The sequence below is a fragment of the Domibacillus robiginosus genome (assembly GCF_000966195.1).
Taxonomy (GTDB): Bacteria; Bacillota; Bacilli; order Bacillales; family Domibacillaceae; genus Domibacillus; species Domibacillus robiginosus.
This window is the reverse complement of sequence record NZ_LAHL01000046.1, coordinates 1-49356: the sequence shown is the minus strand read 5'-3', so window position 1 is coordinate 49356 and position 49356 is coordinate 1. Positions and strand designations below refer to the sequence as shown.

Below are 49356 nucleotides of genomic sequence, written 5' to 3'. Positions count from 1 at the left end.
GACGAGGTAGATAGGTTCGAGGTGGAAGTGCGGCGACGCATGGAGCTGACGAATACTAATCGATCGAGGACTTAATCAATCGAAAAGCGGAAGGCAGTCGTATCTGGCTGCCTGAGCTGGACAACACATGGCGTGTAACCGAAAGGTTTTTGCCCATACAATGCAAGCTTCTATCCAGTTTTGAAAGAACACTTCTTTCAAACTTCATAGTCAGGTGGCTACAGCGAAGAGGTCACACCCGTTCCCATCCCGAACACGGCCGTTAAGCTCTTCAGCGCCGATGGTAGTTGGGGGTTTCCCCCTGTGAGAGCAGGACGCCGCCTGGCAACAATCAAAAGAGATGACCTTGTGTCATCTCTTTTTTTATATTGCTTACGTAAAAAGGAGAGTTCATAAATGAATCATTCTCGTATGCCACTTCTGGATGCTTTAAAAAAGCATAAGCAGAAGGAATCTGTTTCTTTTCATGTGCCTGGTCACAAAAATGGCCTGCTTGCTTCCTGGATGGATCTTTCACTGGATATAACAGAGTTAAACGGGCTGGATGACCTTCATGCTCCAGAGGAATGTATAAAGGAGTCAGAAGACTTGCTTTCTGATTTACATCATACAGTGGAAAGTAAGTTTCTTGTGAATGGGAGCACCGTTGGCAATCTTACCATGATTCTCGGTACACTTTCAAAAGATGACACTGTATTTGTTCAGCGCAATTGCCATAAGTCCGTGTTAAATGCTTTGAAAATGGCTCAAGTCTTCCCTGTTTTTTTAACACCTGATTTTGATGAACATACACAGACAGCAGCCCAAGTATCAAAGCAGACATTAATGGAAGCGTACAAAAAATATCCTGAAAGTAAAGCGGTCATTTTTACGTATCCGACGTATTATGGAATAACCGGTTCTTTTCAGGAACTGGCGGCTGTTGCAAAGTCTCATGATTCCCTGGTGCTTGTTGATGAAGCACACGGCGCACACTTTGGAGTTATAGAAAAAGAAATGCCGATGAGCGCTTTGGAGCTGGGTGCGGATATAGTAGTTCAGTCTGCGCATAAAATGCTTCCTGCAATGACAATGGGAGCTTATCTTCATATCCGTTCTCCTCGGATAGATCGTACGCGTATTCATTTTTACCTGCAGGCTTTGCAGTCAAGCAGTCCATCCTATCCGATTATGGCTTCTTTAGATTACGCCCGCTCTTATTTTGCTTCGTATACAGAAAAAGATCATTTGTACGCTATGTCGGTTAAAAAAAGAGTGGCTCAGCTTCTTCAATTAAAAGGCTTTACCTGTATATTCGTTGATGATCCGTACAAACTGCTGGTGAGAGCCGATGGACTTACGGGCTACGAACTTCAGCATTTGTTGGAGGCAGCAGACATATATATTGAACTGGCTGATCCTTATCAAGTTCTTTTCATTTTTCCGCTTTTAAAAGCTGGAGAGAAGCTATTTGAAAAAAAAGTGGTTCAACAACTAAGCACTTTACCGTTCAAGGCTAGAAAAACTTCTCCTTCTTTTGCGAAAAATTTGCCATCTGATCATGTATCTACACTCGTCTTGCCTTATAATGAGCATAGTTGCTCCAAAAGAGAAGCTGTTTTCTTGAAAGAGGCAGCCGGTCAAATCGCAGCAGAAATGATTATTCCCTACCCGCCCGGTATACCGCTTGTAATGGAAGGGGAACGGATTTCAAATGATCATGTTGAACGCATTGATTGGCTGATCAGTCAAGGTGCCCGCTTTCATGGAGGCGAAAAATTGAACGAAAAGAAGCTTGTTGTGTTTCGGAAGGAGAACTAATGTGTCAGGATTGTTTATTACAATAGAAGGACCAGAAGGAGCCGGTAAAACAACTGTGCTCCAGCGAGTTGTGGAAGAGCTTGAAAAAAAAGGGCATCCGGTTGTTCAAACGAGAGAACCAGGCGGTATAGCCATCGCAGAACAAATACGCTCGGTTATTTTAAATACAAACAATACAGAGATGGATGCACGTACAGAAGCATTGCTCTATGCAGCTGCCCGCCGTCAGCACCTGGCGGAAAAAGTAGTGCCAGCACTTCAAAAAGGCTGTATTGTTCTTTGTGACCGGTTTGTAGACAGTTCCCTTGCATACCAGGGATATGCAAGAGGGCTCGGCATGGAGGAAGTAGCCTCTATTAATGCTTTCGCGATTGATGGCATGATGCCTGCATTAACATTATTGTTTGATGTGCGCCCTGAAATTGGGCTTGCTCGTATTCATCGTCATAACGGACGGGAAGTAAACCGGCTTGATTTAGAGGGTCTTTCTTTTCACCAGAAAGTACGGGAAGGATACTTGAAACTGGCCGATTCGAATCGGGATCGTATCGTGATTATTGATGCAGAGCAAGAGCAGGAGCAAGTGTATCGCTCAGCACTTTCCCAAATTGAGAAAGTGCTCGGCTAAAAGATTTGGTATAATAAAAGAAAGCCTGTAAGGGGGAAAAAATATGAAATTGATTACCGCAATCGTACAGGACCAGGACAGTAATAAATTATCACAGGCGCTAATTAAACATCAATTCCGCGCAACAAAGCTTGCTTCAACCGGCGGTTTTTTAAAAGCAGGCAACACAACGTTCATGATTGGCGTAGAAGATGACCGTGTGCAGGAAGCACTTGAAGTTATCAAAAAAAATTGCCAGTCTCGTGAACAGGTTGCTCCCCCCGTATCCCCTATGGGCGGCAATGTTGATGCATACGTGCCGTATCCAGTAGAAGTACCTGTAGGCGGTGCGACTGTTTTTGTTTTACCGGTTGAACAGTTTCATCAATTTTAAAGGGTGTGAAGTTCGTGTCTAACCCGTGGAAAGAAGCAGAAGCACGCCAGCCCATCGTTATGAGGATGATTGAAAACAGTTTACTTCGTGACCGTGTAGCGCATGCTTATTTGTTTGAAGGTGATCCGGGAACCGGAAAAAAAGAAACGGCTCTGCTATTTGCAAAAAGCTTATTTTGTCGGGAACCACTGGATGGGTACCAGCCGTGTGGGTCGTGCATCAACTGCCGGCGTATCCAAAATGGCAATCATCCCGATCTTCATGTGATTGAGCCGGATGGCTTGTCGATCAAGAAAGAGCAAATTCAATTTTTACAGCAGGAATTCAAGAAAACCGCGGTTGAATCCGGCTGGAAAGTATATATTATCAATCAGGCAGACAAAATGACGGCAAGTGCGGCGAACAGCCTGCTAAAATTTTTAGAAGAGCCATCCGCCCGTACGGCTGCTTTTTTATTAACAGAAAGAAGCAGTCTGGTACTTCCAACCATTTTGTCACGCTGTCAGCAGCTTACTTTTCGTCCCATTGATTCAGAACAGCTAAAGAAACGGCTGATAGAAGAAGAAATCAGCATTCCGATGGCTTCCATCGTATCAAAATTGACCAACCATGTAGATGAAGCGCTTCAACTCGCACATGATGAGTGGTTTGCACAGGCACGGTCAGTAGTGTTAAAATTATACGAAGGTCTAAAAGGCGGCAGGCTCTCAGCCATTGTTTCGCTTTCAGAAGATTTTCATTCCCACTTTAAAGAGAAACAACAGGTCAGTCTTGCCCTCGATCTTTTTGTTCTCATTTACAGGGATTTGCTCTCCATTATGACCGGGGAAGAAAAAGGTCTTGCATTTCCCGACCGTCTCGCTTCTTTTCAACAGGATGCTCTGCACTTGTCAGCGGAAGCGCTGGCAGAGCGGATGGCGTTTATTCTAGAAGCGAAACGCAAGCTTAGCCGCAATATGAACCAGCAGCTGCTAATGGAGCAGCTTTTGTTAAAGTTACAGGGGGGACACGCCTTTGTGTAATGTAGTAGGTGTACGCTTCAAGCAAGCGGGTAAAATATATTATTTTGATCCAGGCGATCTCGGTATTCAAAAGGAAGACCACGTAATTGTGGAAACCGTGCGCGGGGTTGAATATGGACATGTTGTCGTTGGGCCAAAGGATGTTGATGAAGATGATGTTGTTCTGCCACTGAAAAAAGTGATCCGGGCGGCGGATCAAAAAGACCGTTTAGCTGTTCAAGAAAACAGTGAAGCAGCTATGAACGCTTTTGAAACATGTACGAGCAAAATTCTCGAGCATAAGCTTGATATGAAGCTGGTCGATGTGGAATATACCTTTGACCGTAATAAAGTGATTTTTTACTTTACAGCCGATGGACGCGTTGATTTCCGTGAGCTCGTAAAAGATTTGGCATCGATTTTCCGGACGCGAATTGAGCTGCGGCAGATCGGTGTCCGGGATGAAGCAAAAATGCTTGGCGGTATTGGACCATGCGGACGGATGCTTTGCTGTTCAACATTTCTTGGTGATTTTGAACCTGTTTCGATCAAGATGGCAAAAGACCAAAACTTATCCCTTAATCCAGCAAAAATTTCCGGTTTATGCGGCCGGCTAATGTGCTGTTTAAAGTATGAAAACGATGAGTATGAGGATGCGCGCCGTGAGTTACCAGATGTGGGACAAAAAGTGAAAACGCCAAGCGGAAACGGTCGTGTAACGGGCTTAAATATTTTAGAACGGCTCGTACAGGTGCATATTCCGGAATTAGAACGGACGCTTGAGTTCTCGTCTGATGAGATCGGGAGAGAGGGAGCCGTTTCTGTGAAAGCAGGTGATTGAGACGGTGGAAAAGCTAGATAAGAAAGGTATTTTTGATTCTGTCAGCCATATGGAGCTGCAAATTGGAGAATTGTACCAGCAACTTGGCGAAGTGAAGGTACAGCTTGCTGAAATACTTGAAGAAAATAATTCATTGCTGATTGAAAACGATCACTTGCGCCGCCGTCTTGAAGAGTTAGATCATCAGGAGCGGAAAGTGTCAGGAGCTGCTAACGTTCAAGTACGTGGAGCAGATATCGGTGAAGGGTATGACAACCTGGCTCGTCTTTACCAGGAAGGGTTTCATATATGTAGCGTACATTTCGGCAGCCCGCGTAAAGATGAAGACTGTTTGTTTTGCTTATCCTTTTTAAATAAAAAATAATGTGGTCAAAGCCTTCCTTGGAAAAGGAAGGTTCTTTTGTGCAAAAGGAGTAAGAATATGGTTGAATTAAAACAAGATGAGAGACTTGATTACCTGCTGGCGGAAGAGCTGCGTATTATTCAAAGCCCGTCTGTTTTTTCATTTTCATTGGATGCCGTCCTGCTGGCACGGTTTGCATCTGTGCCCAAAACACGCGGTGCTATTGTAGATCTTTGTTCCGGCAACGGTGTTGTGCCGCTTTTGATGTCAGCCAGAACAAAGGTGCCGATCACCGGTGTGGAAATACAGGAGCGCCTGTACGATATGGCAGTCCGCAGCGTAGCGTATAATGGTCTGGATGAGCAGATTGGGATGGTGTGCGGTGATTTAAAGCAATCGCCACAGCAGCTCGGAAAAGAAAAGTACACGCTGGTGACGTGTAACCCACCTTATTTTTTAACGCCATCTCAAAACGAAATGAATGTAAATGAGCATTTTGCAATTGCCCGACATGAAATTATGTGTACGCTCGAAGATTGTATCGTATCAGCTTCCCAGCTTTTAAAGCAGGGAGGAAAAGCGGCTTTTGTCCATCGGCCTGGCCGTTTGCTTGATATTGTTATGCTGATGAGAAAATACCGGCTCGAGCCGAAGCGGATTCGCTTTGTATACCCGAAATCAGGAAACAAAGAAGCCAATACAGTTCTCATCGAAGGGATAAAAGATGGAGCGCCGGACTTAAAGATTTTGCCGCCGCTTTTTGTGTATGATGATAAAGGCGAATATACAGATGAAGTGAGGACTCTTCTATATGGAGACGAGCCACCATTTTTACGTCGTTAAATGCAAAGACGGGTCATTGTATGCAGGATATACAAATGATCTAGACAGGCGGATAAGCGTTCATAATGCAGGAAAAGGGGCAAAATATACACGAGCCCGCCGGCCGGTTACCCTTATTCACAGTGAATCGTTTGAAACAAAGCAAGAAGCGATGCGGGCAGAATATGCGTTTAAGCAGCTGTCGCGTCCCCAAAAAATGAACTATTTACAGAAAAGAGGTGCAAAGGATGAAATCACAGAAAAGTTTTGAACGGGAAGAAGGGCTTCTTTACCTTGTTCCGGTTCCTATCGGCAATTTAGAAGACATGACAATACGGGCTCTGCGTATCTTGAAGGAAGCCGATGTGATTGCAGCAGAAGATACACGCAACACGAAAAAGCTGTGCAATTATTTCGAGATCGCGACACCTGTTGTCAGCTACCATGAACACAGCAGTGAAGCAGCCGGCCGCAAACTCATTGAACGTGTGCAATCGGGTGAAACTGTTGCGCTTGTGAGTGATGCTGGTACACCTTGTATTTCAGATCCAGGACATGAGCTTGTGCTGCTAGCCTTGGAAAATCAGGTGAATGTGGTGCCGCTCCCGGGAGCAAATGCTGCCATAACGGCACTGATTGCATCAGGTATTGCGCCGCAGCCTTTTTACTTTTACGGCTTTTTAAGCCGGGGAAAAAAAGAAAAAAAGAAAGAGCTTGAAAAACTAGCGGCTTTTCGTGAAACATTTATTTTGTATGAATCTCCTCACCGTTTAAAAGAAACATTAACACTGATGGAAGAATTTTTGGGGGCAGACCGGCAAGTTGTTTTATGCCGGGAGCTGACAAAAAAGTTTGAAGAGTTTTTACGCGGTACCATCGGTGAAGCACGTATATGGGCCGAGGAATCGAAAATAATGGGTGAGTTTTGCCTTATTATAGAGGGAAATCAAAAAGCGCCCGATTCTTTGGAAACAACAGAGTGGTGGGAGGATCTTTCAATCGAAGCGCACGTTGAACAGTATGTAACAGAGCAAAAGATGACATCAAAGGAAGCAGTAAAGCAGGTAGCAAAAGAACGTGGGCTGCCGAAGCGCGATGTCTATACTGCCTACCATACATAAGATTCCCTCATTCATTGAAAAAGAAGCTGGCTGCCCGATGTAAAAGGCGCCAGCTTTTTTATTTTCTTGTTCTCCTTACATCATATTAAGTTAATCGATACATTGTAAATTAACATATTGCTATGTTTCAGGTAATAAGATGAATGGATACTGTGTTGGAAAGCGGGGCGTAAAGATGAAAATCCATGTAGTAAAAAGCGGCGATTCACTCTGGCGTATTGCCAGACAATATCGAGTTGATGCTACACAGATTGTTCGCGTAAATGACCTTGAAAATCCAGACAGACTGGTGGCTGGTCAGGCGTTAGTCATTCCGGAACATTACCTTCCATACATCGTTCAGCCGGGAGATACGCTTGCGAAGATCGCGAGTACGTATAATGTTACTATTCAGGAAATCACGCAGCTGAATCGGCTGGCAAATCCGTCTGCTATCTATCCAGGACAAGTCCTTACCATTCCGGTATTGTATCATACAGTGACAGTGGGTGAGAGTTTATTTGTTATTGCCAGCCGCTATGGCACAACTGTTCAAGCAATTGTTCAGACCAACCGGTTAACAGCATCTTCATATCTTTATATCGGCTAAATTTTAAGAATTCCCTCTCCACCAAAGCCTATTATCGATGTAAATGCCTTTACATATGCATTTGGGCAGACGGGAGCCAGGGAGGTACGTGAAGTCGCTTATGATTTAACTTATGTTAGTCCATTTGCTTATAGGATGAAAGAAGATGGCAGCCTTGAAACCGTTGATGATACTCCCGCTATACAAGCTGCCCTTTCAAACGGCGTTGTTCCCATAATGGCTATAACGAATTTTTCCAGCACAGAAGCAGGAACAGAACTTGCCCACACAATTCTTTCAAATTCAGGTTTAGTTGAAACGCTATTGACCAATGTAATAGAGACGATGAAAAGGAAAGAATATCGCGGGCTAAATATCGACTTTGAGAGTGTAGCACCTAGGGACCGTCAATTCTATAATCGTTTTCTTCAGAGAGCAGTGGATCGGCTGCATGCTGAAGGTTATTTTGTTTCTTCCTCTCTTGCTCCAAAAACAAGCGCTGAACAGGAAGGATTGTTAGTCGAAGCGCAGGATTATGAGGCACATGGGCGTATTCTTGATTTTGTTGTACTGATGACATATGAATGGGGATATCGTAAAGGCCCCCCACAGGCCATTTCACCTGTTAACCAAATGAAGCGTGTTCTTGATTATGCGGTAACAGTCATTCCTAGAAATAAAATTCTGCTCGGCTTTCAGATTTACGCCCGGGATTGGCTCCTGCCTCATAGAGAAGGGCAGGAAGCAGAAACATTTGACATGCAGGAAGCAATCAGGAGAGCAGTTCAGCATGGAGCGGAAATTAAGTATGACCAGGTGACCCAGTCACCTTATTACCGTTATGTAGACAGCAATGGGCGTTCCCATGAGGTTTGGTTTGAAGACGCACGCAGTGCAAAAGCAAAATTCGATTTGGTCAAAACATATAATCTCAGAGGACTCAGTTATTGGGTACTGGGTTATCCATTTCCCCAAAACTGGGAGCTTCTTAGTAATACATTTATTGTCCGGAAGCTTTAAGAGGGATAAACATTCTAAATAAAACAAGATGATCTAAAAGAAGGAACGCCTCAACTGTAGAGGCGTTCTTAAGTAAAAACATAAGGTAATATCGATTAGGCAAATACCAGCTGTATCCAATAATATAACAGAAACAACGTGACGAGTGTGGAAGCAGGTATGACAATTAAAGAAACGCTCAAATAATCCTTCCATGTGACGTTAATGTTATTTTTTCTTAAAATATCCATCCAAATCAGAGAAGCAAGTGTCCCGATAGGCAATAATAGTGATCCCATGTCACTGCCAATGATATTTGCAAGATAAATGGTTTTTAATGTGATTGGATCCAGGCCCATTTGGGTTAAAGTAATCGTTCCAATCATTAAAGCGGGATGGTTATTAAAAAAGTTAGATAGCAGGGAAACCAGCCCTCCCATAGTCATGCTGGCATAAAGCAGTCCTTCGTTTACAATCGGTTCACACATTTTTACAAGCATCTCAGTTAAACCGACATTATGAAGCCCATAAATAATGACATACATAGAGAAAGCAAAAATCAAAATATGCCAGGGCGTCTTTTTCAAAATATCAATTGGGTTTGTTCGCAAGTGATACCATCTCCACAGCAAGAGGGTAACTGAGCCGAATACAGCCACCAGCTCGATTGGGATGGAAAGATAAGATGCAACAAAAAGCAGGCAGCGGAGTGTAAATACAAAGAGCAGAACCCGAAGCATAAATTTTGTACGTTTGCGTTTTGATTCAACGGAAAGTTTTCCTTTTAACGGATGAAAGTGTTTGGTGAAAAAGATTTCTTCTATATCGTAAGAAGAAGCCGGTAATGTTTTGGGCAGCTTTTTCTTTACGATTGCATACATGAGTAACGACATAAACAACAGTCCTAACGTGGCAGGCACAAACATCATTGCAGTGTGCATATAAAGTGACATATGGACAATTTTCAGGGCAATTAAATTGACAATATTGCTTACCCCGATTGGTGCACTTGAAGCTGTGGCAATTAAAGCCCCACTTAAAAGATAGGGAAGTTGTTCACTTGGTGTTAACCTTAGATTTTTAAGGAGTAATAGAAGAATAGGTGTTGTAATAAGTATACTGCCGTCATTATTAAATAAAAGGGTCATTAAAAAGCAGAGTAATTGAATATACCAGTAGAGACGGTAACCCGAACCTTTTGCTAAATGTGCAAGACGCGCTGCTGCCCAATGAAAAAAGCCAAAGCTTTCTAATATAACCGCCATGACGATCGTGGCAATAATCGTAATAGATGCGCCCCCGATCTTATGGATAATGTCGATTACATCTTCACCAGACACAATTCCGGTCAGCAAAATAATTACTGCTCCAACCGATGCAGGCCATGCTTCATTTATGTCGCCGGGCCTTAAAAATATAATCGACATTGTCATAAAAAATACTAAAATAGTTAAGCCTATTTCAAAGCCCATGTCTCTTACCCCTTTTTATAGAAGGCCATCTGCCCCCATTCTGTCCGTTTTTATATTATATTTATATTCATTCTTTTTAAAATGGAACAGGTTGAGCGCCCGAAACGCCAAGTAAATATGTTTTTAATGCAGACATTGGAGGCTTATGCCCATAGATAGGTAGATACATAGATACACGTATTGATAAAGCTCTTGAAAAAATACATAAAAAAAACAACCCGGATTCATCATTAGAATGCAATCTAATGAGAAACCAGGGTTGTTTTTTCTTTCGCTATTTAGAAAAGTAGATTATTTACCTTTTGCAAACGCTGCTTCGATTTCTTTCATTAAAATCTCAGCGCCTTCGTGACTAAGAATCAATTTGCCATCAGCAAGCTTGATATTGTCATCAGATACTTCGCCTGTTACCTGGCAAGTCATGCTTGGCTTATACTTTTTAAGAATAATTTTGTCGTCGTCTACATAAATTTCAAGCGCATCTTTTTCAGCGATGCCCAGTGTGCGACGTAATTCAATTGGAATAACAACTCGGCCGAGTTCATCTACTTTACGTACAATTCCTGTTGATTTCATGTTAAAACTCCTCCTAAATGGTTACATTTATTTTAAATAGCTTTGTATAATTAAATTCGTCAATATTCGACAAAAACCTACTATCTGACGTAATTGTACCAAGAGTTGCCATAAACGTCAACAAATAAAATCTAATTCTTCAATTAACTGTAAGAAGAGTGAACGTTGATACAACAAGGTTTTAACCATTGTGTAATAAAATGGATTGGGAAATATTTCGTAAATTTGTCGAATGTTGTCGAATATTATCGATTGTTCGACAAATAAATCAAGAGAAAAAAAAGGCTTCATATTTACATTTATTCTTATATGGGAGAAAATAAAAGAAGTGACTAAAAAAGCTTGCAGCATATAAGCAGACGCTTTTTAAGGAGGATTTTCGAGTGAGTGAACATAAAAAAACGTTCTATTTAACGACACCTATTTATTATCCGAGCGGCAATTTGCATATCGGACATGCATACACGACGGTAGCAGGGGATGCGATGGCGCGCTACAAGCGTCTGCGTGGATTCGACGTAATGTACTTAACCGGCACGGATGAACATGGACAAAAAATCCAGGAAAAAGCAGATGAAAAAGGCGTTACACCGCAGGAATATGTAGATGAAATTGTATCCGGCATTCAAAAGCTCTGGAAAACGATGCATATTTCAAATGATGATTTTATTCGTACGACGGAGGAGCGTCATAAAACCGTTGTAGAAAAGATTTTCAAGCGTCTGCTTGATCAGGGAGATATTTATCTTGGAGAATATGAAGGCTGGTATTCTGTTCCGGATGAAACGTTTTACACAGAAACACAGCTTGTTGACAAAGAACTGAATGAGCAGGGAAAAGTCATCGGCGGGAAAAGCCCGGACAGCGGTCACCCTGTCGAAAAGGTGCGGGAAGAGTCTTACTTTTTCCGGATGAGCAAATATGCGGACCGTTTGTTGAAATACTATGAGGAAAACCCGACGTTTATTCAGCCGGAATCGCGCAAAAATGAAATGATCAATAACTTTATTAAACCGGGTCTTGAAGATTTGGCTGTATCTCGGACAACGTTTGACTGGGGCGTAAAAGTACCTGGAAATCCGAAGCACGTTGTGTATGTATGGATTGATGCTCTTTCAAATTATATTACAGCACTTGGCTATGGAACCAAAAATGACACGAAATATAAACAGTACTGGCCGGCTGATGTTCATTTAGTCGGAAAAGAAATTGTCCGATTCCATACCATCTACTGGCCAATTATGCTGATGGCGCTAGATCTGCCTCTGCCAAAGAAGGTCTTTGCCCACGGCTGGCTGCTTATGAAAGACGGCAAAATGTCTAAATCAAAAGGAAATATTGTGGATCCGGTTACGCTTATCGACCGTTACGGCCTGGACGCCCTTCGTTACTATTTACTGCGTGAAGTGCCATTTGGCTCTGATGGCGTATTTACACCGGAAGGGTTTGTTGAGCGGATTAATTACGATCTTGCCAATGACCTCGGCAACCTGCTGAATCGGACTGTGGCAATGATCAACAAATACTTTGGCGGAGAGATCCCGGCATACAGCGGCTCAGAAGGAGAATTTGAAAGAGCGCTAGTGGATGTAAATGAAAAAACGGTCCGTGAATATGAGGAAGCGATGGAAAATATGGAATTTTCCGTTGCGCTAACATCCCTCTGGCAGCTTATCAGCCGGACAAACAAATACATTGATGAAACGCAGCCATGGGTACTGGCGAAAGAAGAGAAAAAGAATGACCTCGGTACAGTAATGTATCATTTAGCGGAATCACTGCGTCGTGCAGCTGTCCTGTTAACACCATTTTTAACCGGAACACCGGAAAAGATTTTCGAGCAGCTCGGATTAGCGGATGAAAGCCTTCAAAAGTGGGAAAGCCTGCAGAAGTTTGGAGCCATCCACGCTGGCGTTAAAGTAGTGAAAAAAGGAGAGCCGATTTTCCCGCGCCTTGATATGGAAGAAGAAGTGAACTTTATCAAAGAAAAAATGCAGGGGTCTGCTCCTGTTCAGGAAGAAAAACCATTGGTAGAAGATTATGCACCTGTTGGTGATGAAATCAGTATTGATGATTTTATGAAAGTGGATCTTCGGGCTGCCACAGTCATCGAAGCTTCTCCTGTTAAAAAAGCAGATAAGCTGTTAAAATTGCAGCTGGATCTCGGCTTTGAAAAACGCCAGGTTGTTTCCGGCATTGCTCAGTATTACAAACCGGAAGAGCTTGTTGGCCGTAAGGTTGTCGTTGTCGCTAACTTAAAGCCGGTAAAACTGCGCGGAGAACTTTCACAGGGAATGATTTTGGCCGGATCAAAAGATGGCATTTTAACACTAGCCGAGGTGCCGGAAAACTTGCCAAATGGTGCGAAAATTAAATAATTGTTTCACGTGAAACAAAAGACGGGTGATAACATGTTGTTTGATACACACGTTCATTTAAATGCAGATCAGTTTCAAGAAGATATAGAAGAAGTAATTGGGCGCGCGCAGGAAGCGGGCGTCCACCGAATGGTCGTTGTCGGATTTGATCGGCTGACGATCGAGCGGGCTATGGAGCTTATCCAGAAGTATGAATTTCTTTATGCGGCAGTGGGATGGCATCCGGTTGATGCGATCGATATGACGGATGAAGACCTGGCCTGGATTGAAGAGCTGGCAGCTCATCCAAAAGTTGTCGCGATAGGAGAAATGGGTCTCGACTATCATTGGGATAAGTCGCCGAAAGACACACAGAAGGATGTGTTTCGCCGTCAGATAGCGCTGGCAAAGCGGGTGAAGCTGCCGATTGTCATTCATAATCGGGAAGCAACACAGGACATTGTCGATATTTTAAAAGAAGAAGGCGCAGAAGAAGTAGGCGGCATTATGCACTGCTTCAGCGGCAGCGCGGAGACGGCGCTGGAATGTGTGAAAATGAATTTTTACATTTCGCTCGGCGGGCCGGTTACGTTTAAAAATGCAAAAAAACCAAAAGAAGTAGCCCAGGCGGTGCCGCTTGAAAAGCTGCTTATTGAAACAGACTGTCCTTATTTAGCACCCCATCCATACCGGGGTAAACGAAACGAGCCTGCTTACGTGAAATTGGTAGCAGAAGAAATCGCATCTCTTAAAGGAATAACATATGAAGAAGTGGCGGCTGCAACAACTCAAAATGCCAATACACTGTTTCAGCTTGATTAAGCAGGAGGCTCACACAGCCTCCGCTTTTTTACATGTTCAAAGAAAGCTGTTATGCTTTAATACTTGCGTAATGCATTTGTTTATACGCAATATGGGGTACAGAAATATCCTAACAGGAAGCTGTATACCCGGCTTTTGTTTCTGACTTGGAGGAAAAATGAAAATAAAAGAAATTATTGTAGTGGAAGGAAAAGACGATACCGTTAAAATTAAGCTGGCTGTAGATGCTGATACAATTGAAACAAGAGGATCAGCTGTAGGAGAAAGTGTAATTGACCAAATTCGGCATGCTCAGCATACACGCGGTGTGATTATTTTAACCGACCCTGACTATCCTGGACAGCGTATTCGCAGCTTAATTGATGAAAAGGTACCTGGCTGTCGTCATGCTTTTTTGCCTAAAGAGGAAGCCATTGAAAAGCATGGACGAGGTGTTGGAATTGAGCACGCGTCAGTAGAGGCGATTCGCAGAGCTCTTCGCCATGCTCAGTATACTGATGAAGAAGCAATAGAAGAAATAACGAAAGAAGACCTGGTCACAGCCGGCCTTATTGGCGGTCCAAAAGCAAAATCACGTCGTGAAGCCATTGGACAAAAGCTGAAGATTGGTTATGTAAACGGAAAGCAGCTGCATAAGCGGCTGATGATGTTTCAGATCAAAGGTGAGCAGTTCGCTAAAGCATTAGCAGAAGTGCTGAAGGAGGAACAATCATGAAAGATATCGCAACACCATCACGGACAAAAGATATTCTGGCTCGTCACGGTTTTTCCTTTAAGAAAAGCCTTGGTCAAAATTTCCTTATTGATCCGAATATACTGCAGCGGATTACAGAAACAGCAGAGCTGACAAAAGAAACCGGCGTGATTGAAATTGGACCGGGAATCGGAGCCCTTACAGAGCATCTGGCCCGTTCGGCCGGAAAGGTAGTCGCGTTTGAAATTGATCAGCGCCTGCTGCCTATTTTAGATGAAACACTAGCGCCGTATGATAATGTGACAGTTATTAACGAGGATGTATTAAAAGCAGATGTTAAAGCAGTCGTAGAGCGGGAATTTGCGGGATTTGACCGTTTAATGGTTGTAGCCAACCTTCCGTATTATGTGACAACACCGATTATTATGAAGCTGCTTGAAGATAAAATACCGGTAAATGGTTTTGTTGTGATGCTGCAAAAAGAAGTAGGCGATCGTATTTCAGCAAGGCCATCTTCAAAAGAATATGGATCGCTTTCTATCGCCGTCCAATATTACACGAAGGCGTCGATTGCTTTTATCGTACCGAAAACAGTGTTTATGCCGCCGCCTAACGTAGATTCCGCTATTATTAAACTTGATGTGCTCAGTGAGCCGGCTGTTGCTGTAGAAAATGAAGACTTTTTCTTTCTTGTAACCAGAACCTCCTTTGCTCAGCGTCGAAAAACAATTTTAAACAACCTTGTAAACGGACTCTCAGATGGAAAAGAAAAAAAGGAAGCGATTATTGAGGCGCTTGAGGAAGCGGGTATTGAACCATCCAGACGCGGTGAAACATTGTCACTTGATGAGTTTGCTTCTCTGGCCAAGTCACTGGAAGGAAAAGGGATAAATCAATAGCAGCTGAGGCCTGTTCAAGCTGCTTATAATCCCTGCTTTTGGAGTAGACTTTCGTCAATAAACGTCCAGGAAATGTCGCTTATCAGCGGGCCGCACTCCTGAAATGCCAGGCAATCGGCCTTCTCACTTTGCTTACACTGACAACTGCTCTTTGAAAAAGAGCGGTTTTTTTTATAATCTTGGGAAATACTAGCGTTAGCAAAAAAAATCGTTATTTGGCGAATAAAAAATATTGACATTGAAAGGTCACGCTGATAAAATATTTTATTTATTTGACTGAAACGAAAGTTTGTGCTACACTAAACATAGTGAGGTGGATGCAGATGCCGAAAACGTTAGCTGACATTAAAAAATCGCTTGATTGTCATTTGGGTAAAAGATTATTGCTGAAAGCAAATGGTGGACGCCGGAAAACCATTGAGCGTTCTGGTATTTTAACGGAAACGTATCCTGCTGTTTTTGTTGTGGAACTTGATCAGGATGAAAATTCATTTGAGCGCGTTTCTTACAGTTACGCGGATATACTCACTGAAACAGTAGAACTGACATTTGAAGACGCAGCAGCAGGCAGCGCAGTATAAATGACGTGCTTTTGATAAATCCGCACATCGGAGAGCAGGCTCAAAAGATTCAATTCGAATCTTTTGAGCCTGCTTTTTTTCTTTTGTGATAAAATAAGACAATAATTTATTGTGTATAACGTAAAGTAGGTGGACTGAAATGAAATTAATGATTAAAGCACCGGCGAAAATTAACTTAACGCTGGATGTGCTGCATAAACGGCCGGACGGCTATCACGAAGTGGAAATGATTATGACGACAGTGGATTTAGCAGATCGGCTTGAGCTGGAAAGCTTGAAAAAAAATGAAATCCGTATCATTTCACACAACCGGTTTGTTCCGGATGACAGCCGAAATCTTGCTTATCAGGCAGCAAAGCTGCTAAAGGAACGGTATGACATTAAAAAAGGTGTATCGATTCAAATCGACAAAATTATCCCTGTTGCCGCAGGGCTTGCAGGGGGAAGTAGTGATGCGGCAGCGGCACTAAAAGGATTGAATCAGCTTTGGGATCTTGGCTTGTCATTAGATGAGCTGGCAGAGATCGGGGCAGAGATTGGGTCAGATGTTTCCTTTTGTGTATACGGGGGCACAGCACTTGCGACAGGACGCGGTGAAAAAATTGAACATCTGCCAGCTCCTCCCAACTGCTGGGTTGTACTGGCCAAACCAACAATCGGTGTTTCGACGGGCGAAGTTTATAAAAATTTACGGTTAGATCGCATGAAGCGGCCGGACACGCGAGCAATGATTGAAGCCATTAAAGAAAGTAATTATGAGAAAATGTGCCGAAATATGGGCAATGTGCTGGAATCTGTAACGCTTCAAGCTCATCCGGAAGTTGCACTGATTAAAGAACAGATGATTCGTTTTGGGGCGGATTCTGTGCTTATGAGCGGAAGCGGCCCGACTGTGTTTGGGTTGATCCGACATGATTCCCGCATGCATCGTGTGTACAACTGTCTGCGTGGGTTCTGTGATCAGGTATACGCAGTACGCATGCTTGGAGATACCGACTTGGTTGATTAAAACCGTATATTAAGATATATTGTAATTAAAATATTCGGTTTTACTCCCCAGGAGGTTTAAATAGAACGATGAAGTTTCGTCGAAGTGAACGTATTATTGATATGACGCACTATTTACTGGAACATCCGCACCAGCTTGTGTCACTGACTCTTTTTGCCAATCGGTTTGGTTCTGCCAAGTCTTCGATCAGTGAGGACTTGGCTATTATTAAAGAAACGTTTGAAAAGCGCGGCATCGGTACGCTGCAAACGGTTCCCGGCGCAGCGGGCGGCGTAAAATTTTATGCGCGTGTTGATAAAGAAAGTGCAAAGGCATTTATTACTGATTTGTGCCGGCAGATTGAAAATCCGGACCGCCTTTTGCCAGGTGGCTACTTGTATATTATGGATTTGCTTGGCAATCCCGCTATTATGAACAAAATCGGTAAGTTGCTCGCTTCTGCTTATGCGGATAAAAAAATTGATGCTGTTATGACGGTTGCCACAAAAGGTATTCCTATTGCCCACGCCATTGCGGCACACTTAAATGTGCCGGTCGTTGTTGTGCGTCGTGACAGTAAGGTAACGGAGGGCCCGACAGTGAGCATCAATTATGTATCCGGCTCAACAAAGCGTATTCAGGCCATGGTGCTTTCTAAGCGCAGTTTAAAAGAAGGCTCAAAGGTGCTGTTAGTCGATGACTTTATGAAAGGCGGCGGGACTATCAATGGGATGATCAGCCTGCTGTCTGAATTCAATGCTTCTGTCGCAGGTATTGCCGTTTTGGTAGAAGCAGAATATCCGGATTGTTTGATTGAGGATTACATTTCACTGGTAAAACTGCAGGATGTGGATGAAAAAAGTGCTGCTATTTCTGTAGTGGAAGGCAACTACTTTGAAAAAAATAATCAATTTTTACAGGGGGAATCAGAATGAATATTGTAAACACAAAAAAAGCACCGGCTGCGATCGGACCATACGCACAGGGGATTGTTGTAAACAACTTGTTCTACAGCTCCGGACAAATTCCACTTACAGCTGAAGGTACGCTTGTGGAAGGTACAATCGAGGAACAGACACATCAGGTGTTTGCTAATTTAAAAGCTGTTCTTGAGGAAGCAGGAGCCTCACTTGAAACGGTTGTAAAAGCAACTGTATTCTTGTCTGACATGAATGAATTTGTTCCGTTCAATGAAGTATACGGAGAGTATTTCTCAGCACATAAACCAGCCCGTTCGTGTGTAGAAGTAGCCCGTCTTCCAAAAGATGTGAAAGTAGAAATTGAAGTGATTGCCCTTGTAAAATCATAAACCGGCCCTGTGCCGGTTTTTCTATTTTATTTTTTTTCAAGAAAAAAGAGGGAATATTGCAACGATTATGGAATAAGTAGTTTAAGCTTTTTTAAATATGGGAAAAGGGGGTGAATATGCGTGGAAATAACAGACATCAGATTACGACGTGTCCAAACAGATGGACGAATGAGAGCAATCGCATCGATTACATTTGACGGAGAATTTGTTATTCATGATATTCGCGTCATTGATGGCAATAATGGCCTTTTTGTAGCTATGCCAAGTAAACGAACACCGGAAGGAGAATTCCGCGATATTGCGCACCCCATCAATTCCGGAACCCGCGGAAAAATTCAAGACACCGTTCTTGGTGAATATCACCGTATCTGCCAATTAGAGCAGGAAGAGCTGGTTGTGCTTGAGGAAGCGTAAATACAATATGTTTTGTCACCGAGGCGATCTCCGCCTTTTTCAGCAAGAGCCTAACGAATCCGAAAGGCTCTTTTTTTGCGTTGTCAAAAATGTGTCATTTTCGGCCGGGCATTGAAATAAGCAGCTATTTAAGATATATTCAATAATGGATAATTAGGTGAGGAGGCCTTTTATGACGAATATTTACGCTGTCATTCTGGCTGCAGGACAGGGAACACGCATGAAATCAAAGTTGTACAAAGTGCTGCACCCAGTCTGTGGAAAGCCAATGGTGGAACATGTTATCGATCAAATTTCAGATTTACATACAGAGCAGATTGTAACAATTGTAGGCCACGGGGCTGAGATGGTAAAAGCACAGCTTGGTGAGCGTTCTGCTTATGCACTGCAGGCAGAACAGCTTGGAACAGCCCATGCTGTGATTCAGGCAGAGTCCATTTTAGGGGACAAAAAAGGGTGCACGCTTGTTGTGTGTGGAGACACGCCGCTTATTCAAGCATCAACGATGGAAGCACTGGTTAAGCATCATGAAGAAACAAGCGCAAAAGCGACTATTTTAACAGCTCATGCCCAAAAGCCTGATGGGTATGGTCGTATTATTCGTGGAGCAGACGGATCTGTCAGCCGCATTGTGGAGCATAAGGATGCATCGGCAGAGGAACGGGCTGTAAAAGAAATCAATACAGGCACATACTGCTTTGATAATGAAGCTCTTTTCAATGCATTGAAAAATGTATCAAATGATAATGTGCAGGGCGAATACTACTTACCAGATGTGATTGAAATTTTAAAGGCAGCAGGTGAAACTGTTTCAGCTTACCAGACAGAAAGCTTCGATGAAACGCTTGGTGTCAATGACCGCGTCGCGCTTAGTGAGGCAGAGCGTATCATGCGTGAACGTATTAATGAAAAGCATATGCGTGCAGGTGTTACCATTATCGACCCGCAAAACACGTATATCGGACCAGATGTTATCATCGGTTCAGACACTGTTATTCATCCTGGTACCGTTCTTTCCGGCCATACTTCTATTGGCGGGGATTGCGTAATCGGACCGAGCAGTGAAATTTCAGCGTGCCAGGTTGGAGACCGGACGGTCATTCGCCAGTCAGCGGCTTTTGAAAGCCAGATTGGCTCGGATGTTGCTATTGGCCCTTTTGCTCACATCCGTCCAAGCTCAGAGCTTGCTGACCAAGTGAAAATTGGCAACTTCGTTGAAGTGAAAAAAGCATCAATGGGTCAAGGAAGCAAAGCTTCTCATTTAAGTTATATCGGGGATGCCAGTGTCGGTAGTGATGTAAATATCGGCTGTGGAACGATTACCGTTAACTATGATGGGAAAAACAAATTTTTAACAACGATTGAAGACGGTGCTTTTATTGGATGTAATTCCAATCTTGTCGCACCGGTTACAGTCAAAAAAGGCGCTTATGTAGCAGCTGGATCAACGATCACAAATGAAGTACCGGAAGAAGCCATGGCCATTGCACGGGCCCGTCAAGTGAATAAAGAAAATTACGTTTCAAAAATCTTTCCAAAATAATGAGTAAATCAGGACTGTGGAGGTCATCATGAGCAATCAGTATTTAGATCCAAATTTGAAAATCTTTTCGTTAAATTCAAACCCGGCACTCGCTCAGGAAATTGCAGAATTTATCGGAGTTGAACTTGGAAAATGTTCCGTTACCCGTTTCAGTGATGGTGAAGTACAAATTAACATTGAAGAAAGCATTCGCGGCTGCGACGTTTATATCGTTCAATCAACAAGCGGCCCGGTTAATGAACATTTAATGGAATTGCTCATTATGATTGATGCATTAAAACGGGCGTCGGCCAAAACAATCAATGTTGTGCTTCCATACTATGGCTATGCACGTCAGGATCGTAAAGCGCGTGCTCGTGAGCCGATCACAGCCAAGCTTGTAGCCAATCTGCTTGAGACGGCAGGTACAACCCGTTTAATTACACTGGATCTTCATGCACCGCAAATTCAAGGCTTTTTCGATGTGCCAATCGACCACTTAATGGGTGTGCCGATTTTAGGAGATTACTTCAAGAAAAAAGAATTCAGCAGAGACGATATTGTCATTGTATCGCCAGATCACGGTGGTGTAACACGTGCACGTAAGCTGGCAGACCGTCTGAAAGCACCAATTGCGATCATTGACAAGCGCCGTCCTCGTCCTAACGTTGCAGAAGTTATGAACATCGTCGGAAACGTTGAAGGGAAAATTGCGATTTTAATCGACGATATTATCGATACGGCTGGTACGATTACACTTGCGGCAAATGCCCTTTCAGAAAGCGGCGCAAAAGAAGTATATGCATGCTGTACCCATCCAGTGCTTTCAGGCCCGGCAATGGAACGGATCGAAAACTCAAATATTAAAGAGCTTGTTGTAACAAACTCTATTGCGCTTGCTCCTGAAAAGAAAACCGACAAGGTTGTGGAATTGTCTGTGGCGCCGCTTCTTGGTGAAGCAATCATCCGCGTTCATGAAGAACAATCTGTCAGCACATTATTTGATTAATAACTGCTCGAAAACCGGTGCTATAATATGGCGCCGGTTTTCTTTTTTTGCCTCCATGTTTATAAGTCAGCGATTTAGGGAATAAACAGACATGTACAGATAAAACGTTGGATTTATAAACAGGAGGGTGAAGGTGTTATGAGTACATTACAAGCTAAAAAACGTGAAGGCTTTACAAGAGCAGCATTAACAGAGATTCGTACATCTGGTTCTTTTCCAGCTGTTGTATACGGCAAAGGAGTGGAATCAAAACCTGTGGCTGTTGAAGAAGCTGAATTTATTAAAACCATCCGTGAAGTAGGACGAAACGGATTAATTTCCTTGAATGTAGATGGAAGCACACATGATGTCATTCTACAGGAATATCAGCAGGATCCGATCAAAGGGTTTATCGTGCATGCAGATTTCCTAGCAGTCGATCGTTCTTCTGAGATTACCTCTCAAGTACGTGTTGACCTTGAAGGCGAAGCGGCAGGCTCAAAAGAAGGCGGTGTTATCCAGCAACCGTTATTTGAGTTAAATGTGACAGCAAAAGTATCGGAGTTTCCTGAAAGTGTAACGGTAGACGTATCTGAACTTGTAATCGGTGACTCTATTTCAGTTGGAGATATACGTGATAAATATAATTTTACGATTGAAAATGAAGATGAAGAAACGATTGTCTCCGTTCTTCCACCACAGAAACTTGAAGAAGAAACAGAAGAAGGTGCGGATGAAGCTTCAGATGCAGAAGACGTGCCTGCACAGGAGGAACCAAAAGAGGATTAACTTTCTTTTTATCAAAAACAGGCAGACCCATCTGCCTGTTTTTTTTGTATGCAGTCATGTATACTAAGAATAACTGTAAAAATTGAGGTGCAGGAAAATGAAATTAATCGTAGGTCTTGGCAACCCGGGCTCAAAGTACGCGAGCACGCGGCATAATATTGGCTTTGATGTCATTGATGAAATAGCTAAGCAGCTCGGGGCGGAGTTAACCGAAGCCAAGCACAAAGGGATATATGGCATCACACGTAAAGGGCTGGAAAAAGTCATTTTACTAAAACCGCTTACGTATATGAATTTGTCTGGTGAAAGCATTAGTGAAGTAATGCGTTATTATAATATTGAAACAGATGATGTAATCGTGGTTTATGATGATCTTGATTTGCCGCAAGGAAAAATAAGACTGCGTCAAAGGGGAAGTGCAGGCGGGCACAATGGAATCAAATCAACCATTGCTCATTTAGGCACAGATCAATTTAAGCGGGTACGAGTAGGTATAGGCCGGCCAGATGGGCCGATCAAAACGGTTGATTATGTGCTTGGTAAATTCAGTGATGAGGAACGTATCTTGATGAATGAGGCGGTTCAAAAAAGCACAGATGCCTGTTTGTATGCAGTGGATCATTCCTTTATTGATGTGATGAACAAATTTAACCAATAATTATTAGCATAAAAAGCTTTGGGCGCACGCCCCAAAGCGTTTTTCTGTTTTGGAAAAGGGGGAACAAATGGGGATGAATCATTTACTTGATTTATTTTTAAAAAATGATGAAGCAAAGTCGATTATTGATGGGATGGAAGCGGGAATGAAAGAGCAGCTGGCTGCTGGTTTGTCCGGCTCGTTACGGGCTGTTTTCGCAGCCGCCGCTCACCGCAAGCTGAAAAAGCCTGTTATGATCATCACCTACAATATGCTTCAGGCTCAGAAGCTGTACGATGATATTGTTCAATTTGTACCGGAAGAAGAAGTATATCTATATGCAGCCAATGAACTGATTGCGGCAGAAGTCAGCATTGCAAGTCCGGAGCTGCGTGCCCAGCGTATTGAAATGCTGAACCATCTCGCGCTGAAAAGCACCGGTGTTTATATTGTGCCTGTAGCAGGGCTGAAAAAATTATTGCCTTCTAAAGAAACATGGAAGCGACTTCAAAAAACATTTACAGCGGGAGAAGAAGTGGAGTTGGAAGCGTTAAAGCATGAGCTCGTAGAAATGGGCTATGAGCGGGCTGATATGGTTTACGCACCGGGAGAGTTCAGCATTCGCGGCGGCATTGTTGACCTTTATCCATTGACTTCTGAGCATCCTGTCCGTATTGAGCTGTTTGATACAGAGATTGATTCGATTCGGACCTTTGCACCGGATACACAGCGGTCCATTGAAAACATGACGTCTATTTTAGTAGGTCCGGCGGCGGAAATGCCTGCTTCAACAGAAGATCTTGCTGCACTTGCCAGTCGTCTGCAGGAGTCGCTGGAGGCGACTGTAAAAAAAATTGGCAGTCCGGATGTTAAAAAGCAGCTGTCTTCTTACGTTGGAGCAGATATTGAAAAGCTGAAGCAGGGTATTCGAATAGATGAGTTAGGTAAATACACCTCTCTCCTGTATGATCAAACGTCGGTTGTCACCTCCTATCTGCCAGAGGGAGGACTTGTGTTCTGGGATGAAATGAGCCGGATCAAAGAAATTAGTGAATCGCTCGAAAAAGAAGAAGCAGAATGGTATACCGCTCTTATTGAAGAAGGCAAAGCCGTTCACGGTTTAACGCTGGCTCACACGCTCCAGGAAGCGATGCAGGAGACTGTGCAGCCGTCCGTTTATTTATCACTGTTTATGCGCCAGACCGCAGGCGGAAAGCCAGAAAACATCGTAAACTTCTCTGCTCGTCCGATGCAGAATTTCCATGGGCAGATGAACGTCTTAGAAGGCGAAATGGAACGCTGGAAAAAATCAGGAACAACGGTATTATTTCTTGGTGAAACAGCTGAGCGAGTAGAGAAGATTAAAGAGACCTTGAGTGATTACGGCATGGAAGTCACGCTGCTGAAGGATCAAAATGAAGTAATTGAAGGAGTCGTCCAAACAGGTCCGGGTGCCCTAACATCCGGATTTGAGTTTCCGATGCTGAAAATAGCGGTTGTAACGGAGCAGGAGCTTTTTAATAAAAAAGCTCCGAAAAGCAAGCGGCGTCAAAAGCTTTCAAACGCAGAGCGCATCAAAAGTTATTCCGAGCTAAAAGCTGGCGATTATGTTGTTCACGTAAATCACGGGATCGGAAAGTACCTCGGTATTGAGACACTGCAGATTAACGGCATTCATAAAGACTATTTAAAAATTAAGTATCAGGGCACAGATGAACTGTTTGTGCCAGTAGATCAAATTGAGCTTGTTCAAAAGTACGTAGGATCGGAAGGAAAAGAGCCGAAAATCTACAAGCTGGGCGGCAGTGATTGGAAACGGGTGAAAAGAAAAGTAGAATCGTCTGTACAGGATATCGCGGACGATTTAATTAAACTGTATGCCGAGAGAGAAGCAGCACGCGGTTATGCTTTTTCGCCGGACGGAGATATGCAGCGTGAATTTGAAGCGGCATTTCCCTATGAAGAAACAGAAGATCAGCTCCGTTCAATTCAGGAAATTAAACGTGATATGGAGCGCGAACAGCCGATGGACCGCCTGCTTTGCGGCGATGTAGGCTATGGAAAAACGGAAGTCGCCATTCGTGCTGCTTTTAAAGCAACTGCAGACGGCAAGCAGGTCGCGATCCTGGTTCCAACGACGATTCTTGCCCAGCAGCACTACGAAACGCTGAAAGAAAGACTTCAGGATTTTCCGGTCAATGTCGGCCTGCTTAGCCGCTTCCGTACACGCAAGCAGCAAACTGAAACATTAAAAGGGATTAAGGCAGGTACAGTCGATATTGTAATCGGTACGCACCGCCTTCTGTCCAAAGATGTACAATACCAGGACCTGGGTCTTTTAATTGTGGATGAAGAGCAGCGTTTCGGGGTCACCCATAAAGAAAAAATCAAGCAGTTAAAAACCAATGTGGACGTACTGACACTGACGGCAACGCCTATTCCGCGGACCCTTCACATGTCCATGCTTGGGGTACGGGACTTGTCCGTTATTGAAACACCGCCGGAAAATCGTTTTCCTGTGCAGACTTATGTAGTAGAGCATAATCTTGGTCTTGTTCGTGAAGCAGCTGAGCGGGAAATTGCCCGCGGCGGACAGGTGTTTTACTTATATAACCGGGTAGAAGACATCGAACGGCGTGCCGAGGAAATTTCCATGCTCGTGCCGGACGCCAAGGTTGCTTATGCTCATGGCCAAATGACGGAAACGGAGCTTGAAGCAGTGATTCTTAGCTTTTTAGAAGGAGAATCCGATGTGCTGGTCACAACGACCATTATCGAAACAGGCGTTGATATCCCGAATGTGAATACGCTGATCGTTCATGATGCCGACCGGATGGGGCTATCACAGCTGTACCAAATCCGCGGGCGCGTCGGCCGTTCTAACCGGGTGGCGTATTCCTACTTTATGTATCGGAAAGACAAAGTTCTGTCAGAGCCGGCAGAAAAACGCCTTCAGGCGATTAAAGAATTTACAGAGCTCGGCTCCGGCTTTAAAATTGCGATGCGGGACTTGTCAATCCGGGGCGCTGGAAACTTACTTGGCTCTCAGCAGCACGGATTCATCGATTCAGTCGGCTTTGACTTGTATTCACAAATGCTGAAAGAAGCGATTGAACAAAAACAAGGCGGCGACAAGGAAGAAAAAGCACCGTTATTTGAAGTGGACGTTACAATTGATGCTTATATTCCGGACGCATATATTACAGACAGTGCTCAAAAAATCGATATGTACAAGCGATTCCGTTCAGCAGATTCATTTGAAGAAATTGACGAACTAAAAGAAGAAATGACTGACCGATTTGGCGACTATCCGCAGGAAGTAGCCGACCTTTTCCAGGTAGCTGAAATGAAAATTTGGGCCGCCCGGACGAAGCTTGAGTCAATGAAGCAGTCTAAAGACATCATTACGCTTTTGATGAGTGAAGAAGGCACAAAAGAAATCGACGGTTCAAAAGTGTTTGCGATTTGCAATAAATTCGGCAATATGTGTGGAATCGGGATGGAAGAACAGCGGCTGAAGATTACCATTGATCAAAAAAGAGCTCCGGAGCAGGGCTGGTTCCAGGCCGTGTTCGAGTTAGTAAAAGAACTTGAGGGTGCAAAAAAACAAATGTAATTTCATGTATAGAATGTTTCCTCTTGAAAGATAATAACGCCAAGAAATGGTTTCGATATTTTGATGGTGAAAGAGAGGCATTCCATAATGAAAGCTACAGGTATCGTTAGACGTATTGATGATCTTGGCCGTGTGGTCATTCCGAAAGAAATTCGCCGTACCCTTCGTATTCGAGAAGGGGATCCGCTTGAGATATTTGTCGATCGTGACGGCGAGGTTATTTTAAAAAAATATTCACCTTTTACAGAACTGGGTGACTTTTCCCAGGAGTACGCAGAGGCGCTGCATGACAGTTTAAATTATTCAGTGCTGATTTGCGACCGTGATACTGTCATTTCAGCTGCCGGTGTAAAAAAGAAGGATTTTGTAGAGAGAAAAATCGGACCGGTAGTAGAATCTGTTATTCAGGAAAGACGGTCAGCTGAAAGCAGTGAGCAGCGCAGCGTAGAATTTGCGGATGGCCGCACTGTAGAAGCGCAATCATATTTTATTACGCCGATTATCGCTGCTGGTGATACGATCGGAGCTGTTGCCCTGTTTTCGGAAGATCGAACGGCCGGTGAAGCGGAACAAAAAGCCGCTTTTGTTGCTGCCGCCTTTTTTGGAAAACAAATGGAACATTAACCCGGACTCCCGCTATGGGAGCCGGGTTTTTCTTTTCAAAGAAGAAAAAAATCAGTAAAGTAGTTACTGAGGTGGTTGTGTGAGCGGAGAAAAATCATTTTTAAAAGGGGCCTTTTTACTAACAGCCGCCGCTTTATTTGTAAAAGTGCTGAGTGCGGTATACAGGGTGCCTTTTCAAAATATTGTCGGTGATACTGGATTTTACATTTACCAGCAAGTTTATCCATTTTATGGAATTGCAGCAGGGTTAGCCGTATCGGGGTTTCCAGTTGTGCTTTCACGTCTGGCATCGGGTACCAATGATCAGAGAAGGCAGGTGGTCGTTCATACTGCTTTCACGACCATCAGCGCCATGGGCTTTGCTGCTTTTTTACTGCTTTTTTTTGGTGCTGGCTGGCTGGCTGAAGCGATGGCAGATCAAGCGTTAAAGCCGCTTATTCAATGCAGCGCCCTGCTTTTTTTATTTGTTCCGTATATTGCGGTGAGGCGTGGAGCATTTCAGGGAGCAGGCAATATGGTGCCGACGGCTTCTTCTCAAATGATCGAACAGTCTGTACGGGTTGCGGGGATTTTGTTTTTTTCTTTTTTTCTCATTCTTTCAGGTAGGTCTTTGTATGAAGCGGGTCTTGGTGCCGTTTTCGGGTCGCTGCTCGGGATGGCCGCTTCCGCTGCTGTCCTGTGGAAGCACAGCAGAAAAGGGCAGCAGACGATCCTCTTTTTGTTTGATCGCCGGACAGCTGTTCAAGTAGCGGTTCATGGAACGGCTGTTTGTGTTTCTGCTTTAACACTGATTTTGCTGCAACTGGCAGATTCCTTTCAAGTATATAGCGGCCTTCTCGCAGCTGACATGACCGAGGCAAGCGCAAAAGCGTGGAAAGGTATTTTTGACAGAGGGCAGCCAATGCTTCAGCTCGGTGTAACCGCAGCTGTTTCAATTTCCTTGACGATTGTGCCGCTTATTTCAAGAGCGCGGAAGGAGCAAAACAAATCGGCGGAAGCTTCCTTCAGTCAGCTGGCACTGCGGATTAGTTTTGCGCTGGGAATGGCTGCTTCAGCCGGCCTGGCGGCTGTAATGGTTCCTCTTAATGTGATGCTGTTTAAAACTGCTGATGGATCAGATTTTCTGGCCATTTTCGGTTTATCGATCTTTTTTTACTCGATCATGGCCACGATGAATGCGGTTTTCCAAGGAAAGGGAAATGACTGGGTGCCGGCAGCTGGAACGGTGTTAACCGTTGTTGTGAAGTGGGGGGCCAATGCACTGTTGATTCCGCTCTGTGGCCTTTATGGAGCCGCACTGGCAACAGTAGTCTCTCTTTTAGCCGGTGTTTGCTTTTTAATGATCATGTGGAAAAAAAAGCGTGAGCCGTTTTTACCTTTCGTCTTTATCTGGAAAACCACCGCAGCCGCTTCCTTGATGGCGGGTTTTGTTTTTCTTTTTGTACATGGGGTGATTACACCCGAATCAGGAAGGCTCTGGAGTGGAGTAGTGGCTGTCAGCGGGGCATTGCTCGGCGCCTGTTTGTTTTTGGTTTTCATGGTAAAATGGAGAATATGGAGCGATGACGATTTGCGCATTCTGCCGTTCGGCGAAAAATGGATCAAACGGGCAGGAATGTGGATGAAAAGGAAGTGACGGATAATGACGAATCAAATCACGATTGTCGGTCTTGGCGCGGCGGATTTGAATCAAATGCCGCTTGGCGTTTACCGGCTACTTAAAGAGGCAGAGATCGTTTGGCTTCGAACAAAGGAGCACCCGGCTGTAGCGGAACTGGAAAAAGAAGGTGTACGCTTTGAAAGCTTTGACGCCGTTTATGAGAAGCATGGCCGGTTTGAGGATGTATATGATGAAATCGTAGATCAGCTGATTGAAAAAGCGGCACATGGGTCTGTTCTTTACGCAGTTCCCGGCCATCCAATGGCAGCAGAAAAAACCGTACAGCTTTTATTGGAGCGAAAGCAAAAAGGCGAAGCAGAGGTGGTCATTGCAGGAGGGCAGAGTTTTCTGGATGCCTTGTTTACAAGTGTAGAAATCGATCCGGCGGATGGCTTTCAGCTGCTGGACGGAACGGCTTTACGTCGTGATGACATCCGGGTTTCGGGCCATCTGATTATTGCCCAGGTCTATGATGCTTTCGTTGCTTCTGACGTGAAGCTGACACTGATGGAAAAGTATCCGGATGAACATGAAGTTACAGTGGTTACGGCTGCTGGGAGTGAGCAGGAATCAGTACGGCAGGTACCGCTTTATGAACTGGACCATGGAATGGAATTAAACAATTTAACGAGTGTTTACGTTCCGCCCATCCAAAGGGAAGAAGATACGTACCGCGAATTTTCCGTTCTGCGGGGTATTATTGCGCGCCTTCGTGATCCGGAGAAGGGCTGTCCCTGGGACATCAAGCAAACGCATGCTTCGCTGAAAAAGTACCTTCTTGAAGAAACATATGAGCTGTTTGAAGCAATTGATAACGAAGATGATGAAGAAATGGCGGCTGAGCTCGGTGATGTCCTTCTTCAAGTGCTTCTTCACGCACAAATTGGAGAAGACGAAGGCATGTTTACAATAGAGGACGTAATTGCATCTACATCTGCCAAAATGATTCGCCGGCATCCACATGTATTTGGTGATGCAACAGCTGAAACAGCTGAAGATGTAAAAACAAACTGGCAGGAAATCAAAGCGGCTGAAAAAGGAAACAAAGAAGAACACCTGCTGGATAGTATTCCAAAAGGGCAGCCAGCAGTAATGGAAGCATACGACCTCCAAAAAAGGGCAGCTCAAACAGGATTTGACTGGCCAGATGCAGCAGGAATTATTGAAAAAGTAAAAGAAGAGTGGGATGAATTTTTAGCAGAAACAGAATCGGGGCATCCGGACCGTCTCCGTGATGAGTTTGGCGATGTTTTATTCACACTCATTAATGCGGCACGTTTTTGGGGTATTCATCCAGAAGAGGCCCTTCAAGCAGTTAACCGCAAATTTCGGCGCCGTTTCGGATTTGTAGAGGAAAGGGTGAAGGAAAGCGGCCGTCCGTTTTCTGATTTTACCCTGCAGGAATTAGATGCATTTTGGGATTTAGCCAAAGGAGAGGAACGAGCATGAGACTTGATAAATTTTTAAAAGTATCCCGTATCATTAAACGGCGTACACTGGCAAAAGAAGTAGCTGACCAGGGACGTATTCTCATTAACGGCGTGGAAGGAAAAGCAAGCTCCAACGTAAAAGTGGGAGATGAGCTGACGGTTCGCCTCGGCCGCCGTGTTATGACCGTGAAAATCGAAAAGTTACTGGATACAACGAAGAAAGAAGAAGCAGCGGGCATGTATACGCTGTTAAAAGAGGAACAAATTGGCGAACAATGAAAAGCATCCGTCCCGGACGGGTGTTTTTTTCATGAAAGTCACTCGCTGTGCATAGGATGTCCATAAAGGGGATGGGTACTATGGACATGAAACAAGGCCATACCGTAAAAATGGACGGGCGTAAAATGATTGAGCTAACAGGAGTTATACAGGTAGAACGGTTTGACAGCACAGAATTTTTGCTTGAGACCATTATGGGAAAGCTGAAGATCCGCGGTACAGGTTTGAAGATGAAATATTTTGATACGGTAAACAAATCAGCAGCCATCGAAGGGCGCATTACTGCTTTTATGTATGTGGAAGGCGGTATGGGCAAATCATTTTTTAGACGGTCGACATGAATATTCACGTACAATTTGATACAGCTATTGCGATGGTCAGCATGGGCATTTGTTTTGGGCTTTTGCTTGAATGCTATCGCCGTATTCGTCCCAAAAAAAATGGCTTTGTGTTTTTGACAGATGCTTTATTTTGGATGGCGTACGCTGTTTTGTTGTTCATTTCTTTGTACAAAGTGAACGATGGTATTGTCCGTCCATCTTTTTTTCTTTTCTGGCTGGTCGGCTGCCTGATGTACAGTACATTTCTGTACCGGTTTCTTCTTCCTATCGTAGACGGCCTTTTTTTCTCCATTCGTTTTTTATACCGATTAATTTCAGGCACAATCCGTATCTTTCTGGTTCTTCCGCTTCTTTTTGCCGTAAATTGTATCCTTTCTCTTGCCAGAATGATTAAGTTTCTATTATCATGGTTGGTAAAGGTAGTGATCGTGCGGCCATGGACAGCTATACGGCGTCCCAAAAAATAAAAGCGGAGGAACATTGATGCGCGGATTCAATAAAGAAAAAGTAGCTTCCTTAAAAAACGCCTTTGTCCTAAGTGAAGAAAGAAAATCGATGTTTAAGATGAAGCACAAACGGAAATTAATGCGCAGGCTCGCAGCTTTTGGTATAGTAGCATTAATTGTTTTAGGAACGCTGCTATCTACATTGGTATCACAAACCGGCAATTTAAATGAAAAAAAACAAGAGCTTGCGGAAGCTAAACAATCGCTTGCTGAATTGAAGCAGCAGCAAAAGGAATCAGAAGAAGAACTGGTCCGGCTGCAGGATGACGAGTATATTGCCAAGCTTGCTCGGAAAGAATATTTCTATTCAGAAGATGGAGAAATTCTCTTTAATATTCCGGAAGATGAAGAAAAAGTTAATGATACAGAGCAGTAAAGAAAGCAGTGTCTTGTTGACACGCTTTTTTTACGTACTATAATAATAAGTAAAGTTCGAACATTTTAAGGAGGAACAATTTTTTTATGTCAATCGAAGTGGGCAGCAAGTTACAGGGTAAAGTAACCGGCATTACAAAATTTGGCGCATTCGTACAACTGCCGGAAGGTTCGACGGGTCTTGTTCACATTAGTGAAGTGGCGGATAACTACGTCAAGGACATCAATGACCATCTAACTGTTGGCGATGAAGTGGAAGTAAAAGTTTTAAATGTGGAGAAAGACGGTAAAATTGGCTTATCGATTCGAAAAGCAAAAGATAATCCGCCACCGCAAACTCAATATCGTCCGCGTCCACAACGCCAGGGTGATTTCCGTCAAAAAGGACCGCGTGGCGGCCAGCCGCCTGTCGAGAACTTTGAATCGAAAATGGCCCGTTTCTTGAAAGATAGCGAAGAACGCATTTCAACGTTGAAGCGTCAAACAGACTCACGCCGAGGCGGAAGAGGCGGAAGACGCGGATAACGCTGCTCCCTGTCGATCCCAATAAATGTGCACCAAGCACTTATTTTTGGAGTCCCGAATAATATAATTCGGGGCTTTTTTATTTTTTCACTTGGGAAAAGAGGGGCTGCGTTTTGCTTATTCAAAATATATACGTTGAACGCCATTCAGCAACATTAATAAAGCCATTTATTACCGCGCTAAGAACGGTCACGTCCATTGAGTTTTTAGTGGTCCGCCTCTTATTAAAAGACGGCACAGAAGGAATCGGGTCTGCTTCACCGACCATTGTCATTACAGGAGACTCCCTTCAAAGTATCGAGTCGGCTGTTCAAAGAATTATCTCTCCGCTTTTAATAGGTAAAGAAATTAACGATATAGTGGCTTTGTCACAAGTGGTACAGAACTCCTGTGTAGGAAATACAAGTGCAAAAGCCGCCGTGGAAACTGCTTTATTTGATGCATACGCCAAAAAGCTGAAGCTGCCACTTTACCAGGTGTTTGGCGGTAAAACCAACACACTTCAAAACGACCTGACGATTAGCATAAATGAATCAAGTATCATGGTGAAAGACGCAGTAGAGGCCGTGAAAAAGGGTTTTACTGCATTGAAAATAAAAGCAGGGTTGAACGCGGAAAAGGACTACAAAGGGATTTTAGCCATTCGTGAAGCAGTCGGAAAAGAAATTGAAATTCGTGTAGACGCCAATCAAGGATGGACAAAAAAAGAAGCAGTCCGAATCATTAATCAATGGCAGCATGCTGGTTTGAATATTGAATTGATTGAACAGCCTGTAAAAGCAGGAGATCTTGAATCTTTAAAATATGTAACCGATCATGTAGAAACCCCGATTATGGCAGATGAAAGTGTTTTTTCACCTGAGCAGGCGTTAGAGCTTGTTCAAAGGAGGGCAGTAGATTGGATTAATATTAAACTAATGAAAGCAGGCGGTATTCTGCGGGCAATGCAAGTCGCAGACATTGCGCAGGCGGGCGGCATTCCATGTATGATTGGAAGTATGATGGAAAGCAGCATTGGCGTGATGGCTGCTGCTCATATAGCTGCTGCTCACCCGAATATTAAAAAAATTGACTTAGACGCGCCGCTGTGGCTTGAAGAAAGCAGTATAGAAGGTTTTCCTTTTAAGGGGCCCAACATTCTGTTAATTGAAAAGCCTGGTATTGGTTATAACTTTTTAACAGGCGGTAAAGAAAAAAAGAGTAAATAAAAAGATCGGTAAGCATTTGCTTACCGATCTTTGCTGTATGACCCCTACGGGATTCGAACCCGTGTTACCGCCGTGAAAGGGCGGTGTCTTAACCGCTTGACCAAGGGGCCGTCATAGAAATGAAAAAGTGATGTTTAGCTGCGTTCGCCAGGAGCTCGGGTCATAAGACGTTCTGACTGCATGGCTGGAAATCGCCATTTCATTAGAACGTCTTATGCCTGTCGCTCCTGAACGAGCGAACTACGCTTTTCTTGTATAGCGGCGGAGGGGATCGAACCCCCGACCTCACGGGTATGAACCGTACGCTCTAGCCAGCTGAGCTACACCGCCAAGTTGTGGTTGCCTGTAACAGCACAAAATCTATAATAACGGCGGTGTGGAAAAAAGTCAACACTATTCCCGGATTTTTTTTATTCTAATTTTGTCGAACGATTTTTCTTGCCTATTTCCTTCGTTTGACAAAGTTTTGACAATCAATCTTTTATACTTCTCGTTAACGATTAAAGGGGAGTGGTATTGTGCAAAGAGCAGAGCTGGGAGTGACAGGAGAAGCGGTTCTGAGCCAGGGGTGGGGGAAAGGGTTTGCTGGGAAAACAGCCTTTGTTTTGCTGGATCGTGGATGGATTTTGGTGCCGGCCGGCTTTTTGTTTGGACGAGCGATGCTGCTTTCGCAGCTGTCGCCATTTGCGCTTTCCTTTTTTGTAGCCGTTTTTATGTTGAAGAAAGAAGTGGCTCCGCGTGTATTCTTGGCTGTATTGGCTGGGGCACTTTCTATTTCACCCGTTCAAGCATCGATTGCTTTTACTATGCTGTTTTGTTTTCTTTTGGTTCACCGTCTGTTTCGTTCTCTTCATAAAGGGGAAGCAACACCTGTTCCTTTCTTTGTTTTTTTTACCACACTAGCCGTAAAAAGTATTTTTTCCTATGTAGTAAATGGATCAGCCTTTGTGCCTGCCTACGATTTGGTTTTAGCAGCAGTAGAGGCTTCACTTGCTTTTGTATTGACGCTTATCTTTATGCAGTGCATGCCGTTTTTATCCCTTTCCGGACGAATTCGGACATTAAAAACGGAGGAATGGATAAGCCTGTTAATTGTTTTCGCTTCTGCTGCTACAGGAATGGCTGGCTGGGCAGTTGGAGGGCTTGAAGCAGATCATATTGCAGCACGTTATCTGGTAACAGCGGTTTCTTTTTTGTCTGGGGCAGCATTCGGCTCAGCAGCAGGTGTAGTGAGTGGATTGATTTTGAGCCTTTCAGGCGTCAATGATTTTCATGAAATGAGTATTCTCGCTTTTGCCGGCTTGCTCGGAGGACTTTTTAAAGAGTGGAAGCGGGGCGGGGCCATTGCCGGTTTGATGACGGCCACTGTGCTGGCGGGTTTTTACGGAGAAGGAAATCTGACTGATATGGCGGCGTTGTATGAATCAGCTGCTGCTGCTCTCCTTCTATGCTTAACGCCAAAAGCATGGACAGATCATTTATCAAAATTAATACCGGGTACAACAGAGCATTCGATTGAACAGCAGCGTTACTTGCGGAAGGTTCGGGATGTAACGGCGAACCGTATGGAACAGTTCTCGGATTTATTTGATGCGCTTTCAGGAAGCTTTTCTCAGTCCGGGCACCTTCACGAAACTGCTGAACGGGAAGTAGATCTTTTCCTGAGTGGGATTACGGAAAAAACGTGCCAGACATGCTTTAAGAAAGAACAGTGCTGGGCGTACCAGTTTGATGAGACGTATAAACTCATGAAAAATATATTAGATGATGCCGATCAAGGGGCCGAGGTTCTTTCTCCTCATTTAGCGAAGGAGCTGGAACAATACTGTTTCCGTCCAGCACGGGTTGAGGCAGAGATTCGATCACAGCTGACCTACTACCGTGCCAACAAAAAGTTAAAACAGCAAATGAGAGAAAGCCGGAAAATTGTAGCGGACCAGCTTGAAGGAGTCTCAAAAGTTATGAGGGACTTTGCGGTAGAAATGAAACGCGAAGAAGAAACGCATATCTCTCAGGAGGAAAAAATCACTACAGCGATTGAATCCTTTGGAATGGAAATTACGGATATTAGTGTATTTAGCGTACAAAAAGGTGCCGTTGATATTGAAATGACTCTTCCTCATTCAAGAGGTCATGGTGAAAGCGAGAAAATCATTGCACCTATTCTTTCTGATTTGCTAAACGAATACATCATTGTGGTAGACGAACAGCAGGATGGTTCCGGTGTCCGCAGTGTATTTCGTTCCGCCAAGGCGTTTCGTGTTGTAACAGGCCTTGCCCATGCCGCAAAAGGAGGAGGTTTAATTTCAGGTGATTCCTTTTCTGCTATTGAAATCGGGACAGGGAAGTTTGCTCTGGCGATCAGTGATGGGATGGGGAATGGTGGTCGGGCCCACGACGAGAGCAGTGCAACGATTAGTTTGCTCAAACAAATTTTACAGTCAGGTATTGAAGAAACTGTAGCGGTCAAGTCGATTAACTCGATTTTGTCTCTTCGAACCAATGATGAAGTTTTTTCTACACTGGATTTAGCGATTATTGATCTTCAAGATGCACGTACTGTTTTTCTAAAGGTCGGTTCTTCGCCAAGCTTTATTAAACGGGGCAGCCAAGTAATGAGGGTAGAAGCAGGAAATGTCCCGATCGGTATCTTACAGCAATTTGAAGTCGAAACGGTTCATGAGCAGTTGAAATCAGGCGATTTGCTTATTACCATGAGTGATGGTGTTTTTGAAGGACCCGAGTTTATTGAAAACGCAGATGTGTGGATGAAAAGAAAGATCAAATCCATTGAAACAAATGATCCGCAGGCATTTGCTGATTTGCTGATGGATGAAGTAATACGGGCACAATCAAATGAAATCAGAGATGATATGACACTTTGTGTTGCACGTATCGAGCATAACGTACCGGAATGGGCGGCTATTCCTGTTTATGATATTGAACCATCCGAAAAAACAAAAAAACGACCTGGAAGACGCCGGGCTGTATAAAATGTCTCTTTTCAGTCGAATATGAAGAAAACGAGTGAAAGGCGGACGTGATCATGAAAATGGGCACAATGAAGCAATTGCTTTTGTTAACGGATGGTTGTTCAAATACAGGAGAGGATCCGGTGGCGATGGCTGCTTTTGCCCGGCGGCAGGGCATCACAGTGAACGTGATTGGCATTGTCGATGGACATGGAAACGACCCGGGATTAGAAGAAATCGAAGCAATAGCTAAAGCAGGCGGTGGCGAAAGCCGGATTGTGCAGGCGGCTTCTCTGTCCGAAACCGTAGTGAATGTAACAAGACAGGCAATGACAGGGACCATTTACAGTATCATTAACGAGGAGCTTCGCGGCATTTTAAACAAAGAAGCGAACGTAGAATCCTTGCCGCCGGCTACAAGAAGTGAGATTGCTGAAAAGGTAGAGGACATTAGTGAGGAAGCAGAGCTCCAATTGCTTGTGCTGACAGATATGAGTGCCAGTATGAAGTTAAAGCTGCCGGCTGTGAAGGAAGCACTGTACGATCTTTCAGTGTCGATGCAATCCCGTATTGGTCCTTCTTCTTTTTCACTCTGGACATTTCCGGGGAAATACAGTGCAGCAGAAGAGCGAATCGGATGGACAAACCATGCGGGTAAACTGGCAGAGTCGTTTCCGCAGCTTCTTTCAGGCGGCATTACGCCGACAGGACCTGCTATTCGCCAGGCGCTGTCTTCGTTTATAGAAATGGGCAGATACGATGAAAAATCAATATGAAGCAAGTCCGGGGGAATTGATTAAAGGAAAATGGACCGGACATGTATGGAGAATTGAGCGGGAAATCGGCCGCGGAGCGAACGGAGTTGTTTATCTTGTATCGGGGGCAGCTGGACGAGCTGCGCTGAAATTTGCGGATTCCGCTTCTGTTGCGTCTGAGACGAATGCATTAACGGCACTTGAGCGGGTCAGGGGAGAATCTCCCGGCCCTTTTTTTATTGAAGCAGATGACCTGGAGATAAAGGGTGCTATATATCCGTTTTTTTTAATGGAGTTCATTGATGGACCGGTGCTTCATACATTTATTAAGGGGAAAAGGGAAGAATGGTCCATTATTTTATTGATCTGGCTTTTAACCTTTTTAGAATCTCTCCATCAGCTTGGGCATGTGATGGGTGATTTAAAGCCAGAAAATTTTATTGTCACGGCTCAAAAAGCTGTTCGGGCAGTAGATGTAGGAGGTATTACAAAGTTTGGGCGGTCTGTAAAAGAATACACCGCTCTTTATGACAGGGCGGCCTGGCAGGCTGGAACAAGAAGAGCAGAACCTGCTTATGACTTGTTTGGAGCAGCGGTGCTTACGGTTGCTCTCCTGCATAAACAAGCTGTACAAAGAGCACTTGGAGACATAGAAGAATTAAAAAAGATTGTTCAATCTTCTCCTGTTCTTCAACTGATCGAGCCCGTTTTATGTAATGCCTTTGCAAGCAAGTATGATAATGCTTCTTCCATGAAAAAGGAGCTTCTTCTTTGCTTTGCAAAAACAAAAACAAGAACAAGAGCAGGCAGGAAAAAAGGAAAAACGTTTTTTTTAGGGAAATGGGCGATGCTTGCAGGAGCTTTAGCCGCCATCGTGATGCTGTTTTTGTTAAACTAAAAAGAAAAAGCAGAGAGGCGGCGCAGTAGCTGTGCACTTTTTTGAAGAAAGCATCAAGCGATTTATCGAGAAAAAGGAAATGCTGAAAGAAGAGGATCATGTGGCTGTAGCAGTTTCAGGCGGAATAGATTCGATGGTGCTTCTTTCATTTCTACACAAACATCAGAAACAATTAGGTATCACCGTCAGTGCCATTCACGTCGACCATATGCTTCGAGGAGCGGAATCGTACGAAGATTTGCGTTTTGTGAAATCTTTTTGCCATGAGCGTTCTATACCATTTTTTGGACGCCAGGCAGACGCGGGCCGGGAAGCGAGCGAAAACGGTATTGGGATTCAGTTCGCAGCTAGGAAGGTGCGTTACGCCCTTTTTAAAGAAGGAATGGACGCGCTTGGGGCCAATAAGCTGGCAACGGCCCATCATGCGGATGATCAAGCAGAAACAGTGCTTATGCAGCTGTCACGGGGCGGTCATACGCATTCAGGTATACCAGCGGTCCGGTCATTTGCCTTCGGTATGTTAATTCGTCCCTTTTTATGTGTTGAGAAAGAGGAAATAGCTGCCTACGCGGCGAAATATTCTATTCCATACAGAGAAGATCCAAGCAACCAAAAAATCACGTATACCAGAAATCGATACCGTCATCAGCTTCTTTCCTTTTTAAAAAATGAAAATCCCAAAGCAGCCATGCATATCGGCTATTTTGCTCAAGACCAACAGGAGGATGAGTTTTTTTTGCAGGAGATGGCGAGGGAGAAAATGGAGAAAATGACGATCTGGAAACAAGAATCGGTTTCACTGCAAATTGAACCATTTCGTGAGGTGCCTTTGCCTTTACAAAGGAGGGCGATTCATCTAATATTAAACTATCTTTATCATGGAAAAACAGCGTTTTCTTTCCTACATATTCATCACATTTTACAACTGCTTCAATCAGCCGCCCCATCAGGGAAATTAAACCTTCCATCACGCCTTTCCGTACGCAAATTAAACGAACAGTGTGTCTTTGCTTACGAAGCGGATGACAGGCCGGGTAATGAAACTGATTTTTTACATGTGCGGGATCAGTTGTACAGGAAGAGTGCTGGCACATTTAAGCTGACGGAAGCCAGTGAGTGCCCGCATGGAGCAGAGTGTTTTCGTTTAAAATCCGATACGCCTCTTCCTCTTTGTATCCGGATGCGGCGGGATGGAGATCGAATTCAGTTAAAAGGAATGAGTGGGTCGAAAAAGCTTGCACGGCTTTTGATCGATGAAAAGATTCCACTTGCATATCGGGACTACATTCCAGTGGTAACAGATGCAAACGGTACAATCCTTTGGATACCAGGAATCCGTAAATCGGTTCATGAAGGCGATGGGCCGCTGCTGTTGATTTATGAAAAGGAATGAACCAACTTTGGGAGGAAAATCTATTGCTACGTAACGATATTGAAGAAATATTAATTTCGGAAGAAGAAATACAAGAAAAAGTAAAAGAGCTTGGAGCGGAACTAACCGAGGAGTACAAGGACCGTTTTCCACTGTTTGTGTGTGTGTTAAAAGGCGCTATGCCGTTTATGTCTGATTTGGTTAAGCGTGTGGATACCCACCTTGAAATAGACTTTATGGATGTTTCAAGCTATGGCGCTTCCACAGTATCATCCGGAGAAGTAAAAATTGTGAAAGATTTAAATACTTCTGTCGAAGGGCGCGATGTCTTAATCATTGAAGATATTATCGATAGTGGTTTGACATTAAGCTATCTGGCTGAGCTGCTTCACTACCGGAAAGCTAAATCTGTGAAAATTGTCACTCTTCTGGATAAGCCAACCGGCCGAAAAGCCAAAATCAAAGCAGACACAATTGGTTTTACTGTGCCGGATGCGTTCGTTGTAGGCTATGGCTTGGATTACGCTGAACGCTATCGGAACCTGCCATATATCGGTGTTTTAAAGCCATCTGTTTACACGGCGGCCGAAGAGGAATAAGAGAGCCGGATGAATAGGCTAAAAGAAGGTTCAAATAGTTGTAACGCCAACTTTTTGTATGATAACATTGCATATAGTCAGTTTTTCTCGGGAGGAGGTAAGGGATGAACAGAATTTTTCGCTACACCATATTTTACCTATTGGTTTTTCTTGTTATTATCGGTGTTGTCAGTTATTTCAACAACAACAACGCGCCAACAAACAATGTCACATACAATGAATTCCTGACATACCTTGAACAGGATGACGTTGAAAAATTTACTATGCAGCCTGAACGCGGTGTTTATGAAATCCGTGGCCAATTAAAAGGGGCAGAGGAAAATGAAATGTTTGTTGCGTATGCAACGGGCAATGATACAACCCTGAACCGAATTAATGAAGCGTCTCAAAACACACAGGCAGAAGTTCTTCCAGCAAAAGAAACAAGCGGATGGGTACAGTTTTTCACAACGATCATCCCATTCCTTATTATCTTTATTTTCTTTTTCTTCTTACTAAACCAGGCACAGGGCGGCGGTGGCGGCCGTGTGATGAACTTTGGTAAAAGTAAAGCGCGTCTTTACAACGATGAAAAGAAAAAAGTCCGGTTTAACGATGTGGCCGGAGCAGATGAAGAAAAGCAGGAGCTTGTTGAGGTTGTAGAGTTCTTGAAAGACCCGCGCAAGTTCTCTGAGCTTGGTGCTCGTATTCCAAAAGGGGTTCTGTTAGTTGGACCTCCAGGTACCGGTAAAACGTTGCTTGCAAAAGCAGTAGCCGGAGAAGCAGGCGTACCGTTTTTCTCTATCAGTGGTTCCGATTTCGTTGAAATGTTTGTCGGTGTCGGGGCTTCCCGCGTTCGTGATTTGTTTGAAAACGCGAAAAAGAATTCCCCTTGTATCATTTTTATCGATGAAATTGATGCAGTGGGACGTCAGCGTGGGGCTGGTCTTGGCGGCGGTCACGATGAGCGTGAGCAAACATTGAACCAATTGCTTGTAGAGATGGACGGCTTTAGTGCTAACGAAGGAATCATCATGATTGCCGCAACAAACCGGGCAGACATTTTGGATCCAGCCCTTCTTCGTCCGGGCCGCTTCGACCGTCAGATTACGGTTGATCGTCCAGACGTAAATGGCCGTGAAGCTGTTCTACGTGTACATGCACGTAACAAACCGCTTCATGAATCAGTAGATTTAAAAGCAATCGCTCAACGGACACCTGGTTTTTCTGGTGCGGATCTTGAAAACTTATTGAATGAAGCAGCGCTTGTTGCTGCTCGTGCCGATAAGAAGAAGATTGACATGAATGATGTAGATGAAGCGACGGATCGTGTCATTGCTGGTCCGGCGAAAAAGAGCCGCGTGATTTCCAAGAAAGAAAGAAAAATTGTGGCATTCCATGAAGCCGGTCACACTGTTATCGGTCTTGTTCTAGATGATGCCGATATCGTACACAAAGTAACAATTGTTCCTCGTGGGCAGGCAGGCGGTTACGCTGTCATGCTTCCAAAAGAGGACCGCTACTTTATGACGAAGCCGGAGCTTTTAGACAAAATCACGGGCCTTCTTGGCGGTCGTGTAGCCGAAGATATTATCTTCGGTGAAGTTTCTACAGGAGCCCACAATGACTTCCAGCGTGCGACAGGCATAGCCCGCCGTATGGTAACAGAATTTGGTATGAGCGATAAGCTCGGACCGCTTCAGTTTGGACAGTCACAGGGACAGGTATTCCTTGGCCGTGACTTTAACAGCGAGCAAAACTACTCGGATCGTATTGCTTACGAGATTGATACAGAAATCCAAACGATTATTAAAGAATGCTATGATAGAGCCAAACAAATTCTAACAGAGAACCGCGATAAGCTTGAACTCATTGCCAATACATTGTTGGAAATTGAAACGCTCGATGCAGCGCAAATTAAGCATCTGTCAGATCACGGAACGCTACCGGATCGCAACTACAGCGATAACGAAAGCAAAGTCGTGAAAGACAATGCAGACCAGACGGGTGAAGCAGCTGAAACAGAGCAAACACCTGCAACTGAAACAACCAACCTGCCGGCTGAGCCAGCTGATCAACCGGAAGTACGTGATGATCTTCAAAATCCGCCGAACAACAGCGGACCAAAAGTATAACTTTAAAAGGCGCCTGAAAAGCATTTTTTCAGGCGTCTTTTCTCTTCTTTTAGGGAAGGGTATGATATGATAAAACTCGAAAATTAGACGGACAGGTGTGGTGAAGGTGATTTTTGTACTGGATGTTGGGAATACCAATACTGTGCTCGGTGTATACGAAGGGGAAACGTTAAAACATCACTGGCGCATTGAGACGAATCGGAATAAAACAGAAGATGAATACGGCATGGTTATTAAAAGCTTGTTTCAACACGACGGCCTGCAGTTTGAACAAATTGAGGGTGTCATCATTTCTTCTGTTGTTCCACCGATTATGGCAGCACTTGAGCGCATGTGTGAAAAGTATTTCCACACAAAGCCGCTTGTTGTCGGGCCAGGTGTAAAAACCGGCTTAAACATTAAATATGAAAATCCAAGAGAAGTTGGAGCCGATCGTATTGTAAACGCAGTGGCTGGTATTCATGAGTATGGGACACCGATCATTATTGTTGATTTTGGAACGGCGACGACTTATTGTTATATCGATGAAAGCAGCCACTATCTGGGGGGGTTAATTGCACCGGGTATTGGCATTTCCACAGAAGCGCTTTACACAAGAGCCTCTAAGCTGCCACGCATTGAAATTGCCCGGCCGGAAGCGGTAGTAGGAAAAAATACGGTTGCTGCTATGCAGGCCGGTATTTTATACGGGTATGTGGGGCAGGTTGAAGGGATCGTCAGCCGAATTAAAAAAGAATGTAATTCAGACCCTACTGTGATTGCCACAGGCGGTCTTGCCGGACTGATTGCAAAGGAATGCAGCATGATTGATGTTGTTGATCCCGATTTAACGTTAAAAGGTCTGCGGTTAATTTATAAAAGAAATACCCAATAAGAAAGGAAGAAGACGATGAGCGACTATTTAGTTAAAGCATTAGCTTTTAATGGTCAGGTTCGTGCATATGCAGTAGATACAACGGAAACGGTCGGTGAAGCGCAAAGAAGACATGCTTCATGGCCAACTGCTTCTGCGGCACTTGGACGTACAATGACAGCAGGTGTCATGATGGGTGCCATGATGAAAGGGAACGAAAAAATTACTTTGAAAATCGAAGGGAATGGGGAAGCAGGGCCGATCCTTGTAGACAGCGATGCAAATGGGAATGTGCGTGGCTATATTACACGCCCACAAACTCACTTTGATTTAAACAAGCAGGGTAAACTGGATGTGCGTCGGGCAGTTGGGACTGAAGGAATGCTGACAGTGGTCAAAGATTTAGGATTACGTGAGAACTTCAGCGGACAAACACCAATCGTTTCCGGAGAGCTGGGTGAAGACTTTACGTACTACTTCGCTGTTTCTGAACAGGTTCCTTCGTCTGTAGGAGTGGGTGTGCTTGTGAACCCGGACAACACGATTTTAGCTGCCGGCGGATTTATCGTACAGCTGCTGCCAAATACTGATGATGCGGTAATTAAGATTTTAGAAGAACGTATCACAACAATGGAGCCAATTTCAAAGCTGATCGAACGGGGATTGACACCGGAACAGATTTTAGTTTATATTCTCGGCGAAGAAAACGTTAAATTTTTAGAAACGATGCCGGTTCAATTTGAGTGTAAATGCTCAAAAGAGCGCTTCGGAAATGCTATTATCAGCCTGGGACGCCAGGAAATTCAAGAGATGATTGATGAAGACCATGGAGCAGAAGCGCAATGCCACTTTTGTAATGAGAAATATCAATTTTCTGAAGAAGAACTCGAACAACTAAAACAAGAAGCGTAAAAGTGAAAAACCTGTCGGCAAAGGCAGGTTTTTTTGATGTCTGTCCCGAAATTAATCAAAGTAATTGACTTTTCGGTCAAAAGCTGATAAATTCTATATAACCAATAAAAATACTCGGCATTTAAACTGGAGGTAACAAATTCATGGTACGTGTAGCAAATTCAGTAGCGGATTTAGTCGGGCAAACACCTGTAGTAAAACTCAACAACGTGGTGGGTGAAAACAGCGCGGATGTTTACGTGAAACTTGAATATATGAATCCAGGTAGCAGTGTAAAAGATCGTATTGCGCTTGCGATGATCGAAACAGCAGAGAAAAAAGGCAATCTGCAGCCAGGAGGCACATTGATTGAGCCAACAAGTGGAAACACAGGAATCGGGCTTGCGATGATTGCAGCTGCAAAAGGCTATAAAGCGATTCTAGTTATGCCTGAAACAATGAGCATGGAGCGCCGCAACCTTCTTCGTGCATATGGTGCAGAGCTTGTACTTACACCGGGACCAGAAGGTATGGGCGGTGCAATTCGCAAGGCAAAAGAACTTGCAGAAGAACAAGGCTACTTCCTGCCTCAGCAATTTGAAAACGAAGCAAACCCTGAAATTCACCGTTTAACAACAGGTAAAGAAATTGTAGAACAATTTGATGAGCTGGATGCATTTGTATCTGGTATCGGAACAGGCGGTACTATTACAGGAGCAGGCCAAGTGATCAAAGAAAAATGGGCAAACGCTAAAGTGTATGCAGTAGAGCCGAAAGATTCACCGGTTCTTTCAGGCGGCAAACCGGGTCCTCATAAAATTCAAGGCATCGGCGCAGGGTTTGTACCGGCTATCCTTGATACAAAAATTTACGACGAAGTTATTCAAATCGATAACGACACGGCATTTGAAACAGCTAGACGTGTTGCGCGTGAAGAAGGAATCCTTGGGGGGATTTCCTCTGGTGCGGCTATCGCAGCAGCTGTTCAGGTGGCTCAAAAGCTTGGTAAAGGCAAAAAAGTTTTGGCAATCCTTCCTTCAAATGGAGAGCGCTACTTGAGCACACCGCTTTACCAATTCGACTAATCTCATACTAGCCGGACTGCTAAACGCAGTCTGGCTTTTTTCGTGTTAAAATGGAAAATGGAAAAGGAGCGGTGTGAAAATGAAGGCAGGAAAATTCATCCTCAATTTTGAAGAAACGATTCATGTAATGGGTATTTTAAATATTACACCTGATTCGTTCTCAGATGGCGGCCATTACAATGAAATGGAAGCGGCTGTTCAGCGGGCAGAACAAATGGCAGCAGACGGAGCACATATTATCGATATTGGTGGAGAATCGACCCGTCCCGGCTACACACCGGTTTCGGTTGAAGAAGAAATCGACAGAACGGCCCCTATTATCGAAGCTGTATCTGCAAAAGTGGAACTCCCAATCTCTATCGATACCTTTAAAGCCCGTACAGCGGAAAGGGCGGTAGAAGCAGGAGCGTCTATTATTAATGATATTTGGGGAGCGAAAAAGGAGCCCGAGATTGCAGCCGTGGCCGCAAAAAAGCAGGTTCCAATTGTATTAATGCATAACCGTGAAAAAAAGAATTACACAAATTTTATGCAGGACTGCTTACATGACCTGGATGAAAGCATTACAATTGCCAAAAAAGCGGGTGTAGCCGATGACCAGATTATTCTCGACCCTGGTATCGGATTTGCTAAAACAATGGAGCAGAATATTGAAATGATGCAAAATCTCGATCAGATCGCGGCACTTGGTTTCCCTGTTTTGCTTGGTACTTCCCGGAAACGTATAATTGATTACGTGCTCAATGTGCCTGTAGAGGAACGGATGGAAGGAACCGGCGCCACGTGCTGCTTTGGTGCACAGAAAGGCTGCCGGATTATGCGGGTACATGATGTAAAACCGATCGCCAGAATGATGAAAATGATGGATGCGTTAATCAAGAAGGAGCCTGATCATGGATAAAATATATGTTAAAGGAATGGAGTTTTGGGGATACCATGGTGTGTTTCCAGAAGAAAACAAGCTTGGACAGCGGTTTAGGGCAGATGTCACCCTCCATGTTTCGTTAAAGAAAGCAGGTGAAACAGATAACCTGGCGTATTCCGTTAGCTACGCCGATGTTTATGAGGCATGTAAAAAAGTTATTGAAGGAACGCCGGTTAAACTGGTTGAAACATTAGCTGAGCGAATTGCCGAAAACATTTTAGGGGATTTTTCTGCTGTGGAATCCTGCACCGTTAAAATTATTAAGCCGGATCCACCTATCCCGGGGCACTATGATTTTGTAGCAGTGGAAATTACCCGGGGGCGTGAGGGATGATCCATCAAGCCTACCTGTCACTTGGAACTAATATGGGGAATCGGGAAGAACAACTAAAGGAAGCTGTTCGTCAACTCCATAATCAAAAAAAACTCGATGTACTAGCAGTTTCCTCTATTTATGAAACGGATCCTGTTGGTTTCACGGATCAACCGTCTTTTTTGAATATCGTGGTAAAAGTAAAAACATCAATGACAGCGGAGGAGCTGCTTACAGTCTGTCAGAGAATTGAAAACGATCTTGGTCGTAAGCGACTCGTTCGGTGGGGTCCTCGTACAATAGACCTTGACATTTTACTGTATAATCACGACAATATTAAATCAGATAGTCTTATTATTCCTCACCCGCGGATGAGTGAACGTGCTTTTGTACTCGTTCCGCTGGCAGAAATAGATGCAGCAATCCAGCTTCCTGGTACGAGTGTGCCACTAGAGCAATACGCAAAAAATGTGCAAGGGAAAGAAGGTGTCAAGCTATGGAAAACAGCAGACAACTTTTACCGCTTGTGAAAACAGAAAGGTGACTATACATGTTCAATATCGGACCGGTTGAAATCAAAAACCGGGTAGTACTTGCACCGATGGCCGGCGTATGTAACTCTGCTTTCCGTCTTACAGTCAAGGAATTTGGCGCCGGCATGGTATGTGCTGAAATGGTTAGTGACAAAGGTATTGTTCTTCAAAATAAAAAAACCATGAACATGCTTTATATTGATGAGCGTGAAAATCCGCTCAGCCTGCAGATTTTTGGCGGTGAAAAAGAGTCGCTTGTTCAAGCCGCAAGCTTTGTTGACAAAAATACAAATGCCGATATTATCGATATCAATATGGGCTGTCCAGTTCCGAAAATTACAAAATGTGATGCTGGAGCTAAATGGCTGCTTGATCCAAACAAAATTTACGAAATGGTTTCTGCAGTAGTTGATGCAGTAGACAAGCCTGTTACGGTAAAAATGCGTATGGGCTGGGATGAGGACCATATCTATGCTGTGGAAAATGCCCGGGCAGTAGAACGTGCCGGCGGCCAGGCTGTTGCACTTCATGGACGCACGCGCGTGCAAATGTATGAAGGGCACGCAAACTGGGATATTATTAAAGAAGTAAAGCAATCCATTAACATTCCGTTAATCGGAAATGGCGATGTTCAAACACCACAGGATGCTAAACGTATGCTCGAGGAGACGGGCGTCGATGGTGTTATGATCGGCCGAGCAGCGCTTGGGAATCCTTGGATGATTTATCAAACAGTTCATTATCTTGAAACAGGCGAATTAATTGGTGAACCAACACCGCGTGAAAAAATTGATGTATGCCTGCTTCATTTAGATCGCTTGATCAACTTAAAAAATGAAAACGTAGCTGTACGTGAAATGAGAAAGCACGCGGCTTGGTATCTAAAAGGAATTCGCGGCAATGGGAAAGTGCGTAAACAAGTCAATGAATGTGAAACGCGTGAACAGCTTGCCACGCTGTTAACGACATTTGTAAACGAAGTAGAAGAAAAAGAAGCGTCCAATCAGGCGGTTTAATAGGAGTGAGCGGAATGAGTGAAGAATTAAATGACCAGTTGCTAGTTAGAAGAGAAAAAATGCGGGCTCTGCAGGAAAAGGGAATGGACCCATTTGGCGTTCGTTTTGAACGCAGTCACACAGCAGAGAGCATTGCGACTGAGTTTGAATCGTTTTCGAAAGAAGAGCTTGAAGAAAAAGAAGCGGAAGTCGTGATTGCCGGACGTATTATGACAAAGCGTGGTAAAGGTAAAGCGGGGTTTGCTCATGTACAGGACTTATCAGGACAAATTCAAATTTACGTACGGAAAGATGCAGTTGGCGAAGAACAGTACGAGTTGTTTACATCAACAGATCTTGGCGATATTGTAGGCGTAAAAGGTAAGGTGTTTAAAACAAACGTCGGTGAGTTGTCTGTGAAAGCAACAGAGTACGTCTTTTTGACAAAATCACTTCGCCCACTTCCAGACAAGCATCATGGATTGAAAGATGTTGAACAGCGTTATCGTCAGCGTTATTTAGACCTGATGACTAATCAGGAAAGCCAAAAAACATTTATTACACGTAGCCGTATTATTCAAGCAATGCGCCGCTATCTTGATAATAACGGTTATTTAGAAGTAGAAACGCCAATGATGCATTCAATCGCGGGCGGAGCTGCTGCTCGTCCGTTCGTCACTCACCATAATGCTCTTGATATGGAATTATATATGCGTATTGCTATTGAGCTGCACTTAAAGCGTCTTATCGTAGGCGGTATGGAAAAAGTCTATGAAATTGGCCGTGTATTCCGTAATGAAGGTGTATCTACACGCCACAACCCGGAATTTACTATGATCGAGCTGTATGAAGCGTATGCAGATTACAAGGATATTATGAGCTTAACTGAAAACTTAATTGCGCACGTAGCTCAAGAAGTATTAGGTACAACAACTATTCAATATGGAGAACATACAGTAGAGTTAAAGCCAGAATGGCGTCGTCTTCATATGGTGGATGCCGTAAAAGAATACACAGGCGTTGATTTCTGGAAAGAGATGAGCGACGAAGAAGCACAAGCGCTCGCCAAAGAACATGGTATTGATTACAAAGAAACAATGCAATATGGACACATCGTCAATGAGTTTTTTGAACAAAAAGTAGAAGAAGAGCTTGTTCAGCCTACGTTTATTTATGGACATCCAGTTGAAATTTCACCTCTTGCGAAAAAGAATCCTGAAGATCCTCGCTTTACGGATCGTTTTGAGCTGTTTATCGTTCGTCGTGAACACGCGAATGCTTTTACAGAGCTCAATGATCCAATTGATCAGCGCGAGCGTTTTGAAGCGCAATTAAAAGAGCGTGAGCAAGGAAATGATGAAGCGCATGAAATGGATGATGATTTCATTGAAGCACTTGAATATGGTATGCCTCCAACAGGCGGTTTAGGGATCGGTATTGACCGTTTGGTTATGCTTTTAACGAATGCTCCTTCAATCCGCGACGTTCTTCTATTCCCGCATATGAGACAAAAAGACTAATAATAAAATCTCCGGTATTTTTATCGGAGATTTTATTTTTTAAAAAACTTTTAAAAAAAGCTTGCATCCGACAAATCACGGTGGTATATTTATATTCGTTGTCAGCAACATAGAACAACAAAGTTAAAAAACATTCAGAAAAAGTGATTGACATCACTTGAAAGAAATGTTAAGATATTAAAGTCGCAAATGACACATTGAACATTGAAAACTGAACAAAATCAATAAAAACGTCAACGTTTTATATTTTTATCTTCCATTAAAAACACCCCGTGTTTTAATGGAAACAAATGAGCAAGTCAAACACTTTTTGGAGAGTTTGATCCTGGCTCAGGACGAACGCTGGCGGCGTGCCTAATACATGCAAGTCGAGCGGACAGAAGGGAGCTTGCTCCCGGAAGTCAGCGGCGGACGGGTGAGTAA

The 49356-nt window shown here is 43.9% G+C and carries 47 protein-coding genes, 2 tRNA genes, 2 rRNA genes and 2 pseudogenes; 49 read left to right on the top strand and 4 right to left on the bottom strand.

Annotated elements, in window-relative coordinates; all coding sequences use genetic code 11:
• Positions 1 to 210: 210 nt before the first annotated feature.
• The 11 genes and pseudogenes from rrf (at position 211) to VP97_RS18865 (ending at position 8517) form a co-directional block, all read left to right on the top strand.
• Positions 211 to 326, top strand: a 5S ribosomal RNA gene (gene rrf / locus VP97_RS18915).
• Positions 327 to 396: 70 nt separating this feature from the next.
• Complete coding sequence (locus VP97_RS18910; protein ID WP_050183712.1) at positions 397 to 1800, top strand: aminotransferase class I/II-fold pyridoxal phosphate-dependent enzyme; 1404 nt, start codon at positions 397 to 399, stop codon at positions 1798 to 1800.
• 1 nt (position 1801) lies between these two features.
• Entirely contained in the window at positions 1802 to 2428 is a 627-nt protein-coding gene (gene tmk, locus VP97_RS18905; RefSeq protein WP_050183711.1) for a dTMP kinase, read from the top strand.
• A gap of 43 nt (positions 2429 to 2471) precedes the next feature.
• Positions 2472 to 2801 carry a cyclic-di-AMP receptor gene (locus VP97_RS18900; RefSeq protein WP_050183710.1) on the top strand — a complete coding sequence of 110 codons (330 nt, stop codon included), beginning with the start codon at positions 2472 to 2474 and terminating at the stop codon, positions 2799 to 2801.
• 14 nt (positions 2802 to 2815) lie between these two features.
• Positions 2816 to 3823 carry a DNA polymerase III subunit delta' gene (gene holB, locus VP97_RS18895; RefSeq protein ID WP_050183709.1) on the top strand — a complete coding sequence of 336 codons (1008 nt, stop codon included), beginning with the start codon at positions 2816 to 2818 and terminating at the stop codon, positions 3821 to 3823.
• On the top strand, positions 3816 to 4643 hold the full coding sequence (locus VP97_RS18890; protein WP_050183708.1) for a PSP1 domain-containing protein: 828 nt from the start codon (positions 3816 to 3818) through the stop codon (positions 4641 to 4643). Before holB ends, VP97_RS18890 begins: the two co-directional genes overlap by 8 nt.
• A 49-nt stretch (positions 4644 to 4692) precedes the next feature.
• Positions 4693 to 5007, top strand: coding sequence for a DNA replication initiation control protein YabA (yabA, locus tag VP97_RS18885; protein WP_050183715.1), 315 nt, complete (start codon positions 4693 to 4695; stop codon positions 5005 to 5007).
• A 57-nt stretch (positions 5008 to 5064) separates the two neighbouring features.
• Positions 5065 to 5829 (top strand): tRNA1(Val) (adenine(37)-N6)-methyltransferase, encoded by a 765-nt coding sequence (locus tag VP97_RS18880; RefSeq protein WP_050183707.1) that lies wholly within the window; start codon positions 5065 to 5067, stop codon positions 5827 to 5829.
• Positions 5798 to 6079, top strand: a complete 282-nt coding sequence (locus tag VP97_RS18875) for a GIY-YIG nuclease family protein (protein WP_050183706.1) — start codon at positions 5798 to 5800, stop codon at positions 6077 to 6079. The genes VP97_RS18880 and VP97_RS18875 overlap by 32 nt, the downstream gene beginning before the upstream one ends.
• On the top strand, positions 6057 to 6929 hold the full coding sequence (gene rsmI / locus VP97_RS18870) for a 16S rRNA (cytidine(1402)-2'-O)-methyltransferase (RefSeq protein WP_050183705.1): 873 nt from the start codon (positions 6057 to 6059) through the stop codon (positions 6927 to 6929). The genes VP97_RS18875 and rsmI overlap by 23 nt, the downstream gene beginning before the upstream one ends.
• 175 nt (positions 6930 to 7104) lie before the next feature.
• Positions 7105 to 8517, top strand: a pseudogene (locus VP97_RS18865) (LysM peptidoglycan-binding domain-containing protein).
• A 95-nt stretch (positions 8518 to 8612) separates the two neighbouring features.
• Here the strand turns inward: VP97_RS18865 and VP97_RS18860 are convergent.
• Complete coding sequence (locus VP97_RS18860) at positions 8613 to 9968, bottom strand: arsenic transporter (RefSeq protein ID WP_050183704.1); 1356 nt, start codon at positions 9966 to 9968, stop codon at positions 8613 to 8615.
• 291 nt (positions 9969 to 10259) lie between these two features.
• Positions 10260 to 10544, bottom strand: a complete 285-nt coding sequence (locus VP97_RS18855; protein WP_050183703.1) for a transition state genes transcriptional regulator AbrB — start codon at positions 10542 to 10544, stop codon at positions 10260 to 10262.
• 365 nt (positions 10545 to 10909) lie between these two features.
• Here VP97_RS18855 and metG point away from each other — a divergent pair.
• The 23 genes and pseudogenes from metG to VP97_RS18740 form a co-directional block, all read left to right on the top strand.
• Positions 10910 to 12922 (top strand): annotated as a pseudogene (gene metG, locus VP97_RS18850) (methionine--tRNA ligase); the annotation flags it as partial.
• Between the two features lie 33 nt (positions 12923 to 12955).
• Positions 12956 to 13723 (top strand): TatD family hydrolase, encoded by a 768-nt coding sequence (locus VP97_RS18845; protein WP_050183701.1) that lies wholly within the window; start codon positions 12956 to 12958, stop codon positions 13721 to 13723.
• 157 nt (positions 13724 to 13880) lie between these two features.
• Positions 13881 to 14438: a ribonuclease M5 gene (rnmV, locus tag VP97_RS18840; protein ID WP_050183700.1), complete on the top strand. Its 558-nt coding sequence runs from the start codon at positions 13881 to 13883 to the stop codon at positions 14436 to 14438.
• Positions 14432 to 15316, top strand: coding sequence for a 16S rRNA (adenine(1518)-N(6)/adenine(1519)-N(6))-dimethyltransferase RsmA (rsmA, locus tag VP97_RS18835; protein ID WP_050183699.1), 885 nt, complete (start codon positions 14432 to 14434; stop codon positions 15314 to 15316). The genes rnmV and rsmA overlap by 7 nt, the downstream gene beginning before the upstream one ends.
• 323 nt (positions 15317 to 15639) lie before the next feature.
• A complete protein-coding gene (veg, locus tag VP97_RS18830; RefSeq protein ID WP_050183698.1) occupies positions 15640 to 15897 on the top strand; it encodes a biofilm formation stimulator Veg in 258 nt (85 codons plus the stop codon).
• A 139-nt stretch (positions 15898 to 16036) separates the two neighbouring features.
• Positions 16037 to 16906 (top strand): 4-(cytidine 5'-diphospho)-2-C-methyl-D-erythritol kinase, encoded by an 870-nt coding sequence (ispE, locus tag VP97_RS18825; RefSeq protein WP_050183697.1) that lies wholly within the window; start codon positions 16037 to 16039, stop codon positions 16904 to 16906.
• Positions 16907 to 16974: 68 nt separating this feature from the next.
• Positions 16975 to 17820 (top strand): pur operon repressor, encoded by an 846-nt coding sequence (purR, locus tag VP97_RS18820; protein ID WP_050183696.1) that lies wholly within the window; start codon positions 16975 to 16977, stop codon positions 17818 to 17820.
• Positions 17817 to 18194 (top strand): RidA family protein, encoded by a 378-nt coding sequence (locus VP97_RS18815; protein ID WP_050183695.1) that lies wholly within the window; start codon positions 17817 to 17819, stop codon positions 18192 to 18194. The genes purR and VP97_RS18815 overlap by 4 nt, the downstream gene beginning before the upstream one ends.
• 120 nt (positions 18195 to 18314) lie before the next feature.
• Positions 18315 to 18608 carry a septation regulator SpoVG gene (gene spoVG / locus VP97_RS18810; RefSeq protein ID WP_050183693.1) on the top strand — a complete coding sequence of 98 codons (294 nt, stop codon included), beginning with the start codon at positions 18315 to 18317 and terminating at the stop codon, positions 18606 to 18608.
• Positions 18609 to 18780: 172 nt separating this feature from the next.
• On the top strand, positions 18781 to 20151 hold the full coding sequence (gene glmU, locus VP97_RS18805) for a bifunctional UDP-N-acetylglucosamine diphosphorylase/glucosamine-1-phosphate N-acetyltransferase GlmU (protein WP_050183692.1): 1371 nt from the start codon (positions 18781 to 18783) through the stop codon (positions 20149 to 20151).
• Positions 20152 to 20179: 28 nt separating this feature from the next.
• Positions 20180 to 21139, top strand: coding sequence for a ribose-phosphate diphosphokinase (locus VP97_RS18800; RefSeq protein WP_050183691.1), 960 nt, complete (start codon positions 20180 to 20182; stop codon positions 21137 to 21139).
• A 138-nt stretch (positions 21140 to 21277) separates the two neighbouring features.
• Entirely contained in the window at positions 21278 to 21907 is a 630-nt protein-coding gene (locus VP97_RS18795) for a 50S ribosomal protein L25/general stress protein Ctc (RefSeq protein WP_050183690.1), read from the top strand.
• A 97-nt stretch (positions 21908 to 22004) separates the two neighbouring features.
• On the top strand, positions 22005 to 22565 hold the full coding sequence (pth, locus tag VP97_RS18790) for an aminoacyl-tRNA hydrolase (protein WP_050183689.1): 561 nt from the start codon (positions 22005 to 22007) through the stop codon (positions 22563 to 22565).
• Between the two features lie 73 nt (positions 22566 to 22638).
• Entirely contained in the window at positions 22639 to 26160 is a 3522-nt protein-coding gene (gene mfd, locus VP97_RS18785) for a transcription-repair coupling factor (protein WP_050183714.1), read from the top strand.
• An 87-nt stretch (positions 26161 to 26247) separates the two neighbouring features.
• A complete protein-coding gene (gene spoVT, locus VP97_RS18780; protein WP_050183688.1) occupies positions 26248 to 26784 on the top strand; it encodes a stage V sporulation protein T in 537 nt (178 codons plus the stop codon).
• Between the two features lie 79 nt (positions 26785 to 26863).
• Positions 26864 to 28420 carry a putative polysaccharide biosynthesis protein gene (locus VP97_RS18775; protein WP_050183687.1) on the top strand — a complete coding sequence of 519 codons (1557 nt, stop codon included), beginning with the start codon at positions 26864 to 26866 and terminating at the stop codon, positions 28418 to 28420.
• 6 nt (positions 28421 to 28426) lie between these two features.
• Positions 28427 to 29893 carry a bifunctional methyltransferase/pyrophosphohydrolase YabN gene (gene yabN / locus VP97_RS18770; RefSeq protein WP_050183686.1) on the top strand — a complete coding sequence of 489 codons (1467 nt, stop codon included), beginning with the start codon at positions 28427 to 28429 and terminating at the stop codon, positions 29891 to 29893.
• Positions 29890 to 30153: an RNA-binding S4 domain-containing protein gene (locus VP97_RS18765; RefSeq protein ID WP_050183685.1), complete on the top strand. Its 264-nt coding sequence runs from the start codon at positions 29890 to 29892 to the stop codon at positions 30151 to 30153. Before yabN ends, VP97_RS18765 begins: the two co-directional genes overlap by 4 nt.
• 80 nt (positions 30154 to 30233) lie before the next feature.
• Positions 30234 to 30494: a YabP/YqfC family sporulation protein gene (locus VP97_RS18760; protein WP_245629936.1), complete on the top strand. Its 261-nt coding sequence runs from the start codon at positions 30234 to 30236 to the stop codon at positions 30492 to 30494.
• Positions 30491 to 30961 carry a spore cortex biosynthesis protein YabQ gene (gene yabQ, locus VP97_RS18755; protein ID WP_050183683.1) on the top strand — a complete coding sequence of 157 codons (471 nt, stop codon included), beginning with the start codon at positions 30491 to 30493 and terminating at the stop codon, positions 30959 to 30961. Before VP97_RS18760 ends, yabQ begins: the two co-directional genes overlap by 4 nt.
• Before the next feature lie 16 nt (positions 30962 to 30977).
• A complete protein-coding gene (locus tag VP97_RS18750) occupies positions 30978 to 31376 on the top strand; it encodes an FtsB family cell division protein (protein ID WP_050183681.1) in 399 nt (132 codons plus the stop codon).
• Between the two features lie 86 nt (positions 31377 to 31462).
• Positions 31463 to 31900 (top strand): S1 domain-containing RNA-binding protein, encoded by a 438-nt coding sequence (locus tag VP97_RS18745; RefSeq protein WP_050183679.1) that lies wholly within the window; start codon positions 31463 to 31465, stop codon positions 31898 to 31900.
• A gap of 113 nt (positions 31901 to 32013) precedes the next feature.
• The gene (locus tag VP97_RS18740; protein ID WP_050183677.1) at positions 32014 to 33108 is read left to right on the top strand and encodes a dipeptide epimerase; all 1095 of its coding nucleotides are present in this window, start codon (positions 32014 to 32016) and stop codon (positions 33106 to 33108) included.
• 38 nt (positions 33109 to 33146) lie between these two features.
• On the opposite strand, the gene VP97_RS18735 is transcribed toward VP97_RS18740, so the two are convergent.
• Both VP97_RS18735 and VP97_RS18730 read right to left on the bottom strand, forming a co-directional pair.
• A tRNA-Glu gene (locus tag VP97_RS18735) sits at positions 33147 to 33218 on the bottom strand.
• Between the two features lie 146 nt (positions 33219 to 33364).
• Positions 33365 to 33438, bottom strand: a tRNA-Met gene (locus VP97_RS18730).
• A gap of 188 nt (positions 33439 to 33626) precedes the next feature.
• Here VP97_RS18730 and spoIIE point away from each other — a divergent pair.
• The 15 genes from spoIIE to VP97_RS18655 all read left to right on the top strand — a co-directional run.
• Entirely contained in the window at positions 33627 to 36101 is a 2475-nt protein-coding gene (gene spoIIE, locus VP97_RS18725) for a stage II sporulation protein E (protein WP_050183673.1), read from the top strand.
• A gap of 53 nt (positions 36102 to 36154) precedes the next feature.
• Positions 36155 to 36856 carry a VWA domain-containing protein gene (locus VP97_RS18720; RefSeq protein WP_050183671.1) on the top strand — a complete coding sequence of 234 codons (702 nt, stop codon included), beginning with the start codon at positions 36155 to 36157 and terminating at the stop codon, positions 36854 to 36856.
• Positions 36840 to 37733, top strand: a complete 894-nt coding sequence (locus VP97_RS18715) for a protein kinase domain-containing protein (protein ID WP_050183669.1) — start codon at positions 36840 to 36842, stop codon at positions 37731 to 37733. The genes VP97_RS18720 and VP97_RS18715 overlap by 17 nt, the downstream gene beginning before the upstream one ends.
• Positions 37734 to 37764: 31 nt before the next feature.
• Complete coding sequence (tilS, locus tag VP97_RS18710; RefSeq protein WP_082220450.1) at positions 37765 to 39126, top strand: tRNA lysidine(34) synthetase TilS; 1362 nt, start codon at positions 37765 to 37767, stop codon at positions 39124 to 39126.
• A 23-nt stretch (positions 39127 to 39149) separates the two neighbouring features.
• Entirely contained in the window at positions 39150 to 39704 is a 555-nt protein-coding gene (gene hpt / locus VP97_RS18705; protein ID WP_050183667.1) for a hypoxanthine phosphoribosyltransferase, read from the top strand.
• A gap of 104 nt (positions 39705 to 39808) precedes the next feature.
• Complete coding sequence (gene ftsH / locus VP97_RS18700) at positions 39809 to 41818, top strand: ATP-dependent zinc metalloprotease FtsH (protein WP_050183664.1); 2010 nt, start codon at positions 39809 to 39811, stop codon at positions 41816 to 41818.
• Positions 41819 to 41924: 106 nt separating this feature from the next.
• A complete protein-coding gene (locus VP97_RS18695) occupies positions 41925 to 42692 on the top strand; it encodes a type III pantothenate kinase (protein WP_050183663.1) in 768 nt (255 codons plus the stop codon).
• Between the two features lie 15 nt (positions 42693 to 42707).
• On the top strand, positions 42708 to 43583 hold the full coding sequence (hslO, locus tag VP97_RS18690; protein WP_050183661.1) for an Hsp33 family molecular chaperone HslO: 876 nt from the start codon (positions 42708 to 42710) through the stop codon (positions 43581 to 43583).
• Positions 43584 to 43726: 143 nt separating this feature from the next.
• Positions 43727 to 44647 carry a cysteine synthase A gene (gene cysK / locus VP97_RS18685; RefSeq protein WP_050183659.1) on the top strand — a complete coding sequence of 307 codons (921 nt, stop codon included), beginning with the start codon at positions 43727 to 43729 and terminating at the stop codon, positions 44645 to 44647.
• Positions 44648 to 44726: 79 nt separating this feature from the next.
• Positions 44727 to 45548 (top strand): dihydropteroate synthase, encoded by an 822-nt coding sequence (gene folP, locus VP97_RS18680; RefSeq protein ID WP_050183657.1) that lies wholly within the window; start codon positions 44727 to 44729, stop codon positions 45546 to 45548.
• A complete protein-coding gene (gene folB / locus VP97_RS18675; protein WP_050183655.1) occupies positions 45541 to 45906 on the top strand; it encodes a dihydroneopterin aldolase in 366 nt (121 codons plus the stop codon). Before folP ends, folB begins: the two co-directional genes overlap by 8 nt.
• Entirely contained in the window at positions 45903 to 46415 is a 513-nt protein-coding gene (gene folK, locus VP97_RS18670; protein WP_050183653.1) for a 2-amino-4-hydroxy-6-hydroxymethyldihydropteridine diphosphokinase, read from the top strand. The genes folB and folK overlap by 4 nt, the downstream gene beginning before the upstream one ends.
• Before the next feature lie 20 nt (positions 46416 to 46435).
• Entirely contained in the window at positions 46436 to 47434 is a 999-nt protein-coding gene (dusB, locus tag VP97_RS18665) for a tRNA dihydrouridine synthase DusB (protein ID WP_050183650.1), read from the top strand.
• Between the two features lie 14 nt (positions 47435 to 47448).
• Entirely contained in the window at positions 47449 to 48933 is a 1485-nt protein-coding gene (gene lysS / locus VP97_RS18660; protein WP_050183648.1) for a lysine--tRNA ligase, read from the top strand.
• 307 nt (positions 48934 to 49240) lie between these two features.
• Positions 49241 to 49356, top strand: a 16S ribosomal RNA gene (locus VP97_RS18655); the annotation flags it as partial.

Bases quoted from the DNA above. Each gene is read 5' to 3' on its own strand.
- dusB (WP_050183650.1), top strand. From the start codon at position 46,436: ATGTTCAATATCGGACCGGTTGAAATCAAAAACCGGGTAGTACTTGCA.
- VP97_RS18750 (WP_050183681.1), top strand. From the start codon at position 30,978: ATGCGCGGATTCAATAAAGAAAAAGTAGCTTCCTTAAAAAACGCCTTT.
- mfd (WP_050183714.1), top strand. From the start codon at position 22,639: ATGAATCATTTACTTGATTTATTTTTAAAAAATGATGAAGCAAAGTCG.
- folP (WP_050183657.1), top strand. From the start codon at position 44,727: ATGAAGGCAGGAAAATTCATCCTCAATTTTGAAGAAACGATTCATGTA.
- VP97_RS18715 (WP_050183669.1), top strand. From the start codon at position 36,840: ATGAAAAATCAATATGAAGCAAGTCCGGGGGAATTGATTAAAGGAAAA.
- VP97_RS18880 (WP_050183707.1), top strand. From the start codon at position 5,065: ATGGTTGAATTAAAACAAGATGAGAGACTTGATTACCTGCTGGCGGAA.
- VP97_RS18900 (WP_050183710.1), top strand. From the start codon at position 2,472: ATGAAATTGATTACCGCAATCGTACAGGACCAGGACAGTAATAAATTA.
- cysK (WP_050183659.1), top strand. From the start codon at position 43,727: ATGGTACGTGTAGCAAATTCAGTAGCGGATTTAGTCGGGCAAACACCT.
- spoVT (WP_050183688.1), top strand. From the start codon at position 26,248: ATGAAAGCTACAGGTATCGTTAGACGTATTGATGATCTTGGCCGTGTG.
- hslO (WP_050183661.1), top strand. From the start codon at position 42,708: ATGAGCGACTATTTAGTTAAAGCATTAGCTTTTAATGGTCAGGTTCGT.
- rsmI (WP_050183705.1), top strand. From the start codon at position 6,057: ATGAAATCACAGAAAAGTTTTGAACGGGAAGAAGGGCTTCTTTACCTT.
- VP97_RS18860 (WP_050183704.1), bottom strand. From the start codon at position 9,968: ATGGGCTTTGAAATAGGCTTAACTATTTTAGTATTTTTTATGACAATG.
- VP97_RS18855 (WP_050183703.1), bottom strand. From the start codon at position 10,544: ATGAAATCAACAGGAATTGTACGTAAAGTAGATGAACTCGGCCGAGTT.
- VP97_RS18765 (WP_050183685.1), top strand. From the start codon at position 29,890: ATGAGACTTGATAAATTTTTAAAAGTATCCCGTATCATTAAACGGCGT.
- VP97_RS18795 (WP_050183690.1), top strand. From the start codon at position 21,278: ATGAGTACATTACAAGCTAAAAAACGTGAAGGCTTTACAAGAGCAGCA.
- glmU (WP_050183692.1), top strand. From the start codon at position 18,781: ATGACGAATATTTACGCTGTCATTCTGGCTGCAGGACAGGGAACACGC.
- purR (WP_050183696.1), top strand. From the start codon at position 16,975: ATGAAGTTTCGTCGAAGTGAACGTATTATTGATATGACGCACTATTTA.
- folK (WP_050183653.1), top strand. From the start codon at position 45,903: ATGATCCATCAAGCCTACCTGTCACTTGGAACTAATATGGGGAATCGG.
- VP97_RS18875 (WP_050183706.1), top strand. From the start codon at position 5,798: ATGGAGACGAGCCACCATTTTTACGTCGTTAAATGCAAAGACGGGTCA.
- VP97_RS18760 (WP_245629936.1), top strand. From the start codon at position 30,234: ATGGACATGAAACAAGGCCATACCGTAAAAATGGACGGGCGTAAAATG.
- lysS (WP_050183648.1), top strand. From the start codon at position 47,449: ATGAGTGAAGAATTAAATGACCAGTTGCTAGTTAGAAGAGAAAAAATG.
- rnmV (WP_050183700.1), top strand. From the start codon at position 13,881: ATGAAAATAAAAGAAATTATTGTAGTGGAAGGAAAAGACGATACCGTT.
- VP97_RS18845 (WP_050183701.1), top strand. From the start codon at position 12,956: ATGTTGTTTGATACACACGTTCATTTAAATGCAGATCAGTTTCAAGAA.
- ispE (WP_050183697.1), top strand. From the start codon at position 16,037: ATGAAATTAATGATTAAAGCACCGGCGAAAATTAACTTAACGCTGGAT.
- VP97_RS18800 (WP_050183691.1), top strand. From the start codon at position 20,180: ATGAGCAATCAGTATTTAGATCCAAATTTGAAAATCTTTTCGTTAAAT.
- veg (WP_050183698.1), top strand. From the start codon at position 15,640: ATGCCGAAAACGTTAGCTGACATTAAAAAATCGCTTGATTGTCATTTG.
- ftsH (WP_050183664.1), top strand. From the start codon at position 39,809: ATGAACAGAATTTTTCGCTACACCATATTTTACCTATTGGTTTTTCTT.
- yabA (WP_050183715.1), top strand. From the start codon at position 4,693: ATGGAGCTGCAAATTGGAGAATTGTACCAGCAACTTGGCGAAGTGAAG.
- VP97_RS18910 (WP_050183712.1), top strand. From the start codon at position 397: ATGAATCATTCTCGTATGCCACTTCTGGATGCTTTAAAAAAGCATAAG.
- pth (WP_050183689.1), top strand. From the start codon at position 22,005: ATGAAATTAATCGTAGGTCTTGGCAACCCGGGCTCAAAGTACGCGAGC.
- yabQ (WP_050183683.1), top strand. From the start codon at position 30,491: ATGAATATTCACGTACAATTTGATACAGCTATTGCGATGGTCAGCATG.
- VP97_RS18745 (WP_050183679.1), top strand. From the start codon at position 31,463: ATGTCAATCGAAGTGGGCAGCAAGTTACAGGGTAAAGTAACCGGCATT.
- yabN (WP_050183686.1), top strand. From the start codon at position 28,427: ATGACGAATCAAATCACGATTGTCGGTCTTGGCGCGGCGGATTTGAAT.
- VP97_RS18815 (WP_050183695.1), top strand. From the start codon at position 17,817: ATGAATATTGTAAACACAAAAAAAGCACCGGCTGCGATCGGACCATAC.
- VP97_RS18720 (WP_050183671.1), top strand. From the start codon at position 36,155: ATGAAAATGGGCACAATGAAGCAATTGCTTTTGTTAACGGATGGTTGT.
- folB (WP_050183655.1), top strand. From the start codon at position 45,541: ATGGATAAAATATATGTTAAAGGAATGGAGTTTTGGGGATACCATGGT.